Source organism: Lachnoanaerobaculum orale, from assembly GCF_003862485.1.
GTDB lineage: Bacteria > Bacillota > Clostridia > Lachnospirales > Lachnospiraceae > Lachnoanaerobaculum > Lachnoanaerobaculum orale.
Map to the genome: position 1 here is coordinate 1,681,698 of NZ_RRCM01000001.1, position 47,426 is coordinate 1,729,123.

The window sequence follows — 47,426 nt, forward strand, 5'->3', positions numbered from 1 at the left end:
ACTTTACACATACCGTCATAAAACTGTCGCAATTCTATAAAATTTTTCTCTTCTGCATATCTGATAATCATAGAAATCTATCCCTCCAACTTCTTATTGTTTAACATCCTCAAAACTCTCTTCTGTGCTCGCATTATCAATAGATTTATCAGAAGTACTATCTTTGGTAATTGTACTTTCTGCCTCCTCACTTATTATGATGTTTTCTCTCAAATTCTTTGTTCTTTCCGTTACCCTTAATACGATATATTTCATCAACACTGTATGGCAACTGTGAAAGATAACTTCTTGTTATTATTAGGAAGTAATTATCGCAATCCTTTACCTTGCTTGCAAATTCCTTTGAAAAAACAAACTTGCTTCCTTCATCAATCACTACAACAGTATTACTCAATTTATCAAGCTCGTCTTCCCAATTTTTCCCTTCCAGTGTTACAATATTTCCACCGCTAATCTTTACTCCGCTTTCTTTTCCCATATTATTGTAATCTCTAATCATATCATACAATGTGGTCTTTCCGGTGCCGCTATCTCCACGAAGAATAGTAATATTTCGATTTAATGTGAATTTATAAGAGTTTCTTTGATTGCTTATCTTAATACTTACCCTACCAACCATTACTGCATATTCTCCTTAAGATATTTATCCGCCTCATCTAAAAACTCTCTCATATTATGCACTATTAGTTTTCTATCATTTAAAATACGAATTTCAAAGTCTTCTTTTCCGAAATCCATTATATGATATAGAGCTATCGTGAAACTTTTTTCTTTTCCAAGCTTTAGTATCCATTTTGCACAATTATCTCCACAATTTGATGCATTAAACGTTTTACCCGGTTCATTTTTCATAAGAATCAATGCCTTTACGCCACCTGACAATTTATCCGGCGGAATTTGCCCTAAAACCGGACTTTGAATAGTATTTGCATCCAAAACTTCAGATCTGTCAATATCTTTAATAGCAGCTCTTGCAAATTCATCTGTAATCCAGCTGTCTTTATATCTATTTCTAAAATATACCGATGTATTATATATTACATTATCTCTATTACCAAACCAAACTCTAAGCATAATATTCCTCCGTATTTATAGTCTTTTCTCTCTTATATTGAATATATTATATCATAATTACTTTTAATTCTATAAAATCTGTTCCGAAATCCATATTTCCTCTTGACAGCAAAAGTAGACAGTGTATACTTACATATGTAGACAGTGTATACTTTTTTAGAAAGGAAATATATGAAAAGGGATACTGACAAATTAAAGGAAAACCTTATTTTAACAGGTGTGAAGGAAATAAAGCAAAACGGCATTGACAGTATATCACTTAGAACTGTAGCAAAATCCTGTGGCGTAACTCACGGAACGCCTTACAGACACTTTGAAAGCAAGGAAAATTATTTAAATACAGTCTTAAAGCATATTTCCACACTTCTTGACAGTGAACTTATTAAAGATGTGGATGTAAGCCAAAATGCCAAAGCGCAGCTTATTCAAATGGGTGTTAATCTTATAGACTTTGCAAAAAATTATCCAAATTTCTTTGAGGCATTATTTATCAAATTTCCGTTTAAGTATATGAAATTCACTGATAAAACAATTTCAGATACCTCAGATTTTCCGGGCTTTTCAAGGTTTAAGGATGTGGTTATTTTACTTAGAAAAGAGGAAAATTTTACAAATAGTGAGTCCGAATCACTGCTTCACTTTTGGAGTTTTATTTCAGGACTGGCAATAATAGCCGGAAGCCTGATTGGAAACGAGCTTGATAATGAAACCATAAAAAATACAATAAGAAGTATGCTTGAAATATATATTAAAGGAGAAAGACAATGAATATTTTAATTATTTACACACATCCAGATTGTAAAAGTTTTAATCATGAGATACTAAAGCAAGTAGAAAACTCTATCCCGTCTGTGCATAAGGTTAAAACAATTGACTTATATAAAGAAAATTTTGATCCTGTACTGAATTTTGACGAAGAAAATAAAAGGCGTGATCTGTCAAAAAATCCTGAGACTTCAAAGTATCGTGATATGATCACAGAAGCCGATAAGCTTATCTTTATCTTTCCAATATGGTGGTCAGGTATGCCTGCTGTTTTAAAGGGATTTATCGACAGAGTATTTGTATCAGGTTTTGCTTATTCTTATAAGAAAATAGGACTTGAAGGACATTTAAAGGGTAAATCAGCGTGGATTATCACTACTATGAATGCTCCATCTGTTATACTACCTTTCTCTAATGATTACGGTAAGGTTTTAAAAAATCAAATTTTAAAGCAATGCGGTATTAAACCTGCTAAATTAACCACACTTACTCAGGTAGAATCGGCTACACAAGAAAAGAGAAACTTATATTTACAAAAAATATCTTCAATAGCAAAAAATATCTCTTAGATATAGTTTATAAAGGGTGAGCCGAAACTTGACTCACCTAAATCTTTCATGTGTTAAGATTCCATTCCTACTTACATTTCAAGTCACAACTCTTTTGTATAATAGTATCTCTCACCTGTATAAGGATAATTTTTCAAGGCAAACACCTCTTTATAACCATGTTTTTCATAAAATTTCGGTGCTTGAAAATTAAAAGTATCCACAAATGAATACTTACAACCTCTATTTTTTGACTCATTTTCAGCCATTTCTAAGATCTTTGAGCCTATTCCCTGTCCACGTAAATCATCACTGACATACAGATATTCAATCTCAAGCCAATTCCCGAAAGTCTCCGCTACCATTCCCGCAACCAAATTTCCTTCTTCATCTTCCAAATAAATATTAAGAGGTTCACTTTTAGACGGCTCTCTATTGGCTCTGTTATAAGCTCTGATTAGATTTGCCAGTTCATGTGTTCTTTCGGATTCTGTATTTTCCAATTTCAATTCCATAATGTATAAGTCCTCCACCAATTTTATACTTCTTGCACTAAATCATTTGGACTGATCAAGTCTTGATTCTCAATTATAAAGTCTTTCATCTGCTTAAACATTCTTATTAAAGCCTTGCTTTGCTTAACAGCAAGTTCTCCTCTTAATACAGTCATAAGCATATAAATACCCTGCTCCGTAAAAGCATAAGGTAGTTTTCTACGACCGCCCCAACTTGATGTCGATTTTTTTCGATATCAAGTTTTCAAACTCCGACTTCATCAACTGAAATATAGCATATCCAAGGACAATGAATTGTAGTACTCTTTCGTTTTAACTATATCTACCTTCACAGTTATCTCCTTAAAACTTTAGCAAACACCGGGTTTTCTTCACCCTGTATTTTTGTCGAAAAAACCTACAGCACTCTTATTTCATTCTTCATCCTTCAGTTCCCCTCCCGGAATATTTCCCAAAAACATTTCTAATATAGATTTTACTGTACTTTTCATATTCAGTCCATATTTTAGTCCCGGCCTGTAGAAAAACTTTTCTGTATCTACTACACTACTATGATACTCGCAGATTCTTCAAGCTTTACTACAACTTTTCCAACAAAACTATTGAATATAGAAAAAGCACATATCTGAAAGATTCTATAATCTTAAAGTTATGTGCTTAGTTTTTACACTATTCGATTACTTAGACATACCGTTTTTTTAAGCTTTAGTTATAGGAATCCAAAGTTCCATTTTATAGTCTTTACTATCCATATCACCTTCGTAATAATATTCAAAGTCAGGTTTACCTGAATGTACATAGCCATGCTCAGGGAAAAATACTTCCATCGCATATTTCCATCCGTTATGAATACAATCCGGAACACTTCCTATTAACTCTACAACGGCATACTCTGCTTCTTCCACTTCCAAAACATCTAACCCCATGCTTATGGCTTTGTCTACATCATTAACAATATAGCCTGCCATGTAGTTTATTTTGCCTGGATTTTCTACATCATGACAAACGCCCATACTTTGACCGCTTCCCAAACTTGCAAGTTCATCGTAGCTATATTTTTTATATAGCTTATTCCATACACTCGGACATAATGATGAATTGATGCTTTGTTCATTTACACCTGCAACTGCAAATGCTTGTTTCTTTTGAATTGTAATGTTCATGCTTCTTCCTCCTCTTACACTTAGTGCTAATTGCACTCGTGATACTAATTTGAACGGTTTCCCATTTCTTACCTCAGAGGGAGTAAATCCATGAAAATTCTTAAATGCTGTTCCAAATGAATCTGATGACTCATATCCGAATTTGAAAGCAACATCAATAATTTTTTCATCCGTATTTCTTAATATAACGGCTGCTTCCGTCAATCTTCTGCTTCTTAAATATTCTGAAAGCGTTGTTTCGGTCAGAATAGAAAACAAGCGACTGAACATTGAATATGAATATCCGGATAACTGAGTTACTTTCTTTTCATCAATTTCATCATCAAGAACTGTTTCAAGATAATCAATCGTATCGTTAAACGACTTGATAATATTCATTTCGATTCCTCCTTTCCTTCAGTTTATTTTAGTATAGAGGAAGATTTCATTTCCTACCCTACAACATACGTACAAGTTTTATAGGTTTTGTCTCATGGAAACTTATAGTATGCCACGTTCAACAAATTCAGATTTGATCATAACATTTCAATATGAGACTTGAAATATTTCTCTTGAAATCTAACAGCTTCTTCAATTTCTTCTACTGTAAACTTTATTCCTATTGGAGCAATAACCCATTTTTCTTCTGCATCATCGTCCCTTTTGATAACAGCAATTAATTCTCCTTCATATTCATCTACTGCTTTATCAACCCCAAGTATATATACGTCTTATTCTTCCCCATCAGGAGCGATTATTCCTTCAATATAACCATAATTGATTGGATAAATATGTTCAGGATAATCAGGATGAGCACTCCCAAGCTTACGATCAACTTTAACTTTTACAATTTTGCCAATCATATCTTCCATCACCAAATTCAAATCTAAAATCATCTACAAATTCCCAAACACCCTTCTAACCCCATCTTCATAACACCTGCTATCAAAATCCGGTTTATACTTTGTCGTTTTCATCTTAATGATATCCGAAAGCTCCATAAGATAGTCTTTATACATTTTAAGAAACTTACTTACACTTTCTGTCTTGTTGGAGTTCCACTCATTAGCGCTGAAATGAACATATACCATAAACTTCCCCGCTTTAGAATAGTACCTTGCCTGATAGATTCCCGACTTAGGATAATACTTTGATATATTTCCGCTAAGACAAACACAAATATCCATCTTCTGCAATGCCTCTATCTCAACGCTATCAAAAGTTTTTTTCATCTCTTTTCTTACTATTCTTGCGGTAGAAAGTATATCATCCAATATATCATCCGTTCCTCCGACAATAATATTCATATTGACTTTCATATTTCCCTCAAATTCCGGCTGTGAAGTTGAACCCCTGACACTTGACATAATACCCAAAAAGCCGACGCAACCACAGGCTGCATCGGCTTTTAATCCATCACTATAAAAAGTTCCCGGCATCCAAAAACGCCTTAGCTATCACTATATCCTCAGGTGTGGTTACCTTTATATTTTTATAATCACCCTCTATCAGTCTTACCTTGGTATCGGTAAACTTTTCCACCACCATTGCATCATCTGTGATGCCGAGAGTCTTATAGTCGGTTTTATACAGCCTTTCAAATGCAGACTTTATTAAAGCTATATCAAAGCACTGTGGGGTTTGGATAATACAAAGTGTATTTCTATCAATTGTCTCACCGCCAAATTCTCCATCTCGCACTCTTATAGTGTCTTTCGGAGTTACTGCAGGTACAACCGCCCTATATTTAACAGTCTCTTCTATACATCTGTTTATAAGCTCCACACTTATCATGGCTCTTGCAGAGTCATGTATCAGACAGATATCTCCTGTGGCTTCTTTTAAGCCGTTGTATACGGAATCATATCTTTCATCCCCACCGGCTACGATACTTTTCACCTTACTAAATCCGTATTTTTTTACAATATCTTCTCTTACAAAATCGATATCATCTTTTGAAGTAACTACAATTATATCATCCGTATTACTTTCACTGAAGGCTTTTAAAGAATAGTATAATAAAGGCTTATCAAAAAGCTCTACAAACTGTTTCTTTTTCTTAGCACTAAATCTCTTGCCACTGCCTGCGGCAAGTATTATCGCCGTACTTCTCATAATCATATTCCAAATCACAGTTCCAGATTCGGCACTGCATTCAGTGTCAAATCTTTAAAGTTGTTGTTAATATATTCAAAGTATGCGGCTACACCTATCATTGCAGCATTATCCGTACAAAATATCGGTGAAGGGAAATGAAGTTTCAATCCCTCTTCATTACACTTTTCTTCCATCAGACTCCTAAGTGCGGTATTTGAAGCCACACCGCCTGCCATAGCTACATTCTTTATATTGTAATCCTTTGCAACTTCAATAGTATGCTCCACCAAAACCTCTACAACTGCTCTTTGAAATGAAGCTACCAAATCATTTACATTTATCTTTTCACCGGTCATATTTGCCTTGTTTTGATAATTTAAAACGGCAGACTTTACACCTGAAAAGCTGAAATCATATTTGGAATCATTTACTTTTGCCTTTGGAAACTCTATAGCATGAGGATTTCCAAGTTTTGCGGCCTTATCAATCTTCGGGCCTCCCGGATATCCAAGTCCGACACTTCTTGCCACCTTATCAAATGCCTCACCTGCCGCATCATCTCTGGTGGTCGCAACTATCTCAAAATCATTATAATCCTTTACAATCGCTATTTCGGTATGACCGCCTGAAACGATAAGGCATACAAAAGGAGGTTTCAGCTCCTCATGTTCTATAAGGTTTGCAAACACATGTCCCTTTATATGATGTACACCTATAAGAGGTTTGTTAAGGCCGTAGGCAAGCGTCTTTGCTTCTCCAACACCTACAAGCAGCGCTCCTACAAGCCCCGGTCCGTAGGTAACCGCTATTGCGTCAATATCGTCAAATGTAACATTCGCCTCTTTCAGCGCATCTTTTATTACAAAATTTATATTTTCTATATGCTTTCTGGAGGCAATTTCAGGAACTACGCCTCCGTATATTGTATGTAAGTCAATCTGTGATGAGATAATATTTGAAAGCACCTTTCTGCCGTCCTCTACTACAGCTGCCGCAGTCTCATCGCAGGAGCTTTCTATTGCAAGTATCTTTATATTATTCTTCTTCATAACCCAGTTCTACACTCCATCCGTCTTTGGCAGTCTTTATAGCCGGAAAAATTTTCTTCAGCTTATCAATATACTCGTCAGGCTTATTCATTGACGGTGAATAATGTGTAAGCCACATTCTCTTAGGATTTGCCTCTTTGCCGAGATTTGCAGCCTCAGTCATGGTCATATGCTTATAACCTTTGGCATTGTCTTCCTTATCATCCTCACCGTACATACCCTCACATATAAATAGGTCACAGTCTGCTGCATACTCGGCAATAACAGGAACAGGTCTTGTATCGGTACAATAGTTGACCTTTATACCTCTTCTGGCTTCACCCATTACCATATCGGGAGTATAGGTTTTATCTCCGTCTTTGATAATCTCGCCATGCTGCAATTTATTCCAATACTTTAGCGGAATATCAAGCTCCTTTGCTCTTGCGGCATCAAACTTTCCCTTTCTCTCAATAGAGATTCTGTAACCATAACAAGTCACCCGATGGTTTACCTTATACGCCTCTATCTTATATGGGGCAAAGTCTATCACTTCTTCGTTTTCTCTAAGTTCTCTAAACTGTATTTCAAAAGGAAGTTCAGGTGCTATAACCCTCATAGCATTTACAACTCTCTCAAGCCCTTTTGGACCTATTACAAGCAGAGGTGTGGTCTTTTCACAATTTCCCATTGTGAGCAAAAGTCCCGGAAGTCCGCTTATATGGTCCGCATGATAATGTGTAAAGCAGATCACATCTATAGGCTTCGGGCTCCATCCCTTTTCCTTTATCGCAATTTGGGTGCCTTCGCCGCAATCTATCAAAAGATTTACTCCCTCACATCTGGCCATCATTGAAGTCAGCCATCTGTAAGGCAGCGGCATCATGCCCCCTGTACCTAATAAACAAATATCTAACATTTTATATATCCTTCCATCAACAGAGCATCATCTAAAGGATTTGAGTAATACTCTCTTCTGATACCTATCTTTTTAAAGCCGTAGTTTTCATAAAGCCTTATGGCTGCGGTATTTTTACTTCTTACCTCAAGAAATACTTTCTTTACCTTCATTGTCCTCAGATTTGAAATCATAAAGTTCATAAGTTCATGAGCAGACCCTGAGTTTCTGCTGTTTTTATCTGTGGCTATACGGAAAAGTTCGGCCTCATCCATATTTACTCTGAAAATAATATAGGCTAAGACTCTATAGTCTTCTTCAATTACCATACAGTAATCAAACTTTGATTCTATAGAGTCTTTTATATTTTTTTCGCTCCAGGCATCACTGAAAATATCACATTCAAGTTCCCTTATCGCCTCGGTATCAGTAGGAAGCATCGGTCTTAGCCACATCTCTCTCTCTTTCCGCCTGACTTTTTCTAAGGTAATTCGGACTCATATCATCTGCCGATATAACCTTGCCGGCTTTCATCATTTCCATACCGAGCATTGCAATATTTGATGCTCTCTGTCTGTTTAAATTTAACGGTGCAAAATCATGTTTCATTGTAAGCTTTTCATCAATATATTCTCTGAATACCGACACACCGTCACCTAAGAATATCGCTCTTTCCACATTTTCCTTTGCACCTGTTTCTTTTAAAATTTCAAAAAGCTCGTCTATAGACACTGCCATAGACTCTGCTTTGACCTCAAGTTTTGTGTCGTTTTTATATATTCCCGTATACACCTGATTTCTTCTGGCATCCATTATCGGCACTATAAGTGCATCACTTGCATAGATATTCATTGCCATAGCATCAAGTGTAGGAACTTCTATAAGTGGCAAATCCAGTGCCAGTCCGAGTCCCTTTGCACTTGCAGCCCCTATTCTAAGACCTGTAAATGAGCCCGGACCTCCTGAAACGGCTATAGCTGAAAGCTCACTAAGGCTTATACCCGTCATCTTTACTATCTCATCAAGCATCGGCAACAATGTTTCCGAATGTGTCTTTTTAAAATTTGTAGTGTATTCAGCTATTGTCACATCTTCATCTATTATTGCAACTGAAGCCACCAATGCGGCACTTTCAATTCCTAAAATCTTCATCATCCATACCTTCTACAGCCACTTCTCTATAATCAAATCCCTTTTCAAGGTTCTTTGATATAACCACTCTTATCACATCTTTCGGCAATGCTTCCTCTATCAGAGTTGACCACTCTATAAGAATGACTGCATCATCAAATAAAAACTCGTCAAAACCTATCTCGTCAAGCTCCGATATATCGCTGATCCTGTATACATCAAAGTGGTGCAGCCTTTTATCGCCCTCATAAGTCTTTACTATATTGAAGGTGGGGCTTACAATATCCCTTTTTATATTAAGCCCTGCACCTATTCCCTTTGCAAATACAGTCTTGCCGACTCCAAGGTCTCCGTCAAGACATACTGCTACAGGACCGCTTCTTTTTTTCAAAATATTTGCAAGTCTGTAGGCAATATCAAATGTATCCTTGTCGCAAAAGCTGTCAAAAACAATTTTACTCATTCTAAAATATACTCACTCTTGTCTTTTCTTTTAAAATAGCGACTATTTTTTCTTTATTATCTTTAGTATACCTGTCAGGTAAAAGATATCCTCTTATCGCATCCACATATATAACTATAATTCCCGGCAATATCCTTGAACGAAATCCGCTTTCCCACTTAAATTCAACCTTGTCATCTCCTGATGATACCTCTATGCCCTCGTCGTTAAGCGAAAGAGAAAGTCCTGCCCTAACGGCATCCGTCCTTGCCTGCTTTTGTGACTTTAAGTAAAGCATTGCAGGCTGCACTATCAGAAACATATTTGACATTACCAAAAATAAAATCTTTCTCGGAATATCAATCCTGTTCCAGGTAGTAATCATAAAATAATACATTGCCACAGTGAACAATATATTGAAAATAAGCAAAAATCCTCTGTTGCTGTGATACATGGAAAAAAGCCAAATATCCTTAGCATTCAGTTTCATATCTATTTTTATTTTGTTCATATCAATCAAATACCATAGACAGCGCTATTCTCTTTTTCTTCAAATCCACACTGTCCACCCTTACTTCAACAATATCTCCGACACTTACCGCCTCAAGCGGGTGCTTTATAAACTTCTTACTAAGCCTTGAAATATGCACAAGTCCGTCCTGATGTACTCCGATATCCACAAACGCACCGAAGTCGATAACATTTCTTACAGTACCCTTTAAAATCATGCCTTCTTTCAAATCTTCCATCTCCATAACATCTGTACGGAGTATAGGCTTTTGCATCTCATCTCTCGGGTCTCTTCCCGGCTTTTCAAGTTCCTTTACAATATCTCTTAGAGTGATTTCACCGATTTCAAGTTCATCACTTATCTTTTTGAAATCAGATATCTTCTTTGAAATACCGCTAAGACCTGATAAAGTGATATCGCTGTCACTATATCCCAAGCTCTCCAAAAGCTTTTTGGTGGCGGCATAACTTTCAGGATGCACACTTGTCATATCAAGAGGTTCTTTTCCGTCATTTATTCGAAGGAAACCTGCACATTGCTCAAATGCCTTCGGTCCAAGCTTTGAAACCTTCAAAAGCTCTTTTCTTGTTTTGAAGCTTCCGTTTTCTTCTCTGTATACCACTATATTCTTGGCAACAGCCTTTGATATACCTGAAATATACTCTAAAAGAGGTGCAGATGCGGTATTTAAATCCACACCTACCTTGTTTACACAGTCTTCCACCACCGCGCCAAGCGCCTCAGAGAGCTTCTTTTGGTTCATATCATGCTGATACTGACCTACGCCTATGGACTTAGGGTCTATCTTTACAAGCTCCGCCAGCGGATCCTCCAGTCTTCTGGCAATAGAAGCCGCCGACCTCTGTCCCACATCAAAATTCGGGAACTCCTCTGTAGCAAGCTTACTTGCGGAATATACGCTGGCTCCGGCCTCATTTACTATAATGTACTCAAGCTTTTTGTCCACTTCCTTTATAAGCTCTACAATAACGGCTTCAGACTCTCTGGATGCAGTACCGTTTCCAAGAGAAATAAGGCTTATATTGTACTTTTTTATAAGCTCCTTTAATACCTTCTTGGCCGCCTCCACCTTGTTTTGAGGTGCTGTAGGATAGATAACCGTGGTATCCAGTACCTTTCCCGTTTCATCCACTACGGCAAGCTTACACCCCGTTCTGAAGGCCGGATCCCAACCGAGCACCACTCTGCCCGCTACAGGAGGTTGCATAAGAAGCTGAGTAAGGTTCTTTCCGAACACCTTGATAGCCTCATCCTCTGCCGCCTCTGTCAGGCTTGATCTTATATCTCTTTCTATAGAAGGTGCAATAAGTCTCTTATATGCGTCGTCAATAGTATCCTTTAATATCTGCTCTGTATGTTCATTATGCTTTTTTATAATGCATTTTTCCAGATATCTGATAATCTCCTCAACCGGAGGGTCAAGCTTTACTGTAAGTATCTTTTCTTCCTCTCCTCTGTTGATTGCAAGTATCTTATATCCTGCTGTTTTTGAAACACTCTCTGCAAAATTGTAATAATTTTCATATACAGATTCTACAGTTTCATCCTTTGCCACAGAAGTCAGTATTCCCTGCTTAAATGAGAGATCTCTTATCTTATTTCTAAAAGCCGCATCATCAGAGATTTTCTCTGCAATAATATCCATAGCACCTGCTATAGCATCTTCAGGTGTCTCCACCTCAAGCCCCTCTTTATCTGAAAGGTATTTCTTTGCTTCCTCAAGTGCAGGCTGCTTCAGGTTTTCCTCGTAAATATCTGTGGCAAAATTCTCAAGACCTTTTTCAATAGCAATCATTGCCCTTGTACGCCTCTTCGGCCTGAAAGGTCTGTATAAATCATCTACCGCTACCAATGTGATTGCGGCTTCAATTTCTTTTTTCAACTCGTCGGTAAGTTTCCCCTGCTCCTCAATGGCTGAGAGTACCTGAGTCTTTTTTTCCTCAAGATTTCTAAGATACTTCAGTCTTTCATCAAACTGTCTGAGTATCTCATCATTAAGCGAACCTGTGACTTCTTTTCTGTACCTTGAAATAAAGGGAATGGTATTACCATCATCTATCAATTTGATAGTAGCCTCTACCTGTGCCGTCTTTATGCCAAGCTCTTCTGCGAGTATTTTTACTATATCAGTCAAAATTGCCTCCTTATCAATGCGCTATATACATTTGAATATAGTCCTGTATAACCTTAATCTGTTCCGGTCTGAATTGATTTAAAATTCTTTGATCCTTCAGCTGTACCACCACAAAAAGTATCATGGCATATATGATAAGTCCGATAATTATCCCAAATATTCCGGTCACAATACCGGCTACAGCCTTTCCTCTCATTCCGCCCTTGGCTGAGATTATTGCAAATGCGATTGCAAATATCCCAAGCGGAATTCCAAGCGGAACACCCGATGTGGGCAGTGAACACATACATGACAGTATTGAGACTATGCCGAACACCATCGACCTGTTCTCCCACCTCTTTTTTGTCTTCTCTTCAGTATTTTTCATCTATAATCCCCGTCTATTTCAGTAAGTCTATGCCTCTAAAAACTAAAAACCAGTCCTTCACAACCCAATTCAAAAGCATTATAACGACTCCGATATACAGCATAGGCAGAATAATCTTATCCTTATTCAAACGCCTGCCGCTAATCTTATACTTTACTACAAAAGCGAAAAAAATAAAAGTTGCAATAACCGTATACAGCACTATCGGATTATAAATAAAGCTCTTTTCTACATTTCCTCTTATCAAAAACCTGACTGCCCTTGTGCCTCCGCATCCCGGACAATATAATCCTGTAAGCTCGTGAAATGCACATGGCGGCAGCGGTTTTACCAATTTATCAAATATTCTTTCCATATAAAAATATAGCACCACCTGTGGTGGTGCCGAATGCTTAAGCTATCTTTGTTCTAATATATTTTATCACATCACCGAGATTATTCAAGGCTGCAAGGAAATCTCTTTCCTTCATAAGGTCTGTAACCAATGCAAACTCATCCTTACCGTCAAGGTATACTTCCTTTGCATTCTTAAATGTCTCTTTGCACTTATCTATAAACTTGGCATCCCTGCCCTTAAATCTTACAAAGTACTTGTGGCTTGTCTCATTCATATCGACCACATTCTGCTTTTCATCTCCCCAGCCGAATGTTGCCACATTTTTATCCTTGTTCTTTGTAATAGCTACGATATCCGCCACTACTGCACTTGCTGTAGGCAGCTTACCTGCACCGCTTCCGTATAACATACTCTTTCCGAGCATATTTCCTTCCACCATGATACCGTTGAACACATCATTTACCATGTAGAGAGGATGGTCTCTTTCAACCATTACAGGTGCAACAAATGCAAACACCTTACCGTCTTCAAACTTTGAATCACCGAAAAGCTTGATAGAAAGCTTCATATGCTTGGCATATTCAAAATCTGTAGTGTCTATCTTTGTAATACCCTCTGTATGGATTTCCTCAAAGTTTACTTCCTTGCCTGTTGCCAAAGATGCCAATATCGCAATCTTTATGCAGGTATCATAACCTTCCACATCAGCCTCCGGATTTCTCTCTGCATATCCAAGCTCCTGTGCTGTGGAAAGTGCTTTTTCAAAGTCCTCACCCTCTGTATCCATCTTTGTAAGTATATAGTTTGTTGTACCGTTTAAAATACCTGTAATCTCTTTAAAATGCTCACCGGCATAGCTTTCCGTAATTGTTCTGATTATCGGAATACCTCCGCCTACACTTGCCTCAAAGAAGAAGTTTACATTTTTTTCTCTTGCAATCTTTAAAAGCTCGGTACCGTGTGCAGCTACCAATGCCTTATTTGATGTGGTTACATGCTTTCCTGAAAGAAGTGCATCTCTTACAAACTCAAATGCAGGAGATGTTCCTCCCATTGTCTCCACTACCACATCTATATCATTATCTTCTATTATTTCCTTTATGTCATGTACAACTAGACTTTCCCACTCGCTGCCCGGAAACTCACGGATATCAAGAATCTTTTTTACCGCTATACCTTCACCTGTCTTTTTCTTTAAAAGAGTATTGTTCTCCTTTATAACTTCATATACACCTGAACCTACTGTTCCAAATCCTAAAATTGCAATATTAAACATATATTACTCCCTAGCTAAAATTTTTATATCAAAGATGCCTTCCAAACTTCTGATTTCATATACCAGCTTAGACAAGTCTCCGGTATCCTTCAAAATCTCTATAGACAAAGAAATAGTTGCCACACCGCTTACCGGTATAGTTTGATGTATTGTCAAAATATTGGCATGATATTTTGCAACTACTGCCAAAAGCTCCGATAAAAGACCCGGTTCATCCGATATCTGAATTGAAAGGGTAATATTCCTTCCCTTTGAAGAATCATCAAACGGAAATATATCATCCTTATATTTATAAAATGAGCTCCTGCTTATACCACATTTATCTGTGGCTTCTTTTACAGTCATCATCTTATCCGCTGTCAGCAGTCTTTTCGCCTCAACCACTTTTATAAGTACCTCAGGCACCGCCTTGTCTTTTACCACATAATATTTGACATTCTGTTCCATGTTCGCCTCTAAAATACATCTGTTCGTCTACCGCACAATGATAGCATACAGGATTTTAAATTGCAAGTAAAAATCAGTTACGGCATCCGATTTACGACACAAAAAAGAGGCCGAATACACAGCCTCTAAAAAAATTTATGCTAAATGCTTCTTAAGTTCGTCAGCTATTTTGCTCTCAAGTTCTCTTGCACTTGACTCATTTTCACCGGTTATTGCAAGGTATAATTTAAGCTTAGGCTCGGTTCCTGAAGGTCTTAATACCGCACTTGAATTGCCCTCAAGCATATACTTGATAACATTTGACTTTGGAAGCTTTATCTCCTCCTTGGCACCTGTTTTCAGTGTAGTCTGAGTGGAAGTCTCATAATCTCTTACCTCAAGCACCTTCACACCTGCAATCTCACTTGGAGTATTGTTTCTGAAGCTGTCCATTATCTCATTCATCTTATTCATACCGCTCTCGCCTTCAAACTCAAATGAATAAAGTGTATTCAGATAATAGCCGTACTTCTTATAAAGTCCCTCAAGTACCTCAAGCAGTGACTTTCCTTCAGCCTTGTAGTATGCAAACATCTGTGCAATCAGATATGAGCCGTTTACGGCATCCTTATCTCTTACATAGCTTCCTGAAAGGTAACCGTAGCTCTCCTCAAATCCGAGAAGATATCTGTCAACCTCACTGTCCTTTTCAAGACCTGCAATCTGATCTCCTATATACTTAAATCCTGTAAGTACATCTCTGGTCTCAATGCCGTAGTCGTCAGCCACTCTCTTTGCAAGATCCGTGGTAACTATGGTCTTTACAAGTACAGGCTTCTTAGGCATTATACCCATAGCAATCTTTCTCTTTGCAATAAAGTCTGTAAGAAGTACACCTACCTCATTACCTGAGAAAAGTCTGAAGTCGTCGCCCTGCTTTACGGCAATACCCACTCTGTCACAGTCCGGGTCTGTAGCTATAAGTATATCGGCACCCACATCCTTTGCAACCTTAAGACCTACCTCAAGTGCCTGTCTTATCTCAGGGTTAGGATATGGACAGGTAGGGAAATCACCGTTTGGAGTAGCCTGCTCTTTAACCACCTCGATATTTGTGAAGCCGTTTTTCTTAAGACAGGTTGTAACACATCTGAGTCCCGTTCCGTACAGCGGTGTATAAGCAATCTTTACGTCCTTATTTACATCATCACCTATGAAAGTCTGTGTTGAAACCGCATCTATGAACTCGTTAAAAGTATTCTCACTTATATACTCTATAATACCTGTCTCAAGTCCTTCTTTGAAGTCCACAATCTTGTAATCGGAGAATGTATCCACACTGTTTATCTCATCAAGTATTCTGTCTGCCGCCTCATTGGCTATCTGACATCCGTCCGCACCATAAACCTTATATCCGTTGTATTTTGCAGGATTGTGGCTGGCTGTTACCATTATACCGCCGTCACATCCGAGCTCTCTTACCGCAAAAGAAAGTGCAGGTGTAGGCATAAGCTCTTTCCAGATATATACCTTGATTCCCGCTCCTGCAAATATTCCTGCCGCCCATTTTGCAAAAAGCTCCGAATTATGTCTGCTGTCATATGATATGGCAATCTTAGGAGTCTTTGATATGGAATTTATATAGTTTGCCAACCCTCTGCTGGCTTTACCTACAGTATAGATATTCATTCTGTTACTTCCGACACCCAGTACGCCTCTTAAACCTCCTGTACCGAAAGCAAGCTCCTTATAGAATCTGTCGTTGATAGCGTCTTCATCGCTCTCGATAGCCGCAAGCTCCGCTACAAGATTTTCATCCTTAAGTTTTGCACTCTTCCAAGTCTCATAAGTTTTTTTTGTAAGTTCGTTCATAATGCTCCTTTCATAGGGAATATATGTTACCCGATTGCTGCACATTTTGCACTCACAATCCTTGTACCATCATACCAAATTTCATGGTTATTTTCCAGCATGTTTCGTACTTTCTCTGCCGTAATAGAAAATATATTGCTGAATAACTCCGGCGTAACCGTCATAGAGTTTTAGCGGAAATTCTCCGTCATAATGCTCATCAATCATTCTCTTTATCCAAACGTCAATAGGAAAAGCCGCAATCCTGTGATATCCGAAAAGTGCCACACAGTTTGCAACCTTAATGCCCACTCCCTTAAGGCTCATAAGTGCCGCCAAAAGCTCATTGTCATCAAGCACACTTAGCGCTTCAAGGTCAATATCTCCTCTGTATACAGACTTTGCGCTCGCCTCTATATAAGGGCTTCTGTACCCCAGTGAACAGGCATTCAAATCGTCAATACTTGCATCTGCCAGTGCCTTAGGTGTAGGGAAGGCAAAAAACTCACTGTTTTTATCAATATTTTTTATAAAGTCAGGTACTTTCATATCTATCTTTTTGCCGTAGGTTTTTGCAAGTTTTTCGATAGATGATTTTATCGCAGGTATACTCTTTCTTTGTGAAATAATAAAGGATATAAGCATCTCCCACTTGTCCTGATTAAGTATCCTGATGCCGTAAGAGTACCTGGCGGCATTTATCAAAAACAAATCATCTGCAGGAATGTTCTTTTCAAAATCACTGTAGTCAAGCCTTAAATCAAAGTAGTCAATCCAAAACTCTTCAAACTCGGACTCGCTGCATGAGAGTATGTATCCGTCACCATCCTCTTTTATAAACAAAAGCTTATCCCCTGCCACAAGGCTGTATTCATCGTCATAAACATTAAATCTAAATATCTGTCCGCTCTCTGCGATCTTTTTCATATCCAGATACGGGTATTGTATTCTAAACATATTCATCAATTCTTTCTTTAAAATCTGTTGGCAACTCACATTCAAGGTATAAATTTTCACCTGTTATCGGGTGTATGAAAGAAAGGCTCTTTGAATGCAGAAGCGGCCTCACATTCTCCTTATCATAATACCTTTCATTATACAAATAATCTCCTACAAGCGGATGCCCTATATAACTCATATGAACTCTTATCTGATGTGTCCTGCCGGTATCAAGCCTAAGCTCTATCAAGGAAGCTCCTCTAAGTCTTTTTAAGACCTTGTAATGAGTGATTGCCCTCTGACCTCCCTTGCTTACTCTACGCTTTATAAGTGTATCATCCTCTCTGGCTATAGGGGCATCAACAGTTCCGCTTTCTTTAAGGCTGCCGTCATCTTCAACTATTGCATTGTATACTCTTTTTATCTCACGTCTTTGCATGGAGACATTCAATATGCCTGCACTTAAAAAATGCTTTGCCACGACAGTAAGCCCTGTAGTATCCCTGTCAAGCCTGTTTATACATCTGAAGACAAAGTTTTTATTCCTGTAGCAGTACATCAAAGCATTTGCCATAGAGTTTTCATAGTTGTTGAGGCTCGGATGTATAGGCATATCACTCGGTTTATTTACCACCACTATATCCTCATCCTCATATTTTATATCAAGCTTTATAAAAACAGGCAATATGTTTTCACTCTTTTTATATTCACATACACGAACAAGAAGCCGGTCAAATCTTGCCGGCTTCTGATTCATATACGCCCAGGTTCCATTGAGCACTATACCGTTTTCATATTTTTTAAGCTCCAATATATTGGAGGAGGTATATCCCTTACTCTTTAAAAAGTCCGATATACTGTTATAGTCTTTATCTATTATATACAGAATCTGTCTTTCCATTACTTCATCATCTTCTTTATGGTATTTGACAGCTCGACTATCTTTTCCTTTCTCTCCTCGTCACTGCCTGTAGCGGCGGCATCAAGAATGCATCCTTCTATATGGCCTTCAATGATGGTACGGTTCACTCTCTCCAAAAGAGCTCTGGTGGCAAGGACCTGATTGGATATGTCGATACAATATCTGTCCTCTTCCACCATCTTTATGATTCCCTCAAGCTGTCCTTTTGCAGTTTTCAATTGTCTCAGAACAGTCTTAGAGTCGGCTCTCATTATACCACCTCATAACCTGCGTCAGTGATAGCCTTCTTTACCTTCTCAAGGTCTGTACCTTCGGCGTACTCTATTGTAACATTTTTCTCATCCAAATTCACTATTGAATTGCTTACACCCTCTACGGCCTTTGTTACCTTCTCAACTGTTGCCTTACAATGTCCGCACATCATTCCGTTTACATTAATTACTGTTGTCATGGTTTTTCCCTCTTTCTTTTTTTCATTATTTTCAATGAGAACTATCTCATCATTGCCTGATTTATTATTTTTTATATTCTTCGGCTTAAAACCGCGAAGTCTAAGTGCGTTGCTTACCACACATACACTGCTCATTCCCATAGCTGCAGCACCGAACATCGGACTGAGCTTCCATCCGAGGCTTAGATAAAATACACCTGCCGCAAGCGGTATTCCTACAGAGTTATAAAAGAACGCCCAGAAAAGGTTCTGCTTTATATTCCTTATAACCGCCTTGCTGAGGTCGATAGCTGTAGCCACATCCTTTAGTGAGCTGTGCATAAGTACTATATCCGCACTTTCTATAGCCACATCGGTTCCGGCACCTATTGCAATACCTACATCCGCTCTTGCAAGTGCAGGTGAATCATTGATACCGTCACCTACCATTGCCACCTTATGTCCGGCCTCCATAAGCTTTCTTACATGCTCTTCCTTATCTGTAGGGAGTACTTCGGCTATTACCTTGTTGATACCTGCCTGCTTTGCAATAGCTGTTGCTGTATTCTTGTGATCACCCGTTAAGAGTACCACATCTATATCTCTTGCCTTCAGAGCCTCTATAGCCTCTTTACTGTCATCCTTTATTGTATCCGCTACCGCAATGATTCCTATAAGCTTGTCATCCGCCATAAAATACATCGGAGTCTTGCCCTGTGATGCCAGCTCATTGCCCTTATCAAATACCGAATCAAATCCTGAGTTGTTTCCGACAGCTTCTCTTATTGCCTGTTCATTTCCGGCTACAATCTTTTTGCCGTCAATATCGGCTCTGATACCTCTTCCCGACTGTGCGGTGAAGTTTTCAGGGGATGAGAATGTCAAATTCTCTTCTTTAGCCTTTTCCACAATAGCTTCAGCAAGCGGATGCTCAGAAGCACTCTCCACACTTGCAGCAAGTTTTAAAAACTCATTATCATCTATATCAAATCCTATAATGTCGGTAACTACAGGTTTACCCTTGGTAACCGTACCTGTCTTATCAAGTACTACCGTATCAATACTGTGAGTTGTCTCAAGCGCATCCGCAGACTTTATAAGTATACCGTTTTCAGCACCCTTTCCCGTACCTACCATTATTGCTACAGGAGTTGCAAGTCCCAGTGAACATGGGCATGATATAACAAGTACAGCTATAGCACGATTGAGTGCGAATGAGAAATCATATCCGAGTACAAGCCATACAATAAATGTTACCAAAGCAATTCCCATTACTACAGGTACGAATACACCTGCGACCTTATCAGCCATCTTGGCAATAGGCGCCTTTGATGATGAAGCTTCCTCCACTAAGGCGATAATCCTTGAAATAGCGGTATCCTCGCCTACTTCTGAAGCCTTTATCTTTACACTTCCATTTTTGTTGATTGTGGCACCTATCAGCTTGTCACCCTTATCCTTTTGAACCGGGATACTCTCACCTGTGATGGCACTCTCGTCAACACTGGTGCTTCCTTCTATGATAATACCGTCTACAGGGATACTCTCACCCGGTCTTATTACTACTATATCTCCTACTCTTACGTCCTCAGTTAGAATATTTTCTTCCACACCGTCTCTTATTACATTGGCTCTCTTAGGTGAAAGATCCACAAGCTTTGAAATGGCGTCTGTAGTTCTTGCCTTTGAACCTGTCTCAAAGAACTTACCTAAAGTAATAAGTGTAAGTATCATGGAAACCGACTCAAAATAAAGATTTTTTCTGTACTCCGCCACGGTATTCATATCACCGTTACTTAACGCATATCCCATAACATATATTGCTATAACACCATATATAAAAGCCGCTATAGTGCCTACCGCAACCAATGTATCCATATTCGGGGAAAGATGGCTAAGTGACTTAAAACCGCTGATATAATACTTTCTGTTTACATACATTACAGGAAGCACCAATAAAAGCTGTGTCAGCGCAAATCCTACCGGATTACCCGCTCCCGATAAAAAGTTCGGCAGCGGAAGCCCTATCATACTTCCCATACTGAAATACATCAATATGGCAAGGAAGATAACAGATACCTTCAATCTGAACTTCATGGAACTAATCGCATCATCATTTGTCTTTTTGATGCTCTTTTCCTTTGCCTTTTCCTTTGTATCACCTGCAAGTGAAGCACCGTAACCTGCATTCACTATACTCTTTATTATATCATCCGGACTGAGCTTCTTCTCATCGTATTCAACCTGCATAGAGTTGGTCAAAAGATTCACGGAAGCTTTATCCATACCTGCAAGCTTACTTACCGTCTTTTCCACCTTTGCGGAACAGGCGGCACAGCTCATTCCTGTGACATTGTACTTTTCCTTTGTCATATATCTCCTTCCCAAATATATCATCTGCACTCTTAAAGTGCTCAAAACAACATAATATTTGACTTTACACCTTCACGGGATGTAAACCGAAAAATCCTACTTAACAGCGTTTCCGGTTTTTCACACACCCCCACGGGGTATATGTATAGTACAACATTTATTATGCTCTTGTCAACCGAAAATCTACAATTTCTTAAAGTTAAATTGCATTATAGCAAAAAAAGCCTTACAAAACGGCTTTTTTGCTTTATTCTTCTTGACAAATGGCCTTAAACAGACTATAAAATTTATGTTATGAGTGGTGTTATGCCTCATAATAATTGCCGATTTTATTCGGCGACACTATTTTATTATAATGTTTTTTCAAGCATTATTTTTAGGAGGAAAAAATGAATAGAACAGAGTTAATCGATGCTATGGCTAAGAAGATGGGCGATTCCGCTACAAAGAAGGAAGCTGAAGCAGCTCTTAAGGCTTTTGTAGACGTTGTTACAGAAGAGCTTGCAAAGAAGGAAAAGATCCAGCTTGTTGGTTTCGGAACATTTGAGACATCTGTAAGACCTGAGAGAGAGGGTAGAAACCCTAGAACCGGTGAAACAATGAAGATCGCTGAGAGCGTAGTTCCTAAGTTCAAGCCGGGTAAGGCACTAAAGGATGCTGTTAATAACTAATGCGTATTGACAAATTTTTAAAAGTTTCAAGAATAATAAAAAGACGCACAATAGCCAATGAAGCATGTGATGCAGGCAGAGTCCTTATAAACGACAAAGTAATCAAAGCATCTGCTGAAGTAAAAGTTGGAGATATTGTAGAAGTATTATTCGGTGGTAAGTCTGTAAAGGTAGAGGTTCTTTCACTGAAGGAAACTACCAAAAAAGATGAGGCACAGGAATTATTTAAATATCTTTAGTAAATAGCCGGCTTGTCCGGCACAGACAATGCCGTATGGGTTTTACCAAACGGCATTTTTATTTTATATAACAATAAATTTATTTTAGGAAGAAATATTATGTGGATTGCAGATAATTGGAAGGACTATGAAATACTGGATACTTCAAACGGCGAAAAGCTTGAAAGGTGGGGAGATTATATACTTGTAAGACCGGACCCTCAGGTACTTTGGAATACGGAACATGAACACCCTTCATGGAAAAAGAAAAACGGTCACTACCACAGAAGTAAGGCCGGCGGCGGACATTGGGAATTTTTCAATCTTCCGAACACATGGAGTATCGACTATGAACTTCCTTCATCAAAGATAACCTTTAATCTGAAACCTTTTACATTCAAGCATACAGGCGTTTTCCCTGAACAGGCAACCAACTGGGACTTCAGCTACAACATGATAAAAAACGCAGGCAGAGAGATAAAAGTGCTCAATCTGTTTGCATATACAGGCGGAGCCACATTGGCTGCAGCCGCTGCCGGAGCATCGGTCACACATGTGGATGCAAGCAAGGGCATGGTAGGTTGGGCAAAGGAAAATATGATAAGCTCCAATCTTTCAAATGCTCCTATCAGATGGCTTGTGGACGACTGTATCAAGTTCGTTCAAAGAGAAATAAGACGCGGCAACACTTATGACGCTATAATAATGGATCCGCCGTCATACGGCAGAGGTCCAAAGGGTGAGATATGGAAGATTGAGGACTCAATATATGACTTTATAAAACTTACTACAAAACTTTTAAGTAAAGACCCTCTATTCTTTCTTATAAACTCATATACCACAGGACTTGCGCCGGGTGTACTTACATATATGATGCAAAAATCACTCAAAGAAAATCATCTTCCGAAAGCGCATATTGAAGCCATGGAGATAGGACTTCGTGTAAACAAATCCGAATATATATTGCCATGCGGTGCCAGCGCCAGATGCACCTGGTAATATTGCAGATAAAAAAGGGGCTGTTATGATAGCCCCTTTAAAATTTATTTCATATCTTTTATTATCTTTTCTACGGCGTCAAGTAAATCCTTCGCCTCGATATCACAGCTTCTGTCATATTTGCCGTCATTTCCTGCAAATCCTGTATCCACAAGCACAGACTTAACACCTGCGTTTCTTGCCAATTCAAGATCCATTGTAGAATCTCCAACCATATATGACTTGGACAAATCAATATTGTACTTATCTACCGCCTCATCTATCATACCGGTCTTAGGCTTTCTGCACTCACAGTCAAACTTAAGCTCAGGTACCTCTCCTTCAAATCCCTTATCAGGATGATGCGGGCAATAGAAAATATCATCCACAAAAGCTCCCTTTTCACCCAGAAGAGTCTTTAACTTGTTGTGAATATTGTGAAGTTCCTCAAAACTGCATTCACCTCTTGCAATCACAGGCTGGTTTGTGATAACTATCGCCAATGCACCGCTCTTATTGATAGCCTTTATGGCCTCAATTGTTCCCGGAATCAACTCAAGGTCATCGGCATTTGAGATAAATCCCTTTGAAACATTCATAGTGCCGTCTCTGTCAAGGAATATGGCTCTTTGTCTGTTCTTAAGATTTTTGGAGGCAATAAGGCCGTTTTTAAGTTCTTCCACAGTAGCATTGATTCTGTCTACAGTACCAACATCCTTCACATACTCAGGTGAATGATAGGCATAGATATTTGCTCCGTTTTTTACCTGATTTGCCAAGATATCCTTTTCAAAGTCAATCTTTACAGGCTCACCTACAAGTTCAAGCAACTCTCTGTTTATAACGTACATACCGGCATTGACCATATTGTCATACCAGTAATCTCTTACATTATTCTTTGAGTCAAATCCTATAACCTTACCGTTATCATCAGTCTGTATAAGATCCGAGTCATAAGGATGTCCGTTCGGATGTGCCAACAATGTTGTAAGTGCGGCATTTTTGAAATGGAAGTCCTCCATCCTGTCAAAATCAATATCAAAGAATACATCACCGAATACAAGCAAAAAATCCTTTGCATCTGTCTTATCCTTCAGATAGTAGAATGCACCTGCAGTACCAAGAGGCTCTTTTTCTACAATGTAGTCGATATCAACACCGAAATCCTTGCCGTCCTTAAAGTGATCCATAATCTTTTCACCCAAATGTCCGACAATCATTATAATCTTTTTTATACCGTATTCTTTCAGCGCTTCAACCTGATACTCAAGCAACGGCTTACCGTCTACCGGCACCATGGGCTTCGGAATCTCGTCATTAGTTATACTGCGAAGTCTGCTGCCCTTTCCCCCTGCCATAATAACCGCAACATCTATTTTTTTCATTTATTCAACCTCTCTACAACCTCTTCAAATGTAGGGATACTTACAATACCGCCTCTTTTTTCCACACACAGACTTGCAACCGCATTTCCGTATCTTGCAATATCATACATCTGACTTGTGGTAATATCGTCCAGGCTAACATCTTCACTCAAAAATCTTGCCAAGAGTCCGCCCCAGAAAGAATCTCCGGCACCTGTGGTGTCGACAACCGTACTCTTAAATCCCGGCACCTCAACATATCCTGAAGCCGATACCACAAGAGCACCCTTAGCTCCAAGAGTCACTACGGCAAGCTTTACTCCGTTTTCTATCAGATACTTTCCTGCCTCAAGCGGATCGCTATACGGTGTCAAAAGTGCTGTCTCCTCATCTGATATCTTCATCATATCTGCAAACTGTACCATAAGTCTCATCATCTCCATGGCCTTGTCCACACTCTCCCAAAGCGGAGCACGGTAGTTCGGGTCATAGGATATAATGGCACCTGCGTCCTTTGCAATCTTTACAGCTTCAAATGTGGCAGTTCTTGCAGGCTCATCCGTAAGTGAAAGTGAACCCACATGGAAAATCTTTGTATCTGCAAGCATATCCTTATTTATCTCATCTATGGAAAGCCTTGTATCAGCTCCCGGCTTTCTTGCAAAAGAAAATCCCCTGTCTCCCGTTATAGAAAGGCTTACAAATGCAAGAGTTGTAAAGACTGAAGGGTCTGTAATCAAACCGCTTGTATCAATAGGTATACCCTCCAATGTACTTCTCAAAAAATCTCCGTGCATATCCGCACCTATCTTTCCGATAAACGCCGTCTTAAGACCCGATCTTGATACCGCGGTCAGCATATTCGCAGGCGCACCGCCCGGATTTTGCTCAAAAAGCTTCATTCCTGCAGGTGAAAGACCTGCCGGTGTAAAATCAATCAACAGCTCGCCCAATGCAACTACATCCCAATTCTTCATCACATAACTCCATTCTTTTATTACACTTCAAAAGCTCAATTAAAGACTGATAACTCCCAAAGTGTTGAGTATGGCGCTAACCAATATAATAATCAAAAATACCGGTGCAAACACTCTCATTACTATATTATACATACTTTTTCTCTTAAATGCAGAAGAATATGATATTTCCTCCGCAATTTTTTTCAATGTGATAATCCTTACCACGAGATAGCAGGTGGCAAGCGCCGCTATCGGCATCATTATAGAGTTGGTAAGGAAATCAAGGAAATCCAAAATAGGCATTTTAAAAATCTTTACAAAATCAAGTATACCGTAACCTGCCGCAGATGAGCCGCCTACAAATACCATTATTACAGCCATCAAAATGACGGATTTGTTTCTGCTTAAGTTAAGCTCATCACAGAATGTGGAAATACTCGTCTCCACAAGTGAAATGGCACTGGTAAGAGCCGCCAAAAGCACAAGTAAGAAAAATCCTATACCTGCAATCCTTCCTGCACCCATACTCTCAAACACCTTAGGCAGTGTAATGAACATAAGTGAAGGTCCCGCCTTAAGTTTATCAGGGTCACCGCCTGAAAAAGCAAATACGGCAGGTATAACCATCAGTCCTGCAAGCACCGCCACACCTGTATCCACCATCTCCACTCTGGAAGTGGAAATCTCAACATCCACATCCTTTGTCAGATATGAACCGTAGGTATACAAAATACCCATCGCGATGGAAAGTGAATAAAACATCTGTCCAAGTGCCGCAACCACAGTCATCAGTGAAAAATTGTGAAAGTTGGGCACAAAGAAATACTTCACACCTGCCATCGCACCCGGTCTTGTAACCGAATACAGAGCTACCACTATCGCAAGTATTATAAGAAGAGGCATCATTATCTTTGATACCCTCTCAATTCCCTGCTCCACACCTCCAAGTATTACCACAAAAGTTGCAAGAGCAAATATCACAAACCAAAAGAAAACCACCTTTGTATTGCCTATGAAACTGCCAAAATATCCGTCTGCTGCAAGTCCATCCACATTGCCCTTTATATACTCCACAAGATATTTTACGACCCAACCGCCTATAACACTGTAGTAAGGCACTATCAGTACCGGTACTATCGCATTTATAAAGCCTCCAACTTTTAAAATCCTGCTGTTTCCAAAATAATTGAAAGCGCCTATAGCACTTCTTTTTGTCATCCTGCCTATGGTAGTCTCGGACATAATCATCGCATACCCGAATGTCAATGTCAGTATCAGATATGTAAGCAAAAACATTCCGCCGCCGTACTTCGCAGCCAAATACGGAAACCTCCAAATATTACCAAGTCCCACCGCAGAGCCTGCAACAGCCAATATATAACCCAGTCCGCCTGAGAAGTTGGCCCTCTTCTCACCTGTATTTTCTATACTCGTCTCTTCCCCGTACTTAAAATCGTCAGTCATATCTCTCCCCTTTACTTTTCTTTGTTAAGACTAACATTTTAATATTCTTTTTACAAGGAAAATTTATTGCAAATTCATTTCAAAACACCGGCAGGTTCACTTCTTTTATCCATATTTTCATATATGTTTTACAAAGATTTTATATAAAACTATCATAATAGAAGCTTCACCTTTAAATCCAAGTGAAGCTTCTTTCAGTATTTTTGTTATTCTACATATTTTTTCAAATATCCGTAGCCCTCTTCGTCCATTTTATCAAACGGAATGAAACGAAGTGCAGCCGAATTGATACAGTATCTTAGACCTCCAAGCTCACTCGGACCGTCATCAAAAACATGGCCCAGATGCGCGTCGGCCGCATTACTTCTGACCTCAATCCTTCTTCTGCCAAGGCTTAAATCCTCGCTGTATTTCACCAAATCCTTTTGTATCGGCTTTGAAAAGCTGGACCATCCACAACCCGACTCAAACTTATCTGTAGAGAAAAACAGCGGCTCACCTGATGTGATGTCCACATAGATACCTCTTTCAAAGTTTGAATTAAACTCATTATCAAAAGGTCTCTCCGTAGCCGCATTCACAGTGACATCATACTGAAGCGGCGTCAAACTCTCCTTAAGTTCATCATCATTTTTTCTTTTATATTTTTCACTTCTTACTATCGGTTCATCCGCCAGACTTAAATTGATGTGACAGTAGCCGTTCGGATTCTTATCCAGATAGTCCTGATGGTACTCCTCCGCACTGTAGAAGTTTTCTATCGGCAGCACTTCAACCGCAATCTTTTCATTGTACTTTCTTTGTTCTCTTTCTATAGCGGCCTTTATCACAGGCAGCTGACTCTCATCCGTATAATATATTCCGGTTCTGTACTGTGTACCCACATCATTGCCCTGCTTATTCACGCTGACAGGATCAATTATCCTGAAATAATATATAAGCAAATCTTCAAGACTGATAACCTCATCATCAAAATCCACCTTCACAGTCTCCGCATGCCCCGTATCATGTCGGCACACGTCCTCATAACTTGGATTCTCGGTCCTACCGTTGGCATATCCGCAGGTAGTACCCTCGACACCCTCAATTCTTTTAAAGTAGCCTTCCACGCCCCAAAAGCAACCGCCGGCTAAAAACACTTCTTTTACCATATACTACCTCCTCATAAAATATCTTTAATAATTGTATCACTATTTCACGCATTTGCAATTATATTTTTTACAATCTTTTCTGTTTAAAAAAGGATAAACCTATAAAAGCTTATCCAAAGTAGTCGTCTGTAATTCTCTGTTAAGTGAGCTCTGTATCCTGTTGAATTCCTTGTTCAAAATACATTCTCCACATCTGTTGTTTATACAGTCATATCCTTCTCTGACACATTCCGTTATACTCATATCTTCACCCAATGCAACACAAATATCATACAGTGTCGTATTGGCTAAATCACATTTTAAGTAGTAGCCTCCGTTGACTCCTCTCATACTCCCTATAAGTTTTGACTTCAGTAAACTGTTCAGTACCTTATATGTAATGGCCTGCGGTAAATGCTCCTTCTTTGCAACCCCAGATGCGGAAACCTTTGTACCGTCTTTTAACGCCCTTACCACTCTTACTGCATAGTCCATTTCTCTAGTAATCAGCATTCGTCCCCCTAAATATAATCGGTGTAAAATCTATTCTAATACATAAATACTAGCATAAAGCCATTTATTTTTCTATTATTTTTTATAAATTTTTATGTTTATAGTAAAGAATTGTAAAAAAAGCCGATACCCTTTCGGATACCGACTTATATTTATTTACTGTAGCTTGGCATTGTTTATAGCATCTGTAATTCCTTTAGATGTTACGGATGCGCCTGAAACATTGTCAACTTCGAACTTACCGCTCTTTTGCATACCTTTTTTGATCTTGTTGATAGCTTTACCGCCTATTTCGGTTGTCTCCTTAGGACCTGAAATCTCCAGGTCGTTTACTATACCCTTTTTGACTGTGAATGTAACTTCTATATCACCTCCGAAGCCCTTCGCACTGCCCTTATATGAGCCGTCCTTAAGCTTGGTCTTTATATCCTTGGCTACAAAGTTTGCATCTTCAGTCTGTGCCGTGATAGTTCTCTCAGTGTTTCCACCGTTGTCAAGCACATACTTGTTTGCACTGTCACCTGCGATTCTGCCGAATACTACTATATCTGTAACAGCGTTTCCACCAAGTCTGTTGGCACCGTGTACTCCACCTACGACCTCACCTGCTGCAAAGAATCCCGGAATGACACTTCCGTCTTCCTTAAGCACCTGAGTTTCCTTATTTATCTTTACACCGCCCATAGTATGATGCACAGCAGGCTTTGCCTTACCTGCAAAATACGGCGGCTTTGTTAAAGGCACTTCCATACTCTTTCTGCCGAACTCACTGTCCTTACCTACAGCCTGCATTGCCGCATACTCCTGCATAGTGGCTACAAAATTAGCTTCATTAACACCTGTCTTTTGAGCCAGCTCTTCAATGCTGTTTGCCTCTACAATGATCCCCTCATTGATATACTTTTCTATAGCGGAAAGTGACTCTCTGACAGCCGTATCAAATACAAGCCAGCTCTCACCGTTTTGCTGAGCCATGATAGCTGCTGAAACAACATCTCTTGTATCAAGCTCATTGACAAAACGCTTTCCGTCATCATTTACAAGTATTGCACCGTTACCGCGCACACCCTCAGTGTACATAGTTGCAGTGTCAGGATTTACAGTCGGATGTGTCTGAATCTGTTCGATATCTGTAAGTCCCGCTCCAAGCTCGGTTGCCATCTCAATACCGTCACCTGTTGCACCCACATGATTGGTGGTAATAAATCCTTCAAGCTGTGGTGCATACTTTGCAACCATCTGAGGATTTGCACCGAAACCTCCTGTAGCAAGCACTACCACTTTTGTATTTATAACAAAGACTCCGTTATCATCTTCCGCCTCTACACCTGTTATCTTGCCGTCCTTATCTGCAAAGATTTTGGTTGCCTTAGTCTCCAACAAAACAGGTACACCCAGTTCATCAAGTTTTGCATTAAGTGTCTTTACAAGCATCGGTCCTACAGCGGATGTATCACTCGGTCTGTGTATTCTCTTAACGCTTGCACCGCCGAACTGTCCCACTACTGAAAGGTCGCCGCCTATAGAATTAACCCAATCTACAGCCGATGCGGAATTTTCCACCAAAGTCCTTACAAGTTCAGGGTCGTTCAGATTCTTTCCGCCCTTCATAGTATCCTGATAGAAAAGTTCATTGCTGTCTTCTATACCGTCTCTCTTCTGATACTGAGTCTCTGAAGCGTTCAATCCGCCTGTAGCTCTTACACTATTACCGCCTGTAATAGGCATTTTCTCCAATATAACCACATTTGTGGCGCCTTTTTGTGCAGCCTCTATTGCAGCACTCATTCCCGCACCTCCGGCACCTATTACTACAATATCTGCCGACTGCGGTTTCCTTTCACCCTTTACCTCTTTGCCTTGAGCTTTCAGCAAAGCTTTCTTCAGTGCATGCTTTAATCCGCTTGATGTAATCGTCGCACCGCTGACAGAATCAAACTCCGTATCTAAATTTGCCTTCATCTTATCATTCAGCTTTTCTATGGCGGCTCCACCTATATCCGGAGTCTCACTTTTTCCTTCAAATGAAATATTTTCAATTCCGTTGTCTCCCACTACCACTGTGGCTCTTACATTGCCGCCAAAACCTTTATCTGCGGCTGAATATGTACCTGCAATATACTTCGTATTGTCTTTTATGTACTTTCTTACACCGTCAGTAACAGGGAAAGCTATTATAATAGTAATAACAGCAGCCAATACCATCAAAAAGAGCCCAACTATATTGCCCTTGTTCTTATTTGTTGGTTGCTTACCCATCCATTTCCTCCTTGAAACTCTCAAAATTACTCTGATATTATAAAAGAAAGTTAAAAAACTATCAATAAATATTTTTAATAAAATATAATATCGGCTTTTATTTTATTTTTTAGGTGCTATAATAGATTTTATACAATTAAATATCGCAGTGATATTTATTCTTTCAGTAAGGAGGCAATATGAAAAATATAACAGTTGCAGGTGGCGGTGTACTTGGCTCACAGATAGCATTTCAGACCGCTTTTTGCGGATTTGACGTAAAGATATGGCTTAGAAGTGAAGAGTCCATAGGAAGAACAAAGCCTAAGTTGGAAAGATTATATAATATCTATAAGACAACACTTAATGAGGCAAAGAAAGAGCTCGGCACGGGAAAGGTATTTCCAAGAGGTTTAATCACAGATTCCTCTAAAATTAATGAATCAGACATAGACAGACTTTTGGCAGCTGTCGATAAGGCTTATAATGAGATAAAACTTACTACAAGCCTTGAAGAAGCTTGCAAGGATGCCGACCTTATAATCGAGAGTATGGCTGAAAATCCTGAAGCCAAGGTTGCATTCTATAAGTCTCTTGATCCACATCTTGAAGCAAAGACTATAGTTGCCACCAACTCTTCAAGTATGGTTCCAAGTCAATTCCGTGAATATCTGAGCAGGCCGCAACAGTATCTTGCAATTCACTTTGCAAACAATATCTGGATCAGCAATACTGCCGAAATAATGGGACACAGCACCACATCAAAGGATGCTTATGAGGCTGTAGCCAAGTTTGCTTCAGATATTAAGATGATTCCTCTTCGTCTTAAGAAGGAGCAGCCCGGATATATACTGAACTCAATGCTTATACCTTTCCTTAATGCAGGTCAGATGTTGCTTGCAAATGAGGTGGCAGACCCTGCTACCATCGACCTAACATGGAGACTCGGTACAGGCTCACCATACGGTCCGTTCCAAATCCTTGATATTGTAGGCCTTAACACAGCCCTTAATATAGTATCAAACAATCCGCTCTCAAAAGACCCGACTACCGTACAGGGCAAGATAAAAGCAATCCTTGAAAAGTATATTGCCGAAGGCAAAACCGGAGTGAATTCAGGGGAAGGATTCTATAAGTATAATTAAAAATAGGGGGCGTAAGCCCCCTGAACGGTTCATTAATTTAAATTGATATAGTTCATCTTTTCAAGAATTGCCTTTTTTACCGTGTCTGTCAAATAAGCTGAGTTTAAATTCTTTTTCTTATATGCCAAGTAGCTGTCTTTTGTCATATCTATTAAAACAGCAGTGAAAAATCTCTCCCAGCTGAAATACTCTTTAGATTCTATAAAATCTGAAGGACTCTCCAATATACTATTCAACATAGAATTTCTTACTATTCCGGATAACAGCACTAACCATTCAAATGATTCGGGTAAATATATTGCTATTCCTTTCTTCTCACTTATCAGCTCTGTTACTCTGTGCATTTCCGAACCGAATGCTGCACCATCTACTATTACAAGAGTATTTTCATTACCGTGCGAATTCAAATACTGAAAAATGTTCGATTTACCGTTTAAACTTTCACATCTTAAATGTGCGTCATCACATATGTTTTTAAAAAACTGGTACCCTGAATTACTGTCTTCAGTCACAACAATATCAGGATTTATTGACCCTTTATATATATCCGCGCCATAGATTCTGTAAAACTCATTAAACTTCTGTTCAAGCCTTCCATACTTTCCTGAAGTTTTTATACCATATATCTCCTCTACACTATATGGTAGAGCAGGCAATGACTCCCTGGTTACAATAACATAATAATTATCTGTGTTTTGAATAAACTTTGAAAACTCTATTGTTTTTATGAATTCATTTCCTTCATCAATAAATACTATACTGTCTGAAACAGCTGCCAGCTGTTCCTTCCACAATGTACCGTCAAGTACAAAACATTTTTTATCACATACCAAATCAACGGCTGCTCCGGAAGGATTGTTTACCGCTTCCCTAATCATATCAACTAATGTAGTCTTACCGGTCGCGCTGTCTCCTTGGATAATTGTTATATTTCTCCTTATCTCAAAGTCGTATTTCAGACGCTTTGTAGAAACAATAACTCTATGCTTTCCTTTCATAATATCACATCTTTTCTATACAAATTCGCCTGCTATACTTACAAGTTCCATTTTTGTATGTACTATTTGGTTTGTGTTCAATATCAATATATCAAATCCTTCTTTACCGAAGTCCATCAAATGGTGCAGATTGATTGTCCTGTCTTCTTTCTCTGCAATCTTTAAAAACCATTTGGCACAATTATCACCACAGGTAGATGCATTAAATATCTTATCTTTTTCAAATTTGACCAAAATTAATGTCTTTACTCCACCTGATAAGCCTGTTGGAGGTATTTTGCCTAATACGGGGCTGTCTATTACTCCACTGTCTAAAACAACCGACTTATCTACATCATAAATCATCTCTTTTACAAACGGGTCCACTATCCAATCATCCTCGTAATCATACTTAAAATAAGATGCCGTATTATAAATAGACTCTTTCATATCTCCGTAAAAAATTTTCAGCATAATCCACCTTCCAAACCTCAAATAATCTAAAACCAATCTCAGTATACAAATTATATCGTCGGAATACAATATTTCAAACCTAAAAAGACTGACGCCCTATGTCTTTCATAAGGTGACAGTCTATTAAATTTACTATCTGAGGTGTGCGCTGCCTGCAGGATACAGACCTGCTTCAGCCAATAAATCTTCCATGGTCTTATAGCCTCTTTCAGCTATTCTTGCTTGGCGTGCCGCATCTTCTTCAGCAATTCTTGCATCTTGGTCAGCCTTTCTAAGCGCTTCATATCTCTCAGCATCGGCATCTATTCCTATCATATCACTGCCGCCACAATTATATGCGTTAGCCTTATTGTATCCGAGACCTTCCAAACTTTTTAAAGTGGCTTCACTTAGAGTCTCCAGATATTCATGTTCTCCACTTCCAAACCTTATTTTATCCATGGATATCTTAATACCTCTGTACATATCTCCGTCAGATAAGTATCTTCCATAAGTACCGCTACCCTTTGTATCATCCAAAAAACCGTAAAGCAATTTATCAGGCATTAAACTAGACTTATTACAAATCAAACCTGTAATCATTTTGCCGTTTGCATCAACATAATAATCATTATCATGATCTATTATATTTGCATTCTTTACAAGTTGACCGTCCTTATAATATCCCCACTGATTGTCGGCACCCAACTTCCAATTATCACAGAATGTCTTTCCGTCATTCAATACGCTGTTATAATCAACATCCGCATATGAACATATGGGCATAGATAACGCCATTATACATACTGCAGCTACCACTTTATTAAGCAATCTTTTCATCTTTTTACTCCTATTAATATAGTCCCCTCATCATATCTTCAGTAACTTGGCTCATATCACCTGAAATGTACGGATGTGTACCGAATCCGCAGCCGTATCCCATAGCATCGGCATATCCTGTTTTACCGTCCATATTTACAATACACCATTGGTGAGTCCACTGATTCGGATTGGCATGTTCCCAATCGTATCCCATAAAATCAAGTACTCTGCCAAGCGCTCTGGCACCGCCTGCACAAGTATATACACCTGCAATAAATACTCCGTAAGGTCCTCTGTAATACTTGTTGGCATCGGTTCCGTATGTGTTATGTAAATTGTATTCTCTATATATTATTGATGCGGCCTTTCTTATCTTAGCCAAATCGGTAGTAAGAGAGTTATCCGATAAAACTCTTGTAGCAATATTCCTTGCTACCGCATCAGCCTGATTTGCCTGCTCCTGTGTACAATATTTATAATAGTCATGCTTTCCGAGGCTGCTTGCGGCTCTCGCTTCATCAAGTGTAACTTGTTTTTGAGATGTTGCCGAACTGTTTCCTGAAATCCACGCTCCGTCTGCGCCTACCTGATATCCATCAGGTGTAGTGGTATTTGTCAACATTCCGCCGTTTGAACCGAGGTAATAGTTACCTACCCAGCAGTTTGACGCCATTTTGCCGCCGTCATCAAAGTAATACCATGTACCCTTGATGTCCTTCCATCCGGTAGTCATAAAGCCGCCTGAATTAAGATAGTACCACGCACCGGAGTCATTAATCCATTCATCCTGTACTGCATACTGATAATCTTTCGTATAGCGCCAGTTTGACCCCTCTTTGTACCATTGACCTGCAAATGCGGTGGAAGCTGTCGATATCGCAGTTGCCACCAATATTGTACCGAAAGCCAATTTTTTCATCACAAAACCTCCTTTAAGTGTTTTATGTGCAGATAGTTAATTAAATATAACTATTGTTTAATATTATCTTAATTATAGATACAAATTTTATTAAAATCAATGCTATATACAAAAAATGATTTACATAAATATTGTTTATGTCGACTTTTTCATTATTACTCAAAAAACCGACGCCCTGTCTAAGGCGTCGGTCATATATTTTAATACTTTGTTTACCCACACATCCCGCAGGCTTCACAGGCACTCTTTGTGACTGCGCAGCCTCCAAGAGCGGTTTCTCTGAGTTCTACAGGCATTCTCTTGCCTACTCTATACATCGTGTCAAGCATCTCATCAAAAGGGATGAGCTGCGTAATACCTGCAAGTGCCATATCTGTTGCCACCAAGGCGTTGGCTACGCCTGAGGCGTTACGGTTTTGACACGGGTACTCTACCAGTCCTCCTACAGGGTCACATACAAGACCCAGCATATTCATAAGGACTGTTGACGCGGCATCAAGGCTCTGCCTCGGTGTACCTCCCATCAGCTCCACGGCACCTGCCGCAGCCATAGCAGAAGCCACTCCCATCTCCGCCTGACAGCCGCCTACAGCACCTGCAACCGTAGCGTTTCTCATTGCAAGATAGCCTATTGCACCTGCAGCAAACAGTGCATCCATTATCTTGTCGTCTGAAAATGAGTACACATCCTGCATTGCCAACAAAAGACCCGGCACTACACCTGATGAACCTGCTGTAGGTGCGGCCACGATAAGTCCCATTGATGCATTGCACTCAAGTACCGCCATGGCATACATCATGCCCCTGCTCAGCACTGAGCTGCTGATGTTTTTCTTTGCCTCTCTGTAATCACTGAGTTTTTTTGCTTCTCCGCCTATCAGACCTCCCATTGATTTCATAGGTGTGTTGATAGGCATTGTTGCGGAATCTCTCATGATTTGAAGGACTCTTTTCATCTTTTCTTTTATCTCTTCTTTTGAGCTTGTACTCTCATCACATTCCCTTTGCTTCATCACCTCGGAAATGGACATTTTATTACTATCACAAAGCTCTAAAAGTTCTTTTGCATTGCTAAAATCCATAATATCTCCTACTGAACTATCATTACCTGTGATATATATTCATTCTTATATAAGTCGTCTTTTACAGTCTTCGGAATAGACTCGTCAGACTCTATAATGGTATAAGCTCTGTTACCCTTTGACTCTCTGTAGAGCTTCATAAATGCGATATTGATATTGTGTTCGCAAAGTATCTTGGTGGTATACGCTATTACTCCCGGTCTGTCCTTATGTACAAGCACCAGAGCACTGTACTCGCCTGAGAAGTCTATATCCACCTCGCCTATCTTTACTATCCTTACCTTTCCGCCGCCAAGTGACTCACCTCTGACCGTTACGCTTCTGCCTTCTTCATCCTCCATACACACATCTACGGTATTCGGATGGATATCGGTCACCTCACTGTTCGGTGTAAACTTATATTCAATACCTCTTTCCTTCGCAATGTTGAATGAGTCACGGATTCTCACATCATCCGTCCCAAATCCCATAAGACCGCCAAGAAGTGCTCTGTCGGTTCCGTGCCCCTTATATGTTTTTGCAAAAGATCCGTACAGAATGAACTCCACTTTTTTCGGCTTACCTCCAAGCATCTTTCTTGCCAAAAAAGCTATCACACATGCCCCCGCTGTATGTGAGCTGCTCGGTCCTATCATGTTGGGACCAAGCACATCAAAAACGCTAATAAACGGCATATCTATCTCCTACTACTTTTTCAATATAAACTTCTGATATATTGTCTCTACAACTACACCTATAGCATTGTCACCTGATACATTACAAGCTGTTCCGAATGAATCCTGTGTAATATAAAGCGCTACCATAAGAGCACATATAGGTCCGTCGGTATTTCCCAAATCTTTTCCGAAAATCATATAAAGGAAAGGAAGTGCAGTCATTATAGAACCTCCCGGCGCTCCCGGAGATGCCACCATTGCAACACCCAAGGTCATGATAAACGGAACTACCGTATGGAAACCTATCGGAATCTCATTCATCAAACATACCGCTGTAGCACATGCAACTATGGTAATCATTGATCCCGCCATATGTATATTTGCACAAAGCGGTACTACGAAGTTTCTTATCTCCTCACTTACACCGTCATTCTTTGCACACTCAAGGTTTACAGGAATTGTGGCTGCAGATGACTGTGTTCCGATAGCTGTTGTATATGCAGGAATCTGATTCTTGATAAGTACAAAAGGATTCTTCTTACTTATTGCACCTGCAACTGCAAACTGGATTGTTATTATAACCAAATGCATTATTATAACAACAAGGAATACTTTCCAAAGGATACCGAGAATAACGAATGTTCTGCCCGACTTTGTCATATCTACAAATGTACCGCAGATAAACAGTGGGAGCAGCGGAATAATTGCCTTATGAAGTACCTTGTCAATAATTGTTGAAAAGTCCTTAAAGCTGTTATAAAGTGTATCTCCTATCTCTTTTCCTCGCATTGCAGACATACATAGTCCAAGTATGAATGCAAGTACCACTGCCGACAATGTATCTATTACAGGTGGAAGTGCTATAGAGAAGAACGAATCAACGGAATTTCCTGCTGTAGCTTCTATCTGCGCAAGTGCATCGGCACTTATAAAGCTTGGAAAAAGAGTTGATGATACAAGATATGAACCTGAACCTGCTACAAGTGTAGAGCCGTATGCAATTAACACCGTAATAAGTAAAAGCTTTCCGGCTCCCTGTGACAAGTCCGCGATACCCATAGTAACATAAGCCAGAATCATAAGCGGAATTACGAACTTAAGGAATGAACCGAAAATTCCCGACAATGTTACTACAAACCTACATACGCTCTCCGGCAAAAACTGTCCGATCAAAATACCTATAACAATGGCTATGATCAGCTTCGGCACCAGGCCGATTTCATGTTTTTTCATTTAATTTTCCCTCCTAAAAACATGTACATACTCATTTCTGTTGTTATTATTTTATCATATTTTTAAGTAAAAATTAACTTAATTATATAAAAGTTAGGGTTTAAAATCATTTAAGTATCTTCTTCATTTGTTGTGCAAAATCTAATTTATAATTAATGTTTCTTTTTGCCTGTTTAATGTATAATATAGGTATCAATCTATATGGAGGGAAAATGAAAAGATTATTTTTATATTTGACAATAGTTGCAATGCCTCTGCTTTTTGCAGGTTGTAAGAAAACTGATACCTCTGATTTAAAAAGTATTATGACAACAGAGGCAAACGGAGCCATGTCTCCTACCACTGTAGCATCAAGCGAAATCAGCTTGGCTAAGGATAACAAAAAGCCTTCAGTCGAAGCTAAAAAAAGCATAACAGAACAGTCACAGAGTTTTTCCAAGGACAAAAGCGAGATATCCTATCCTAAGCTTACAGGAAGTAAGGATGATACTTCTCTTAATACCATGATTTCAGATAATGCAAAGCTTGGATTAAGTACATTTGCAAAAGCACCCGACTCCGATGTAAAGATCAAATACAATATAAAGAATCAGAGCGGCAAGAGAATGAGTATTGTATACACTGGAAAAAGCGGTGACAGCAATATTATTTTTACGAATAATATCGACCTTGAGAGCGGCAAGAGTATCGGCCTTTCAGACTTTGCGGATCCGCTTACAATCGCAAACTATATACTCTCAGACGATGTGGTACTTGAGAACGCTTCCAATGCACAGGCGGCAGGATTTGCCGAGTACAAAAAAACCTTAAGTGTTGACATATTAAAGACTTTACTTGAGGATGCGGACTTCCCGTTGATTAAGGAAAATGATGTAAACGAAGGCTTTCCTAAGGTATTTTCATACGAATCCGGAGGAGATATCTTTATAGCAATACCTGTATCACATGAGCTTGGAGACTATGTTCTTGTAAAGTATTCTCCTGCAACAAAATAATTCTATGTACTTATATGTTTTTTTGAACTATAATAAGGAGAATTAAATTAAAGATTGAGGTGAAAGATGTCAAAAGTTTACATTAATAAGCATCCGTTGGTACAACACAAGATTTCAAGACTTCGCGATAAAAACACAGGAACCAATGAGTTCAGAGCTTTGGTCGGAGAGATTGCAATGCTTATGGGTTATGAAGCGCTAAACGATCTTCCTACAGAGGAGGTTCAGGTGGAGACTCCGCTTGAAACTTGTATGACAGAGGTGATTTCAGGCAGAAAACTGGCTGTTGTTCCTATACTAAGAGCAGGTCTCGGTATGGTAGACGGTATTTTAAATCTTGTTCCGGCTTCAAAAGTAGGACATATAGGACTTTACAGAGATGAACAAACTCACACACCTGTAGAATACTACTGCAAATTGCCTAAGCCTATCGAGGAGAGAATAATAGTTGTTACAGATCCTATGCTTGCAACCGGCGGTTCCGCTATAGACGCCATTACACAGATCAAAAAGCATGGCGGAAAGAAAATCAAGTTTATGTGTATAATCGCCGCTCCTGAGGGACTTAAAGCGTTAGAGGAAGCTCATCCTGATATACAGATTTATGTCGGACATCTTGACAGAGAGCTGAATAAAGATGCTTATATCTGTCCGGGACTTGGAGATGCAGGTGACAGAATATTCGGTACAAAGTAATTTAAGCCGCCGCAAGGCGGCTTTTTTAATTTAAAAAAGGCCTCGGGACAAGCCCGAAGCCTCATAATTATTTGAATAAGATTATCTCTTTACGTTGAATGCCTTGATACCCGGATATACTGCGCTCTCACCAAGTTCTTCTTCGATTCTAAGTAACTGATTGTACTTAGCAACTCTCTCAGATCTTGAAGGTGCACCTGTCTTAATCTGACATGTGTTAAGAGCTACAGCAAGGTCAGCTATAGTTGTATCCTCTGTCTCACCTGATCTGTGTGAAGATATTGCAGTGTAACCTGCCTTATGAGCCATCTTGATAGCCTCAAGAGTCTCTGAAACGGAACCGATCTGGTTAAGCTTGATAAGGATTGAGTTTGCACATCCGTTATCAATACCCTTCTCCAATCTCTCTGTATTTGTAACGAATAAGTCATCACCTACAAGCTGTACTCTTCCGCCAAGTTCCTTTGTAAAGATCTTCCATCCTTCCCAGTCTTCCTCATCAAGACCGTCCTCAAGAGAGATGATAGGATACTTGTCGATAAGCTTCTTCCAATGCTCAACAAGCTCTGCTGATGTGAACTCGGTACCTGCCTTTGGAAGTTTGTACTTTCCTACAGTACCTGTCTTCCACTCACTTGAAGCTGCATCCATAGCGATCATGAAGTCAACACCAGGCTTGTAACCTGCCTTCTCGATTGCCTTAAGGATGAACTCGATAGCTTCCTCGTCACCGCCTGTAAGGTTAGGAGCAAAACCTCCCTCATCACCTACGCTTGTAGCAAGACCTTCTGCCTTTAAAAGTGCTGCCAAGTTGTGGAATACTTCAGCACACCATCTGAGAGCCTCTTTAAAGCTTGGAGCTCCAACAGGCATTATCATGAACTCCTGTACATCTACGTTGTTTGATGCATGAGCACCACCGTTTAAGATGTTCATCATAGGAACAGGAAGTCTGTTTGCGTTAACACCGCCAAGGAATCTGTATAGCGGGATGTCAAGTGAGATAGCTGCAGCTCTTGCACAAGCTATAGATACTGCAAGGATTGCATTTGCACCGAGCTTTGACTTATCCTTTGTACCGTCAGCCTCGATCATAGCCTTATCAACCGCATATGTGTCTGATGCATCCATACCCTCAAGTACATCATTGATAACTGTATTTATATTCTCAACCGCCTTTGAAACACCCTTTCCAAGGTAGCGTGACTTGTCACCGTCTCTAAGCTCAAGTGCCTCAAACTCACCTGTAGATGCACCTGACGGAGCTGTTCCTCTTCCGACTGTTCCGTCTACCAGATAAACCTCTGCCTCTACTGTAGGGTTTCCTCTGGAGTCAAGTATTTCTCTTCCGATTACCTTCTCAATTTCTAAATAGTTCATTGGTAAAACCTCCTTTTGGTCTCATATATCGCTTATCTATATGAAATTAACTGTCTGCGACGATAGTATAATAACACAAATCAAAACATAACTCTATATAATTTTATAGTTTTTTGTTATAATGTGAAAATAATCGTTACCGTATTCATTTAGGAGAGTTTATGTCAGATTTCAAATACAGTGAACAAGTTGATATAGAGAATATCCAAAAGCTTAGAAAGATGCTTTCCGAGTTGCCGGCATTCTTCAAAGATTTCTTTAGAGGCATTGAACCCAGAACCCTTTCAAGAACCAGAATCGCCTACGCATATGATATAAAAGTCTTTTTGGAATTCTTACTGAATGAAAATCCGAGTATCAAAAGTACATACTCCAAAATATCCGATATTCCGCTCTCGGTACTTGAAAATTTGTCGGTCACCGATATAGAGGAATTTATGGAGTATCTTAAGTATCGTGACAGTGAAGGCAGGAAAATCTCCAACAAGGAAAATGCCGTAAAAAGAAAGATATCCACTTTAAAAAGCGTCTTTAAATACTTTTATCGTGTGGAAAAAATCAGTGAAAATATTATGGAAAGGGTACAGCTGCCTAAGCTTCATACTAAGGAAATAATAAGACTTGATATTGATGAAGTCGCTATGATGATTGATGAAGCCGAAAAGGGTGAAGGACTAAGCGACAGGCAAAAAGCTTACCATGAAAAGACCAAGGTCAGAGATGTAGCCCTGCTCTCACTGCTGCTCGGCACCGGTATCAGAGTCTCCGAATGTGTGGGACTGAATATTTCTGATGTGGACTTTAAAAATAACGGAATACTGATACACAGAAAAGGCGGCAAGGAAGTCACAATATATTTCTCGGATGAAGTAAAGGAAGCTCTGCAAAACTACTGTGATGAAAGAGTCCTTATACTTGAAGAAAGCGGACATGAAGGCGCTTTCTTTCTCTCAATGCAGAATAAAAGAATGTCTGTACGCAGTGTCGAAAATCTGGTTAAAAAATACGCGAGGATAATAAGTCCGCTAAAAAAGATTACACCTCACAAGCTGCGCTCCACCTACGGCACCAATCTTTATAAGGAAACCGGTGATATATACCTGGTAGCGGATGTGCTCGGACACAGTGATGTAAACACCACCAAAAAGCACTACGCAGCTATAGAAGATGACAGGCGAAGAAGTGCCAGAAATGCCGTAAAGCTTAGGGAGAGTTGATCTCCCTTTTGCTTATTCTGCTTTATAGCTTACCACTATAAAGCAACCCGGATGTACTTTCTCGGATTCCATTTTGTTCATCCTAAGTACATCTTTCACATACTCCTCATGTGATACGCCTGTGTTGTTGTATTTTCTTGATATACTGTCAAGGCTGTCGCCATACTCGACTTTCACTGTGGTATATCTTATATTCTCTCTATCCATATCGGCTCTTGTGGTATTGGCTCTGCCCAGTAAAAAACTGACTAAAAACAATGTAAAAATAAAAGCTAAAAATAATTTTCTCATATTCCCTCCAAACATTTGTTCTATGTCATAATATTACAATAAGAACATATGTTTGTCAAGAATAAAATCGAACAAATGTTTATCTCATGCTTCTCTTCATTGCTTTTTCTATTTCTCTTTGCTGTGTCTTCTTTGCAAGTGTCTCTCTCTTATCATAGTTTTTCTTACCCTTTGCAAGACCTATTTCCACTTTTACAAGGCTTCCCTTAAGATACACTTTAAGCGGTACTATGGTAAGTCCCTTTTCATTAAGCTTTGCATCAAGCTTTAATATCTCTTTTTTGTGCATCAAAAGCTTCCTTACTCTGAGCGGGTCTTTATTGAATATATTTCCCTTCTCATACGGGTTTATATGCATACCCATTATGAAAAGTTCTCCTTTTTCAATTCTTATCCATGACTCTTTTATAGAAACATGACCCATTCTCACAGATTTTACTTCAGTACCGAAAAGCTCAATACCTGTTTCATAGTTTTCCAAGATAAAATAGTCAAAATACGCCTTTTTGTTATTTGCAATAACCTTAATCCCCTCTGCCATCTTTCTCCTTTACAAGTTTGAAGTCAATTCTCTTTGCAAGCCTGTCAATATCGTATACCTTAACTCTGACTTTTTGACCCAAAACAAATTTCTTTTTTGTGATTTCTCCTACCAGCTCATATCCGGCCTCATTGTATACAAAGTAATCGCCTTCCAAATCGGCCATCTTTATAAAGCCTTCCACCGTATTTTCAAGCTCCACGAATATTCCGAAGCTTGTAACACCGCTTATGATTCCGTCAAACTCTTCACCTATGTGATTTAACATATATTCACATTTTTTATACTTTACAGTCTCTCTTTCCGCCTCTTCAGCCCTTCTCTCCATCTGAGACGACTGCAAGGCCACGCTGTCCAATATGGCCCTATAGTGTTCTATACGCCTGCTTGAAAGTCCCTTTTTTATATTCTCCTTGATTATCCTGTGTATCTGAAGGTCCGGATATCTTCTTATAGGTGAAGTAAAATGTGTGTAATATTTTGCAGCCAAACCGAAATGCCCTACACAAACCGTATCATATCTTGCCTGCTTCATACTTCTAAGTGCAATTCTTGATATTATAGGCTCCGCATCGCTTCCTTCTATATTTGCAAGCAACTTTTGAAGTTCCTTAGGTGACACCTCATCATTTTTTCTTCTCAGTGTGAATCCGAAATTGTTGATAAATATTGCAAGACTCTTCATCTTCTCGGGGTCCGGATTTTCATGTACTCTGTAGAGGAAAGGTATATCCTGCCAGAAAAAATCCTCAGCTACAGTCTCATTTGCAGCCAACATAAAATCTTCTATAAGCTTTGTCGCAGCATTCCTGTCATAAGGCTTTATATCGACAGCCTTGCCGTTTTTATCAAGTATCACCTTGCTTTCAGGCAGGTCAAAGTCTATAGAACCTCTCTTTGTCCTCGCTCCTCTAAGCAAATCTGAAACTTTCTTAAAATCATGAAACAAGTCTACATATTCGGCATATCTTTTTTTAGTCTCTTCATTGCTGTCGGTGATGACTTCATTGACCGCCGTATATGTCATCCTCTCATTTACATTGATAACGCTCTCACAGATATTGTGGCCTATTATATTGCCTTTTTCATCTATCTCCATAATACATGAGAGTGCCAGCCTGTCCTCGCCCTGATTTAGTGAGCATATGCCGTTACTTAGCTTTCTTGGAAGCATCGGTATTACTCTGTCTACCAGATACACACTTGTGGCCCTGTGAAGCGCCTCTTTATCTAAGGCGGTATTTTCTTTCACATAGTGAGTAACATCCGCTATATGTACTCCCAGATGCCATATATTGCCGTTTTTCTCAAGTGTAATAGCGTCATCAAGGTCCTTTGCATCTTCTCCGTCTATGGTCACCGTTACCTTATCTCTAAAGTCAACTCTTCCTCTGATATCCTTTTTTAACACCTTGGTCGGGATACTCTTAAGCTCATTTTCCACCTCTTCATTAAACTTTTCAGGCAATCCGAATGACTTTGCTATAGAAAGTATATCTACTCCGGCATCCGTGTTCTTTCCGAGGATTTCAACCACCTTGCCTTCAGGCTTTCTCTTATCTCCTCCGAAGTCTGTGATTTCAACCACTACCTTGTCGCCTGTCTTGGCTCCCTTGCCCCTTGTCTCAGGAATATATATATCCTTAAAAAGCTTGGTATTATCAGGCAGTACAAAACCGAATCTGTTGTTCTTTTGATAGTAACCGACAACCTGCACATTGGCATGTTTTTCTATCCCTATAATATGGCCTTCGGCTCTTTTTTCGCCGTTTTCCACGTCTATAACCACTTTTACCGTGTCACCGTTCATAGCATTATTAACATACTCTGCAGGTATAAATATATCCGATTCTCTACCTTCCACTCTTACAAAGCCGAATCCTCTTTGGTTTGCCATAAACTCACCGAGCAAAAAGTTGTGTTCAGGCTTTCTGTACTTGCCTCTTTTTGTTATTTCAAGCTTCCCTTCAAGCAAAAGCTCCTGCAAGACCTCGTTAAGCTCATATCTTTTTGCTTTTTCAATACCGAAGAAGGTCGCCAGTTCCTTTGCCTTCATAGGTACATACATCGGACTTTCCACAAAGTCCATGATTATTTTTTTTCTGTTATCTATAATGTTATACATATCTACCCTTATAAAACTTATAATAAAAAGCACTCGTGTGAGTGCTTTTTATTATTTAACAATATTTAATACTAATGATAAAATCAAAAACAGTGCCGCAGCAACCTTGGTAAGCTTCTCAAGCAAACCTTCTACTGAACGTCCTCTGTTCTTACCCCAATATGTATCTGCGATACCGCCTATTGAGCCAAGTCCCTGCTCGTTACCCTCCTGAAACAGTACCACTGCAGTCAGGAAAACACACACTAAAATAAATATTATTGAAATCAACTTATTTAACATATCTACACTCCATTTTATACAAAACTGCTTTTATAATATCACTAAACCATAACTATTGCAAGCAAAGATTACTCTATCTTCACACTGCTTCCGCTTTTAATTTCGGCATCTGTCTGTAAAGATTCGTTACCTTCCACAACTTTTACATTTGCACTGTTGCTTATCCAAGTATTCGGCAATATCTCATAGGAATATTTTACAGTGTAGTCGCCCCCGTCTTCCGTCGAAGTACTATGAAAGTTCCGACGCTTTAAATTTCTGATAGCCTATTTAATTTTACGCAATTCTTTTAAACCCTTTATTTTAAAGGCTTTTCTTGCACAAAAAATATTTCAAAAAATTTGATTAAATTTTCAAAGCATGTTATAATCATAGTACTTCATAGTACTTTAGCTTTAGAGGTGTTTATGGCTTATTTTTTGAGAAAAGAAAAGAAGAAAAAAGGTACTTATCTTCAGATGTATGAATCATTTTGGGATAAGGATCGGGTCTTTGACAGTTTGTTTACATAAATAAGCTTCAAAAAAGTCTCACAACCCGCATATAGCCTATATTTCTTAGTTGAAAAATTTGTCAAAATTTTCGTTTTATTATATAGTATTTTATAGTATTGTGTGGTATAATAGGGGTTGGAGGTTCCCTATGAAAGTTACTACATCAAAATCAAAAAATGCTGAGTCATTCTATATTTCTAAAAGTTTCATTAATGACAAAGGTGTTAGCACCTCTGTTAATGTACGCAAACTTGGTACGCTTGCTGATTTATTAAAAAAGCACGGACCTACCAGAGATGATGTAATGGAATGGGCTCGTGCTGAGGCAAGACTTGAAACACAAAAATATAAAGAAGAAAAAACAGTAAATATTTCTTTTAACTCCAATAAAAGACTTCAACCTCAACAACAAGTCTTCTATCGTGGGGGATATCTGTTTTTGCAATACTTTTATTATAAACTTGGCTTGGATAAAGTTTGCAGAAAAATAAGGGATAAATATAGCTTCAAGTTTGATATCAACTCGATATTATCAGATTTGATTTACTCAAGAATACTTGAACCTTCCAGTAAACGCTCAAGTTATAAATGTGCACTGGACTTTTTGGAGCCGCCGTCTTACCAACTACATGACGTGTACCGTTCTTTAAATGTACTTGCTAAAGAATGTGACCTTATACAATCTGAAACTTATAAAAACAGCCACTTATTAGGAAAACGCAATGATAAGATTCTTTTTTATGATTGCACCAATTATTATTTTGAGATTGAAGATGAAGACGGAATTAAGAAATATGGCAAAAGTAAGGAACACAGACCAAACCCTATAGTACAAATGGGGATGTTTATGGATGGTGACAGCATTCCTCTTGCTTTTTCTCTATTTCCGGGTAATGCTAATGAGCAAACTTCTATTAAACCTCTTGAAGAAAAGATTTTAAACGAGTTTGACTGTCAAAAGTTTATTTACTGTAGCGATGCAGGACTCGGTTCGGAAAAAATAAGAAAATACAATCATATGGGCGAAAGAGCCTTTGTCGTTACACAATCTATAAAAAAGCTTAATGCACAAGATAGACAATGGGCTTTAGACACTAAAGGATTTAAACGTTTGTCTGATGATAAAGTAGTAGATTTATCAGAAATATCAAGGGATGATGAGGCTATATATTACAAAGATGCTCCGTATACGCCTAAAGATTTATCTCAGAGACTTATCATCACATATTCACCTAAATATGCCAAATACCAAAAAACTATTAGAGAAAAACAAGTTGACAGAGCTAAGCTAATGCTTGAAAAAGGTAGCATCAAAAAAGAAAGGCGAAATCCTAATGACCCTGCCAGGTTTATTAG

At 39.1% G+C, this 47,426-nt stretch carries 51 protein-coding genes and 1 pseudogene; 10 read left to right on the plus strand and 42 right to left on the minus strand.

Going from position 1 to position 47,426, the window contains the following annotated elements; translation table 11 throughout:
• Nucleotides 1–187: 187 nt before the first annotated feature.
• A complete protein-coding gene (locus EHW90_RS07960; protein WP_243113941.1) occupies nt 188–619 on the minus strand; it encodes a DEAD/DEAH box helicase family protein in 432 nt (143 codons plus the stop codon).
• A complete protein-coding gene (locus EHW90_RS07965; protein WP_124952293.1) occupies nt 619–1,074 on the minus strand; it encodes a DUF4869 domain-containing protein in 456 nt (151 codons plus the stop codon). Before EHW90_RS07965 ends, EHW90_RS07960 begins: the two co-directional genes overlap by 1 nt.
• Before the next feature lie 171 nt (nt 1,075–1,245).
• On the opposite strand from EHW90_RS07965, the gene EHW90_RS07970 reads away from it, so the two are divergent.
• Together EHW90_RS07970 and EHW90_RS07975 are read left to right on the plus strand one after the other, a co-directional pair.
• Nucleotides 1,246–1,842: a TetR/AcrR family transcriptional regulator gene (locus tag EHW90_RS07970; protein ID WP_124952294.1), complete on the plus strand. Its 597-nt coding sequence runs from the start codon at nt 1,246–1,248 to the stop codon at nt 1,840–1,842.
• On the plus strand, nt 1,839–2,408 hold the full coding sequence (locus tag EHW90_RS07975; protein WP_124952295.1) for an NAD(P)H-dependent oxidoreductase: 570 nt from the start codon (nt 1,839–1,841) through the stop codon (nt 2,406–2,408). The genes EHW90_RS07970 and EHW90_RS07975 overlap by 4 nt, the downstream gene beginning before the upstream one ends.
• Before the next feature lie 83 nt (nt 2,409–2,491).
• Here the strand turns inward: EHW90_RS07975 and EHW90_RS07980 are convergent, their stop codons facing one another.
• The 22 genes and pseudogenes from EHW90_RS07980 to EHW90_RS08085 form a co-directional block, all read right to left on the minus strand.
• Complete coding sequence (locus EHW90_RS07980; protein WP_124952296.1) at nt 2,492–2,902, minus strand: GNAT family N-acetyltransferase; 411 nt, start codon at nt 2,900–2,902, stop codon at nt 2,492–2,494.
• Between the two features lie 32 nt (nt 2,903–2,934).
• Nucleotides 2,935–3,093: pseudogene (locus tag EHW90_RS13505) on the minus strand (ORF6N domain-containing protein); the annotation flags it as partial.
• A 507-nt stretch (nt 3,094–3,600) separates the two neighbouring features.
• The gene (locus EHW90_RS07990; protein ID WP_124952297.1) at nt 3,601–4,443 is read right to left on the minus strand and encodes an AraC family transcriptional regulator; all 843 of its coding nucleotides are present in this window, start codon (nt 4,441–4,443) and stop codon (nt 3,601–3,603) included.
• 332 nt (nt 4,444–4,775) lie between these two features.
• Nucleotides 4,776–4,940: a hypothetical protein gene (locus tag EHW90_RS13700; RefSeq protein WP_330507761.1), complete on the minus strand. Its 165-nt coding sequence runs from the start codon at nt 4,938–4,940 to the stop codon at nt 4,776–4,778.
• The gene (locus EHW90_RS08000; RefSeq protein WP_243113942.1) at nt 4,941–5,483 is read right to left on the minus strand and encodes an Imm12 family immunity protein; all 543 of its coding nucleotides are present in this window, start codon (nt 5,481–5,483) and stop codon (nt 4,941–4,943) included.
• Nucleotides 5,464–6,159, minus strand: a complete 696-nt coding sequence (ispD, locus tag EHW90_RS08005; protein WP_124952298.1) for a 2-C-methyl-D-erythritol 4-phosphate cytidylyltransferase — start codon at nt 6,157–6,159, stop codon at nt 5,464–5,466. The genes EHW90_RS08000 and ispD overlap by 20 nt, the downstream gene beginning before the upstream one ends.
• Nucleotides 6,160–6,173: 14 nt before the next feature.
• Nucleotides 6,174–7,190, minus strand: a complete 1,017-nt coding sequence (gene tsaD / locus EHW90_RS08010) for a tRNA (adenosine(37)-N6)-threonylcarbamoyltransferase complex transferase subunit TsaD (protein WP_124952299.1) — start codon at nt 7,188–7,190, stop codon at nt 6,174–6,176.
• Complete coding sequence (locus EHW90_RS08015; protein ID WP_124952300.1) at nt 7,177–8,088, minus strand: ribonuclease Z; 912 nt, start codon at nt 8,086–8,088, stop codon at nt 7,177–7,179. Before EHW90_RS08015 ends, tsaD begins: the two co-directional genes overlap by 14 nt.
• Nucleotides 8,082–8,522 (minus strand): ribosomal protein S18-alanine N-acetyltransferase, encoded by a 441-nt coding sequence (gene rimI / locus EHW90_RS08020; RefSeq protein WP_124952301.1) that lies wholly within the window; start codon nt 8,520–8,522, stop codon nt 8,082–8,084. The genes EHW90_RS08015 and rimI overlap by 7 nt, the downstream gene beginning before the upstream one ends.
• Nucleotides 8,494–9,222, minus strand: coding sequence for a tRNA (adenosine(37)-N6)-threonylcarbamoyltransferase complex dimerization subunit type 1 TsaB (gene tsaB, locus EHW90_RS08025; protein ID WP_124952302.1), 729 nt, complete (start codon nt 9,220–9,222; stop codon nt 8,494–8,496). The genes rimI and tsaB overlap by 29 nt, the downstream gene beginning before the upstream one ends.
• Complete coding sequence (gene tsaE / locus EHW90_RS08030; protein WP_124952303.1) at nt 9,200–9,661, minus strand: tRNA (adenosine(37)-N6)-threonylcarbamoyltransferase complex ATPase subunit type 1 TsaE; 462 nt, start codon at nt 9,659–9,661, stop codon at nt 9,200–9,202. The genes tsaB and tsaE overlap by 23 nt, the downstream gene beginning before the upstream one ends.
• Nucleotide 9,662: 1 nt before the next feature.
• Nucleotides 9,663–10,151 (minus strand): YcxB family protein, encoded by a 489-nt coding sequence (locus tag EHW90_RS08035; RefSeq protein ID WP_124952304.1) that lies wholly within the window; start codon nt 10,149–10,151, stop codon nt 9,663–9,665.
• Nucleotide 10,152: 1 nt separating this feature from the next.
• The gene (locus EHW90_RS08040) at nt 10,153–12,306 is read right to left on the minus strand and encodes a Tex family protein (protein WP_124952305.1); all 2,154 of its coding nucleotides are present in this window, start codon (nt 12,304–12,306) and stop codon (nt 10,153–10,155) included.
• Between the two features lie 13 nt (nt 12,307–12,319).
• Nucleotides 12,320–12,673, minus strand: coding sequence for a hypothetical protein (locus EHW90_RS08045; protein ID WP_009446248.1), 354 nt, complete (start codon nt 12,671–12,673; stop codon nt 12,320–12,322).
• A 13-nt stretch (nt 12,674–12,686) separates the two neighbouring features.
• Nucleotides 12,687–13,028: a DUF2752 domain-containing protein gene (locus tag EHW90_RS08050; protein WP_124952306.1), complete on the minus strand. Its 342-nt coding sequence runs from the start codon at nt 13,026–13,028 to the stop codon at nt 12,687–12,689.
• A 37-nt stretch (nt 13,029–13,065) separates the two neighbouring features.
• Nucleotides 13,066–14,286: a homoserine dehydrogenase gene (locus tag EHW90_RS08055; protein WP_124952307.1), complete on the minus strand. Its 1,221-nt coding sequence runs from the start codon at nt 14,284–14,286 to the stop codon at nt 13,066–13,068.
• A gap of 3 nt (nt 14,287–14,289) precedes the next feature.
• Nucleotides 14,290–14,733 carry an ACT domain-containing protein gene (locus EHW90_RS08060; protein ID WP_124952308.1) on the minus strand — a complete coding sequence of 148 codons (444 nt, stop codon included), beginning with the start codon at nt 14,731–14,733 and terminating at the stop codon, nt 14,290–14,292.
• A gap of 135 nt (nt 14,734–14,868) precedes the next feature.
• A complete protein-coding gene (locus EHW90_RS08065) occupies nt 14,869–16,584 on the minus strand; it encodes a phospho-sugar mutase (protein ID WP_124952309.1) in 1,716 nt (571 codons plus the stop codon).
• A gap of 87 nt (nt 16,585–16,671) precedes the next feature.
• Nucleotides 16,672–17,520, minus strand: coding sequence for a DNA-3-methyladenine glycosylase family protein (locus tag EHW90_RS08070; RefSeq protein ID WP_124952662.1), 849 nt, complete (start codon nt 17,518–17,520; stop codon nt 16,672–16,674).
• Nucleotides 17,513–18,403, minus strand: coding sequence for an RluA family pseudouridine synthase (locus tag EHW90_RS08075; RefSeq protein WP_124952310.1), 891 nt, complete (start codon nt 18,401–18,403; stop codon nt 17,513–17,515). Before EHW90_RS08075 ends, EHW90_RS08070 begins: the two co-directional genes overlap by 8 nt.
• On the minus strand, nt 18,403–18,675 hold the full coding sequence (locus EHW90_RS08080; protein WP_124952311.1) for a metal-sensing transcriptional repressor: 273 nt from the start codon (nt 18,673–18,675) through the stop codon (nt 18,403–18,405). Before EHW90_RS08080 ends, EHW90_RS08075 begins: the two co-directional genes overlap by 1 nt.
• On the minus strand, nt 18,675–21,227 hold the full coding sequence (locus EHW90_RS08085; protein ID WP_124952312.1) for a heavy metal translocating P-type ATPase: 2,553 nt from the start codon (nt 21,225–21,227) through the stop codon (nt 18,675–18,677). Before EHW90_RS08085 ends, EHW90_RS08080 begins: the two co-directional genes overlap by 1 nt.
• 389 nt (nt 21,228–21,616) lie before the next feature.
• Here EHW90_RS08085 and EHW90_RS08090 point away from each other — a divergent pair, with 389 nt between their 5' ends.
• From EHW90_RS08090 to EHW90_RS08100, 3 genes are all read left to right on the plus strand, one after another.
• A complete protein-coding gene (locus EHW90_RS08090) occupies nt 21,617–21,898 on the plus strand; it encodes an HU family DNA-binding protein (RefSeq protein ID WP_009446237.1) in 282 nt (93 codons plus the stop codon).
• A complete protein-coding gene (locus EHW90_RS08095) occupies nt 21,898–22,137 on the plus strand; it encodes an RNA-binding S4 domain-containing protein (RefSeq protein ID WP_008750965.1) in 240 nt (79 codons plus the stop codon). Before EHW90_RS08090 ends, EHW90_RS08095 begins: the two co-directional genes overlap by 1 nt.
• Before the next feature lie 99 nt (nt 22,138–22,236).
• The gene (locus EHW90_RS08100) at nt 22,237–23,115 is read left to right on the plus strand and encodes a class I SAM-dependent methyltransferase (RefSeq protein ID WP_124952313.1); all 879 of its coding nucleotides are present in this window, start codon (nt 22,237–22,239) and stop codon (nt 23,113–23,115) included.
• Nucleotides 23,116–23,159: 44 nt separating this feature from the next.
• Here the strand turns inward: EHW90_RS08100 and EHW90_RS08105 are convergent, their stop codons facing one another.
• The 6 genes from EHW90_RS08105 to EHW90_RS08130 form a co-directional block, all read right to left on the minus strand.
• Nucleotides 23,160–24,479 (minus strand): HAD-IIIA family hydrolase, encoded by a 1,320-nt coding sequence (locus EHW90_RS08105; protein ID WP_124952314.1) that lies wholly within the window; start codon nt 24,477–24,479, stop codon nt 23,160–23,162.
• On the minus strand, nt 24,476–25,435 hold the full coding sequence (locus tag EHW90_RS08110; RefSeq protein ID WP_060931800.1) for a carbohydrate kinase family protein: 960 nt from the start codon (nt 25,433–25,435) through the stop codon (nt 24,476–24,478). The genes EHW90_RS08105 and EHW90_RS08110 overlap by 4 nt, the downstream gene beginning before the upstream one ends.
• Nucleotides 25,436–25,474: 39 nt before the next feature.
• Nucleotides 25,475–26,881 (minus strand): sodium-dependent transporter, encoded by a 1,407-nt coding sequence (locus EHW90_RS08115; RefSeq protein ID WP_124952315.1) that lies wholly within the window; start codon nt 26,879–26,881, stop codon nt 25,475–25,477.
• Between the two features lie 206 nt (nt 26,882–27,087).
• A complete protein-coding gene (gene msrB / locus EHW90_RS08120) occupies nt 27,088–28,032 on the minus strand; it encodes a peptide-methionine (R)-S-oxide reductase MsrB (protein ID WP_124952316.1) in 945 nt (314 codons plus the stop codon).
• A 99-nt stretch (nt 28,033–28,131) separates the two neighbouring features.
• Nucleotides 28,132–28,524, minus strand: a complete 393-nt coding sequence (locus EHW90_RS08125; protein ID WP_124952317.1) for an RrF2 family transcriptional regulator — start codon at nt 28,522–28,524, stop codon at nt 28,132–28,134.
• Between the two features lie 156 nt (nt 28,525–28,680).
• Nucleotides 28,681–30,783, minus strand: a complete 2,103-nt coding sequence (locus EHW90_RS08130) for a flavocytochrome c (protein ID WP_124952318.1) — start codon at nt 30,781–30,783, stop codon at nt 28,681–28,683.
• Between the two features lie 179 nt (nt 30,784–30,962).
• On the opposite strand from EHW90_RS08130, the gene EHW90_RS08135 reads away from it, so the two are divergent.
• Complete coding sequence (locus tag EHW90_RS08135; RefSeq protein WP_124952319.1) at nt 30,963–31,907, plus strand: 3-hydroxyacyl-CoA dehydrogenase; 945 nt, start codon at nt 30,963–30,965, stop codon at nt 31,905–31,907.
• A 32-nt stretch (nt 31,908–31,939) separates the two neighbouring features.
• On the opposite strand, the gene EHW90_RS08140 is transcribed toward EHW90_RS08135, so the two are convergent.
• The 7 genes from EHW90_RS08140 to EHW90_RS08170 all read right to left on the minus strand — a co-directional run bounded on the left by EHW90_RS08140 (nt 31,940) and on the right by EHW90_RS08170 (nt 38,049).
• Nucleotides 31,940–32,905: a DEAD/DEAH box helicase family protein gene (locus tag EHW90_RS08140; protein ID WP_124952320.1), complete on the minus strand. Its 966-nt coding sequence runs from the start codon at nt 32,903–32,905 to the stop codon at nt 31,940–31,942.
• Between the two features lie 15 nt (nt 32,906–32,920).
• Entirely contained in the window at nt 32,921–33,358 is a 438-nt protein-coding gene (locus tag EHW90_RS08145; protein ID WP_124952321.1) for a DUF4869 domain-containing protein, read from the minus strand.
• 132 nt (nt 33,359–33,490) lie between these two features.
• Nucleotides 33,491–34,177, minus strand: a complete 687-nt coding sequence (locus EHW90_RS08150; RefSeq protein WP_124952322.1) for a hypothetical protein — start codon at nt 34,175–34,177, stop codon at nt 33,491–33,493.
• A 13-nt stretch (nt 34,178–34,190) separates the two neighbouring features.
• Nucleotides 34,191–35,078, minus strand: a complete 888-nt coding sequence (locus EHW90_RS08155; protein ID WP_124952323.1) for a cell wall-binding protein — start codon at nt 35,076–35,078, stop codon at nt 34,191–34,193.
• A gap of 212 nt (nt 35,079–35,290) precedes the next feature.
• A complete protein-coding gene (gene sdaAA, locus EHW90_RS08160; RefSeq protein WP_124952324.1) occupies nt 35,291–36,160 on the minus strand; it encodes an L-serine ammonia-lyase, iron-sulfur-dependent, subunit alpha in 870 nt (289 codons plus the stop codon).
• 8 nt (nt 36,161–36,168) lie between these two features.
• Entirely contained in the window at nt 36,169–36,834 is a 666-nt protein-coding gene (sdaAB, locus tag EHW90_RS08165) for an L-serine ammonia-lyase, iron-sulfur-dependent subunit beta (RefSeq protein WP_124952325.1), read from the minus strand.
• A gap of 12 nt (nt 36,835–36,846) precedes the next feature.
• Nucleotides 36,847–38,049 (minus strand): dicarboxylate/amino acid:cation symporter, encoded by a 1,203-nt coding sequence (locus EHW90_RS08170; protein WP_124952326.1) that lies wholly within the window; start codon nt 38,047–38,049, stop codon nt 36,847–36,849.
• A 212-nt stretch (nt 38,050–38,261) separates the two neighbouring features.
• Here EHW90_RS08170 and EHW90_RS08175 point away from each other — a divergent pair, with 212 nt between their 5' ends.
• Both EHW90_RS08175 and upp read left to right on the plus strand, forming a co-directional pair.
• Entirely contained in the window at nt 38,262–39,044 is a 783-nt protein-coding gene (locus tag EHW90_RS08175; RefSeq protein ID WP_124952327.1) for a hypothetical protein, read from the plus strand.
• A gap of 66 nt (nt 39,045–39,110) precedes the next feature.
• On the plus strand, nt 39,111–39,740 hold the full coding sequence (upp, locus tag EHW90_RS08180) for a uracil phosphoribosyltransferase (protein WP_060931842.1): 630 nt from the start codon (nt 39,111–39,113) through the stop codon (nt 39,738–39,740).
• Between the two features lie 81 nt (nt 39,741–39,821).
• On the opposite strand, the gene eno is transcribed toward upp, so the two are convergent.
• The gene (eno, locus tag EHW90_RS08185) at nt 39,822–41,120 is read right to left on the minus strand and encodes a phosphopyruvate hydratase (RefSeq protein ID WP_060931843.1); all 1,299 of its coding nucleotides are present in this window, start codon (nt 41,118–41,120) and stop codon (nt 39,822–39,824) included.
• Nucleotides 41,121–41,281: 161 nt separating this feature from the next.
• Here eno and EHW90_RS08190 point away from each other — a divergent pair, with 161 nt between their 5' ends.
• Nucleotides 41,282–42,337 carry a tyrosine-type recombinase/integrase gene (locus tag EHW90_RS08190; RefSeq protein ID WP_124952328.1) on the plus strand — a complete coding sequence of 352 codons (1,056 nt, stop codon included), beginning with the start codon at nt 41,282–41,284 and terminating at the stop codon, nt 42,335–42,337.
• Nucleotides 42,338–42,349: 12 nt separating this feature from the next.
• Here the strand turns inward: EHW90_RS08190 and EHW90_RS08195 are convergent, their stop codons facing one another.
• The 4 genes from EHW90_RS08195 to secG all read right to left on the minus strand — a co-directional run bounded on the left by EHW90_RS08195 (nt 42,350) and on the right by secG (nt 45,576).
• Complete coding sequence (locus EHW90_RS08195) at nt 42,350–42,628, minus strand: LysM peptidoglycan-binding domain-containing protein (RefSeq protein ID WP_243113943.1); 279 nt, start codon at nt 42,626–42,628, stop codon at nt 42,350–42,352.
• 79 nt (nt 42,629–42,707) lie between these two features.
• On the minus strand, nt 42,708–43,169 hold the full coding sequence (smpB, locus tag EHW90_RS08200) for an SsrA-binding protein SmpB (RefSeq protein WP_009445302.1): 462 nt from the start codon (nt 43,167–43,169) through the stop codon (nt 42,708–42,710).
• Entirely contained in the window at nt 43,153–45,294 is a 2,142-nt protein-coding gene (rnr, locus tag EHW90_RS08205; protein WP_124952330.1) for a ribonuclease R, read from the minus strand. Before rnr ends, smpB begins: the two co-directional genes overlap by 17 nt.
• A gap of 51 nt (nt 45,295–45,345) precedes the next feature.
• Nucleotides 45,346–45,576, minus strand: a complete 231-nt coding sequence (gene secG / locus EHW90_RS08210) for a preprotein translocase subunit SecG (protein ID WP_040457934.1) — start codon at nt 45,574–45,576, stop codon at nt 45,346–45,348.
• 642 nt (nt 45,577–46,218) lie between these two features.
• On the opposite strand from secG, the gene EHW90_RS08215 reads away from it, so the two are divergent.
• On the plus strand, nt 46,219–47,426 hold a 1,208-nt coding region (locus EHW90_RS08215), incomplete at its 3' end, for an IS1634 family transposase (RefSeq protein ID WP_124952663.1).

Bases quoted from the DNA above. Each gene is read 5' to 3' on its own strand.
- EHW90_RS07960 (WP_243113941.1), bottom strand. From the start codon at position 619: ATGGTTGGTAGGGTAAGTATTAAGATAAGCAATCAAAGAAACTCTTAT.
- EHW90_RS07965 (WP_124952293.1), bottom strand. From the start codon at position 1,074: ATGCTTAGAGTTTGGTTTGGTAATAGAGATAATGTAATATATAATACA.
- EHW90_RS07970 (WP_124952294.1), top strand. From the start codon at position 1,246: ATGAAAAGGGATACTGACAAATTAAAGGAAAACCTTATTTTAACAGGT.
- EHW90_RS07975 (WP_124952295.1), top strand. From the start codon at position 1,839: ATGAATATTTTAATTATTTACACACATCCAGATTGTAAAAGTTTTAAT.
- EHW90_RS07980 (WP_124952296.1), bottom strand. From the start codon at position 2,902: ATGGAATTGAAATTGGAAAATACAGAATCCGAAAGAACACATGAACTG.
- EHW90_RS07990 (WP_124952297.1), bottom strand. From the start codon at position 4,443: ATGAATATTATCAAGTCGTTTAACGATACGATTGATTATCTTGAAACA.
- EHW90_RS13700 (WP_330507761.1), bottom strand. From the start codon at position 4,940: ATGATTTTAGATTTGAATTTGGTGATGGAAGATATGATTGGCAAAATT.
- EHW90_RS08000 (WP_243113942.1), bottom strand. From the start codon at position 5,483: ATGCCGGGAACTTTTTATAGTGATGGATTAAAAGCCGATGCAGCCTGT.
- ispD (WP_124952298.1), bottom strand. From the start codon at position 6,159: ATGAGAAGTACGGCGATAATACTTGCCGCAGGCAGTGGCAAGAGATTT.
- tsaD (WP_124952299.1), bottom strand. From the start codon at position 7,190: ATGAAGAAGAATAATATAAAGATACTTGCAATAGAAAGCTCCTGCGAT.
- EHW90_RS08015 (WP_124952300.1), bottom strand. From the start codon at position 8,088: ATGTTAGATATTTGTTTATTAGGTACAGGGGGCATGATGCCGCTGCCT.
- rimI (WP_124952301.1), bottom strand. From the start codon at position 8,522: ATGTGGCTAAGACCGATGCTTCCTACTGATACCGAGGCGATAAGGGAA.
- tsaB (WP_124952302.1), bottom strand. From the start codon at position 9,222: ATGATGAAGATTTTAGGAATTGAAAGTGCCGCATTGGTGGCTTCAGTT.
- tsaE (WP_124952303.1), bottom strand. From the start codon at position 9,661: ATGAGTAAAATTGTTTTTGACAGCTTTTGCGACAAGGATACATTTGAT.
- EHW90_RS08035 (WP_124952304.1), bottom strand. From the start codon at position 10,151: ATGAACAAAATAAAAATAGATATGAAACTGAATGCTAAGGATATTTGG.
- EHW90_RS08045 (WP_009446248.1), bottom strand. From the start codon at position 12,673: ATGAAAAATACTGAAGAGAAGACAAAAAAGAGGTGGGAGAACAGGTCG.
- EHW90_RS08050 (WP_124952306.1), bottom strand. From the start codon at position 13,028: ATGGAAAGAATATTTGATAAATTGGTAAAACCGCTGCCGCCATGTGCA.
- EHW90_RS08055 (WP_124952307.1), bottom strand. From the start codon at position 14,286: ATGTTTAATATTGCAATTTTAGGATTTGGAACAGTAGGTTCAGGTGTA.
- EHW90_RS08060 (WP_124952308.1), bottom strand. From the start codon at position 14,733: ATGGAACAGAATGTCAAATATTATGTGGTAAAAGACAAGGCGGTGCCT.
- EHW90_RS08065 (WP_124952309.1), bottom strand. From the start codon at position 16,584: ATGAACGAACTTACAAAAAAAACTTATGAGACTTGGAAGAGTGCAAAA.
- EHW90_RS08070 (WP_124952662.1), bottom strand. From the start codon at position 17,520: ATGTTTAGAATACAATACCCGTATCTGGATATGAAAAAGATCGCAGAG.
- EHW90_RS08075 (WP_124952310.1), bottom strand. From the start codon at position 18,403: ATGGAAAGACAGATTCTGTATATAATAGATAAAGACTATAACAGTATA.
- EHW90_RS08080 (WP_124952311.1), bottom strand. From the start codon at position 18,675: ATGAGAGCCGACTCTAAGACTGTTCTGAGACAATTGAAAACTGCAAAA.
- EHW90_RS08085 (WP_124952312.1), bottom strand. From the start codon at position 21,227: ATGACAAAGGAAAAGTACAATGTCACAGGAATGAGCTGTGCCGCCTGT.
- EHW90_RS08090 (WP_009446237.1), top strand. From the start codon at position 21,617: ATGAATAGAACAGAGTTAATCGATGCTATGGCTAAGAAGATGGGCGAT.
- EHW90_RS08095 (WP_008750965.1), top strand. From the start codon at position 21,898: ATGCGTATTGACAAATTTTTAAAAGTTTCAAGAATAATAAAAAGACGC.
- EHW90_RS08100 (WP_124952313.1), top strand. From the start codon at position 22,237: ATGTGGATTGCAGATAATTGGAAGGACTATGAAATACTGGATACTTCA.
- EHW90_RS08105 (WP_124952314.1), bottom strand. From the start codon at position 24,479: ATGAAAAAAATAGATGTTGCGGTTATTATGGCAGGGGGAAAGGGCAGC.
- EHW90_RS08110 (WP_060931800.1), bottom strand. From the start codon at position 25,435: ATGAAGAATTGGGATGTAGTTGCATTGGGCGAGCTGTTGATTGATTTT.
- EHW90_RS08115 (WP_124952315.1), bottom strand. From the start codon at position 26,881: ATGACTGACGATTTTAAGTACGGGGAAGAGACGAGTATAGAAAATACA.
- msrB (WP_124952316.1), bottom strand. From the start codon at position 28,032: ATGGTAAAAGAAGTGTTTTTAGCCGGCGGTTGCTTTTGGGGCGTGGAA.
- EHW90_RS08125 (WP_124952317.1), bottom strand. From the start codon at position 28,524: ATGCTGATTACTAGAGAAATGGACTATGCAGTAAGAGTGGTAAGGGCG.
- EHW90_RS08130 (WP_124952318.1), bottom strand. From the start codon at position 30,783: ATGGGTAAGCAACCAACAAATAAGAACAAGGGCAATATAGTTGGGCTC.
- EHW90_RS08135 (WP_124952319.1), top strand. From the start codon at position 30,963: ATGAAAAATATAACAGTTGCAGGTGGCGGTGTACTTGGCTCACAGATA.
- EHW90_RS08140 (WP_124952320.1), bottom strand. From the start codon at position 32,905: ATGAAAGGAAAGCATAGAGTTATTGTTTCTACAAAGCGTCTGAAATAC.
- EHW90_RS08145 (WP_124952321.1), bottom strand. From the start codon at position 33,358: ATGCTGAAAATTTTTTACGGAGATATGAAAGAGTCTATTTATAATACG.
- EHW90_RS08150 (WP_124952322.1), bottom strand. From the start codon at position 34,177: ATGAAAAGATTGCTTAATAAAGTGGTAGCTGCAGTATGTATAATGGCG.
- EHW90_RS08155 (WP_124952323.1), bottom strand. From the start codon at position 35,078: ATGAAAAAATTGGCTTTCGGTACAATATTGGTGGCAACTGCGATATCG.
- sdaAA (WP_124952324.1), bottom strand. From the start codon at position 36,160: ATGGATTTTAGCAATGCAAAAGAACTTTTAGAGCTTTGTGATAGTAAT.
- sdaAB (WP_124952325.1), bottom strand. From the start codon at position 36,834: ATGCCGTTTATTAGCGTTTTTGATGTGCTTGGTCCCAACATGATAGGA.
- EHW90_RS08170 (WP_124952326.1), bottom strand. From the start codon at position 38,049: ATGAAAAAACATGAAATCGGCCTGGTGCCGAAGCTGATCATAGCCATT.
- EHW90_RS08175 (WP_124952327.1), top strand. From the start codon at position 38,262: ATGAAAAGATTATTTTTATATTTGACAATAGTTGCAATGCCTCTGCTT.
- upp (WP_060931842.1), top strand. From the start codon at position 39,111: ATGTCAAAAGTTTACATTAATAAGCATCCGTTGGTACAACACAAGATT.
- eno (WP_060931843.1), bottom strand. From the start codon at position 41,120: ATGAACTATTTAGAAATTGAGAAGGTAATCGGAAGAGAAATACTTGAC.
- EHW90_RS08190 (WP_124952328.1), top strand. From the start codon at position 41,282: ATGTCAGATTTCAAATACAGTGAACAAGTTGATATAGAGAATATCCAA.
- EHW90_RS08195 (WP_243113943.1), bottom strand. From the start codon at position 42,628: ATGAGAAAATTATTTTTAGCTTTTATTTTTACATTGTTTTTAGTCAGT.
- smpB (WP_009445302.1), bottom strand. From the start codon at position 43,169: ATGGCAGAGGGGATTAAGGTTATTGCAAATAACAAAAAGGCGTATTTT.
- rnr (WP_124952330.1), bottom strand. From the start codon at position 45,294: ATGTATAACATTATAGATAACAGAAAAAAAATAATCATGGACTTTGTG.
- secG (WP_040457934.1), bottom strand. From the start codon at position 45,576: ATGTTAAATAAGTTGATTTCAATAATATTTATTTTAGTGTGTGTTTTC.